At 40.6% G+C, this 47394-nt stretch carries 52 protein-coding genes (1 of these 52 running past the window's edge); 34 read left to right on the top strand and 18 right to left on the bottom strand.

Features of this window, described 5'->3' with window-relative positions; all coding sequences use genetic code 11:
- On the top strand, positions 1 to 368 hold a 368-nt coding region (locus N523_RS0108905), incomplete at its 5' end, for a hypothetical protein (protein ID WP_028835957.1).
- A 258-nt stretch (positions 369 to 626) separates the two neighbouring features.
- Here the strand turns inward: N523_RS0108905 and N523_RS0108900 are convergent.
- Together N523_RS0108900 and N523_RS0108895 are read right to left on the bottom strand one after the other, a co-directional pair.
- The gene (locus N523_RS0108900; RefSeq protein ID WP_028834811.1) at positions 627 to 1538 is read right to left on the bottom strand and encodes a hypothetical protein; all 912 of its coding nucleotides are present in this window, start codon (positions 1536 to 1538) and stop codon (positions 627 to 629) included.
- Between the two features lie 173 nt (positions 1539 to 1711).
- Positions 1712 to 2899, bottom strand: a complete 1188-nt coding sequence (locus tag N523_RS0108895) for a dipeptidase (protein WP_028834812.1) — start codon at positions 2897 to 2899, stop codon at positions 1712 to 1714.
- 193 nt (positions 2900 to 3092) lie between these two features.
- On the opposite strand from N523_RS0108895, the gene N523_RS0108890 reads away from it, so the two are divergent.
- The 3 genes from N523_RS0108890 (at position 3093) to N523_RS0108880 (ending at position 5573) form a co-directional block, all read left to right on the top strand.
- Entirely contained in the window at positions 3093 to 3737 is a 645-nt protein-coding gene (locus tag N523_RS0108890; RefSeq protein ID WP_028834813.1) for a hypothetical protein, read from the top strand.
- Positions 3738 to 3838: 101 nt separating this feature from the next.
- The gene (locus N523_RS0108885; RefSeq protein ID WP_197019870.1) at positions 3839 to 4852 is read left to right on the top strand and encodes a sensor histidine kinase; all 1014 of its coding nucleotides are present in this window, start codon (positions 3839 to 3841) and stop codon (positions 4850 to 4852) included.
- The gene (locus tag N523_RS0108880; RefSeq protein ID WP_028834815.1) at positions 4842 to 5573 is read left to right on the top strand and encodes a LytR/AlgR family response regulator transcription factor; all 732 of its coding nucleotides are present in this window, start codon (positions 4842 to 4844) and stop codon (positions 5571 to 5573) included. Before N523_RS0108885 ends, N523_RS0108880 begins: the two co-directional genes overlap by 11 nt.
- Here the strand turns inward: N523_RS0108880 and N523_RS0108875 are convergent, their stop codons facing one another.
- Together N523_RS0108875 and N523_RS0108870 are read right to left on the bottom strand one after the other, a co-directional pair.
- Positions 5574 to 5822, bottom strand: a complete 249-nt coding sequence (locus tag N523_RS0108875; RefSeq protein WP_028834816.1) for a YheU family protein — start codon at positions 5820 to 5822, stop codon at positions 5574 to 5576.
- Positions 5819 to 6811 (bottom strand): hydrolase, encoded by a 993-nt coding sequence (locus N523_RS0108870; RefSeq protein WP_028834817.1) that lies wholly within the window; start codon positions 6809 to 6811, stop codon positions 5819 to 5821. The genes N523_RS0108875 and N523_RS0108870 overlap by 4 nt, the downstream gene beginning before the upstream one ends.
- Positions 6812 to 7399: 588 nt before the next feature.
- Here N523_RS0108870 and N523_RS0108860 point away from each other — a divergent pair.
- Both N523_RS0108860 and N523_RS0108855 read left to right on the top strand, forming a co-directional pair.
- Positions 7400 to 7900, top strand: a complete 501-nt coding sequence (locus tag N523_RS0108860) for a hypothetical protein (protein WP_016900071.1) — start codon at positions 7400 to 7402, stop codon at positions 7898 to 7900.
- A complete protein-coding gene (locus N523_RS0108855; RefSeq protein WP_028834818.1) occupies positions 7893 to 8126 on the top strand; it encodes a helix-turn-helix transcriptional regulator in 234 nt (77 codons plus the stop codon). The genes N523_RS0108860 and N523_RS0108855 overlap by 8 nt, the downstream gene beginning before the upstream one ends.
- Before the next feature lie 77 nt (positions 8127 to 8203).
- Here N523_RS0108855 and N523_RS0108850 read toward each other — a convergent pair whose 3' ends face one another.
- Both N523_RS0108850 and N523_RS0108845 read right to left on the bottom strand, forming a co-directional pair.
- Positions 8204 to 8620: a TIGR02444 family protein gene (locus tag N523_RS0108850; RefSeq protein ID WP_028834819.1), complete on the bottom strand. Its 417-nt coding sequence runs from the start codon at positions 8618 to 8620 to the stop codon at positions 8204 to 8206.
- Positions 8607 to 10526, bottom strand: coding sequence for an ATP-binding cassette domain-containing protein (locus N523_RS0108845; protein WP_028834820.1), 1920 nt, complete (start codon positions 10524 to 10526; stop codon positions 8607 to 8609). Before N523_RS0108845 ends, N523_RS0108850 begins: the two co-directional genes overlap by 14 nt.
- 132 nt (positions 10527 to 10658) lie before the next feature.
- On the opposite strand from N523_RS0108845, the gene N523_RS0108840 reads away from it, so the two are divergent.
- Positions 10659 to 10862 carry a YheV family putative zinc ribbon protein gene (locus N523_RS0108840; RefSeq protein ID WP_008114218.1) on the top strand — a complete coding sequence of 68 codons (204 nt, stop codon included), beginning with the start codon at positions 10659 to 10661 and terminating at the stop codon, positions 10860 to 10862.
- A gap of 11 nt (positions 10863 to 10873) precedes the next feature.
- Here N523_RS0108840 and N523_RS0108835 read toward each other — a convergent pair whose 3' ends face one another.
- Together N523_RS0108835 and N523_RS0108830 are read right to left on the bottom strand one after the other, a co-directional pair.
- A complete protein-coding gene (locus tag N523_RS0108835; RefSeq protein ID WP_013466167.1) occupies positions 10874 to 11089 on the bottom strand; it encodes a SlyX family protein in 216 nt (71 codons plus the stop codon).
- On the bottom strand, positions 11076 to 12074 hold the full coding sequence (locus N523_RS0108830) for a WD40 repeat domain-containing protein (protein WP_013466166.1): 999 nt from the start codon (positions 12072 to 12074) through the stop codon (positions 11076 to 11078). The genes N523_RS0108835 and N523_RS0108830 overlap by 14 nt, the downstream gene beginning before the upstream one ends.
- Before the next feature lie 195 nt (positions 12075 to 12269).
- On the opposite strand from N523_RS0108830, the gene fkpA reads away from it, so the two are divergent.
- The gene (gene fkpA / locus N523_RS0108825) at positions 12270 to 13022 is read left to right on the top strand and encodes an FKBP-type peptidyl-prolyl cis-trans isomerase (protein WP_028834821.1); all 753 of its coding nucleotides are present in this window, start codon (positions 12270 to 12272) and stop codon (positions 13020 to 13022) included.
- 59 nt (positions 13023 to 13081) lie between these two features.
- Here the strand turns inward: fkpA and N523_RS0108820 are convergent, their stop codons facing one another.
- The gene (locus tag N523_RS0108820; RefSeq protein WP_013466164.1) at positions 13082 to 13552 is read right to left on the bottom strand and encodes an Rsd/AlgQ family anti-sigma factor; all 471 of its coding nucleotides are present in this window, start codon (positions 13550 to 13552) and stop codon (positions 13082 to 13084) included.
- A gap of 507 nt (positions 13553 to 14059) precedes the next feature.
- Here N523_RS0108820 and hemE point away from each other — a divergent pair.
- Positions 14060 to 15124 carry a uroporphyrinogen decarboxylase gene (gene hemE / locus N523_RS0108815; protein WP_013466162.1) on the top strand — a complete coding sequence of 355 codons (1065 nt, stop codon included), beginning with the start codon at positions 14060 to 14062 and terminating at the stop codon, positions 15122 to 15124.
- A 73-nt stretch (positions 15125 to 15197) separates the two neighbouring features.
- Here the strand turns inward: hemE and sthA are convergent, their stop codons facing one another.
- Positions 15198 to 16628, bottom strand: a complete 1431-nt coding sequence (sthA, locus tag N523_RS0108810; protein WP_016900074.1) for a Si-specific NAD(P)(+) transhydrogenase — start codon at positions 16626 to 16628, stop codon at positions 15198 to 15200.
- A 13-nt stretch (positions 16629 to 16641) separates the two neighbouring features.
- The gene (locus N523_RS0108805; RefSeq protein WP_013466160.1) at positions 16642 to 17775 is read right to left on the bottom strand and encodes an acyl-CoA desaturase; all 1134 of its coding nucleotides are present in this window, start codon (positions 17773 to 17775) and stop codon (positions 16642 to 16644) included.
- Between the two features lie 130 nt (positions 17776 to 17905).
- On the opposite strand from N523_RS0108805, the gene fabR reads away from it, so the two are divergent.
- The 5 genes from fabR to leuD all read left to right on the top strand — a co-directional run bounded on the left by fabR (position 17906) and on the right by leuD (position 23601).
- Positions 17906 to 18523 (top strand): HTH-type transcriptional repressor FabR, encoded by a 618-nt coding sequence (gene fabR / locus N523_RS0108800; RefSeq protein WP_013466159.1) that lies wholly within the window; start codon positions 17906 to 17908, stop codon positions 18521 to 18523.
- A gap of 395 nt (positions 18524 to 18918) precedes the next feature.
- Positions 18919 to 20472, top strand: a complete 1554-nt coding sequence (gene leuA / locus N523_RS0108795; protein WP_013466157.1) for a 2-isopropylmalate synthase — start codon at positions 18919 to 18921, stop codon at positions 20470 to 20472.
- Positions 20469 to 21545: a 3-isopropylmalate dehydrogenase gene (leuB, locus tag N523_RS0108790; RefSeq protein WP_013466156.1), complete on the top strand. Its 1077-nt coding sequence runs from the start codon at positions 20469 to 20471 to the stop codon at positions 21543 to 21545. The genes leuA and leuB overlap by 4 nt, the downstream gene beginning before the upstream one ends.
- A gap of 56 nt (positions 21546 to 21601) precedes the next feature.
- A complete protein-coding gene (gene leuC / locus N523_RS0108785; protein WP_008465616.1) occupies positions 21602 to 23002 on the top strand; it encodes a 3-isopropylmalate dehydratase large subunit in 1401 nt (466 codons plus the stop codon).
- Positions 23002 to 23601, top strand: coding sequence for a 3-isopropylmalate dehydratase small subunit (leuD, locus tag N523_RS0108780; protein ID WP_028834822.1), 600 nt, complete (start codon positions 23002 to 23004; stop codon positions 23599 to 23601). The genes leuC and leuD overlap by 1 nt, the downstream gene beginning before the upstream one ends.
- Before the next feature lie 51 nt (positions 23602 to 23652).
- On the opposite strand, the gene N523_RS0108775 is transcribed toward leuD, so the two are convergent.
- Positions 23653 to 23946 (bottom strand): hypothetical protein, encoded by a 294-nt coding sequence (locus N523_RS0108775; RefSeq protein WP_013466154.1) that lies wholly within the window; start codon positions 23944 to 23946, stop codon positions 23653 to 23655.
- Between the two features lie 385 nt (positions 23947 to 24331).
- Here N523_RS0108775 and N523_RS0108770 point away from each other — a divergent pair, with 385 nt between their 5' ends.
- Complete coding sequence (locus tag N523_RS0108770; protein ID WP_028834823.1) at positions 24332 to 24928, top strand: hypothetical protein; 597 nt, start codon at positions 24332 to 24334, stop codon at positions 24926 to 24928.
- Between the two features lie 74 nt (positions 24929 to 25002).
- Here the strand turns inward: N523_RS0108770 and N523_RS0108765 are convergent, their stop codons facing one another.
- Positions 25003 to 25383: a hypothetical protein gene (locus N523_RS0108765; protein ID WP_013466152.1), complete on the bottom strand. Its 381-nt coding sequence runs from the start codon at positions 25381 to 25383 to the stop codon at positions 25003 to 25005.
- A gap of 95 nt (positions 25384 to 25478) precedes the next feature.
- Here N523_RS0108765 and N523_RS0108760 point away from each other — a divergent pair, with 95 nt between their 5' ends.
- Positions 25479 to 25922 (top strand): tellurite resistance TerB family protein, encoded by a 444-nt coding sequence (locus N523_RS0108760; protein ID WP_013466151.1) that lies wholly within the window; start codon positions 25479 to 25481, stop codon positions 25920 to 25922.
- Positions 25923 to 25929: 7 nt separating this feature from the next.
- Here N523_RS0108760 and N523_RS0108755 read toward each other — a convergent pair whose 3' ends face one another.
- Positions 25930 to 26496, bottom strand: coding sequence for an NADPH-dependent FMN reductase (locus tag N523_RS0108755; protein ID WP_013466150.1), 567 nt, complete (start codon positions 26494 to 26496; stop codon positions 25930 to 25932).
- Between the two features lie 116 nt (positions 26497 to 26612).
- Between N523_RS0108755 and N523_RS0108750 the strand changes: the two genes are divergently transcribed.
- Positions 26613 to 27509 carry a LysR family transcriptional regulator gene (locus tag N523_RS0108750; RefSeq protein ID WP_028834824.1) on the top strand — a complete coding sequence of 299 codons (897 nt, stop codon included), beginning with the start codon at positions 26613 to 26615 and terminating at the stop codon, positions 27507 to 27509.
- Between the two features lie 5 nt (positions 27510 to 27514).
- Here the strand turns inward: N523_RS0108750 and norR are convergent, their stop codons facing one another.
- Entirely contained in the window at positions 27515 to 29080 is a 1566-nt protein-coding gene (gene norR / locus N523_RS0108745) for a nitric oxide reductase transcriptional regulator NorR (RefSeq protein ID WP_028834825.1), read from the bottom strand.
- A 165-nt stretch (positions 29081 to 29245) separates the two neighbouring features.
- Between norR and hmpA the strand changes: the two genes are divergently transcribed.
- The gene (gene hmpA / locus N523_RS0108740) at positions 29246 to 30427 is read left to right on the top strand and encodes an NO-inducible flavohemoprotein (RefSeq protein ID WP_028834826.1); all 1182 of its coding nucleotides are present in this window, start codon (positions 29246 to 29248) and stop codon (positions 30425 to 30427) included.
- A gap of 39 nt (positions 30428 to 30466) precedes the next feature.
- Here the strand turns inward: hmpA and N523_RS0108735 are convergent, their stop codons facing one another.
- On the bottom strand, positions 30467 to 31120 hold the full coding sequence (locus tag N523_RS0108735) for an endonuclease (RefSeq protein ID WP_028834827.1): 654 nt from the start codon (positions 31118 to 31120) through the stop codon (positions 30467 to 30469).
- Positions 31121 to 31372: 252 nt separating this feature from the next.
- Between N523_RS0108735 and N523_RS0108730 the strand changes: the two genes are divergently transcribed.
- The gene (locus N523_RS0108730; RefSeq protein WP_013466145.1) at positions 31373 to 31753 is read left to right on the top strand and encodes a hypothetical protein; all 381 of its coding nucleotides are present in this window, start codon (positions 31373 to 31375) and stop codon (positions 31751 to 31753) included.
- Positions 31754 to 31782: 29 nt separating this feature from the next.
- Here N523_RS0108730 and N523_RS0108725 read toward each other — a convergent pair whose 3' ends face one another.
- Positions 31783 to 32226, bottom strand: coding sequence for a PaaI family thioesterase (locus tag N523_RS0108725; protein WP_013466144.1), 444 nt, complete (start codon positions 32224 to 32226; stop codon positions 31783 to 31785).
- A gap of 198 nt (positions 32227 to 32424) precedes the next feature.
- Here N523_RS0108725 and lexA point away from each other — a divergent pair, with 198 nt between their 5' ends.
- The 5 genes from lexA (at position 32425) to N523_RS0108700 (ending at position 37711) form a co-directional block, all read left to right on the top strand.
- Entirely contained in the window at positions 32425 to 33042 is a 618-nt protein-coding gene (gene lexA / locus N523_RS0108720; protein WP_008114166.1) for a transcriptional repressor LexA, read from the top strand.
- Between the two features lie 493 nt (positions 33043 to 33535).
- Positions 33536 to 34678, top strand: coding sequence for a cytochrome c oxidase subunit II (gene coxB / locus N523_RS0108715; protein ID WP_013466140.1), 1143 nt, complete (start codon positions 33536 to 33538; stop codon positions 34676 to 34678).
- Positions 34678 to 36270, top strand: a complete 1593-nt coding sequence (gene ctaD / locus N523_RS0108710) for a cytochrome c oxidase subunit I (RefSeq protein WP_028834828.1) — start codon at positions 34678 to 34680, stop codon at positions 36268 to 36270. Before coxB ends, ctaD begins: the two co-directional genes overlap by 1 nt.
- Positions 36270 to 36800, top strand: coding sequence for a cytochrome c oxidase assembly protein (locus N523_RS0108705; RefSeq protein ID WP_013466139.1), 531 nt, complete (start codon positions 36270 to 36272; stop codon positions 36798 to 36800). Before ctaD ends, N523_RS0108705 begins: the two co-directional genes overlap by 1 nt.
- A 35-nt stretch (positions 36801 to 36835) precedes the next feature.
- Entirely contained in the window at positions 36836 to 37711 is an 876-nt protein-coding gene (locus tag N523_RS0108700; RefSeq protein WP_028834829.1) for a cytochrome c oxidase subunit 3, read from the top strand.
- Here N523_RS0108700 and N523_RS19710 read toward each other — a convergent pair.
- Positions 37614 to 37922, bottom strand: a complete 309-nt coding sequence (locus tag N523_RS19710; protein WP_081745118.1) for a DUF2909 family protein — start codon at positions 37920 to 37922, stop codon at positions 37614 to 37616. The two genes, N523_RS0108700 and N523_RS19710, sit on opposite strands and share 98 nt — an antisense overlap.
- 14 nt (positions 37923 to 37936) lie before the next feature.
- Here N523_RS19710 and N523_RS0108695 point away from each other — a divergent pair, with 14 nt between their 5' ends.
- The 10 genes from N523_RS0108695 to N523_RS0108650 form a co-directional block, all read left to right on the top strand.
- The gene (locus N523_RS0108695; protein ID WP_013466137.1) at positions 37937 to 38677 is read left to right on the top strand and encodes an SURF1 family protein; all 741 of its coding nucleotides are present in this window, start codon (positions 37937 to 37939) and stop codon (positions 38675 to 38677) included.
- Positions 38667 to 39161 (top strand): hypothetical protein, encoded by a 495-nt coding sequence (locus tag N523_RS0108690; RefSeq protein ID WP_013466136.1) that lies wholly within the window; start codon positions 38667 to 38669, stop codon positions 39159 to 39161. The genes N523_RS0108695 and N523_RS0108690 overlap by 11 nt, the downstream gene beginning before the upstream one ends.
- Before the next feature lie 12 nt (positions 39162 to 39173).
- Entirely contained in the window at positions 39174 to 40163 is a 990-nt protein-coding gene (locus N523_RS0108685) for a COX15/CtaA family protein (RefSeq protein ID WP_024602181.1), read from the top strand.
- A gap of 12 nt (positions 40164 to 40175) precedes the next feature.
- Positions 40176 to 41105, top strand: a complete 930-nt coding sequence (gene cyoE, locus N523_RS0108680; RefSeq protein WP_013466134.1) for a heme o synthase — start codon at positions 40176 to 40178, stop codon at positions 41103 to 41105.
- Complete coding sequence (locus N523_RS0108675; protein ID WP_028834830.1) at positions 41102 to 41719, top strand: SCO family protein; 618 nt, start codon at positions 41102 to 41104, stop codon at positions 41717 to 41719. The genes cyoE and N523_RS0108675 overlap by 4 nt, the downstream gene beginning before the upstream one ends.
- 163 nt (positions 41720 to 41882) lie before the next feature.
- Positions 41883 to 42155 carry an STAS domain-containing protein gene (locus tag N523_RS0108670; protein ID WP_024602184.1) on the top strand — a complete coding sequence of 91 codons (273 nt, stop codon included), beginning with the start codon at positions 41883 to 41885 and terminating at the stop codon, positions 42153 to 42155.
- 8 nt (positions 42156 to 42163) lie between these two features.
- Positions 42164 to 42526 (top strand): response regulator, encoded by a 363-nt coding sequence (locus N523_RS0108665; RefSeq protein ID WP_013466131.1) that lies wholly within the window; start codon positions 42164 to 42166, stop codon positions 42524 to 42526.
- 14 nt (positions 42527 to 42540) lie between these two features.
- Complete coding sequence (locus N523_RS0108660) at positions 42541 to 44616, top strand: chemotaxis protein CheA (RefSeq protein ID WP_013466130.1); 2076 nt, start codon at positions 42541 to 42543, stop codon at positions 44614 to 44616.
- Positions 44598 to 45083 carry a chemotaxis protein CheW gene (locus tag N523_RS0108655; protein WP_013466129.1) on the top strand — a complete coding sequence of 162 codons (486 nt, stop codon included), beginning with the start codon at positions 44598 to 44600 and terminating at the stop codon, positions 45081 to 45083. Before N523_RS0108660 ends, N523_RS0108655 begins: the two co-directional genes overlap by 19 nt.
- A gap of 48 nt (positions 45084 to 45131) precedes the next feature.
- Positions 45132 to 47394, top strand: the 5' portion of a protein-coding gene (locus tag N523_RS0108650; RefSeq protein WP_028834831.1) for a methyl-accepting chemotaxis protein. It continues 437 nt past the right edge of the window; 2263 of the gene's 2700 nt are visible here — the first part of the coding sequence; it begins with the start codon at positions 45132 to 45134; its stop codon lies off the right edge, out of view.

Here is a 47394-nt window from a genome sequence, read left to right as displayed (position 1 = left end):
AGAACATTGGTGCACTTTTACGTGGTACTAAGCGTGAAGACGTTGAACGTGGTCAAGTACTAGCTAAGCCTGGTTCAATCAAGCCACACACTACATTCACTTCAGAAGTATACGTACTTTCGAAAGATGAAGGTGGTCGTCATACTCCATTCTTCAAAGGTTACCGTCCACAGTTCTACTTCCGTACAACTGACGTAACAGGTGACGTACAGTTACCAGAAGGCGTAGAAATGGTAATGCCTGGTGATAACGTTAAGATGACAGTAACGCTAATCGCGCCAATCGCGATGGACGAAGGTCTTCGTTTCGCTATCCGTGAAGGTGGCCGTACTGTAGGTGCTGGTGTTGTAGCAACTATCGTAGAGTAATAGTTAGCCTAGCTAATTAATACTAAAAAACCCGAGCTTAGCCTCGGGTTTTTTAATGTCTGCAATTTACTTCATGTGAAGGTGACGCTCTTACCTTAGGGGTAGGTGCTTTGTAGCAACTATCGTAGAGTAATAATTAGTTGTAATGCATTAAGCATTAATAAAACCCGGGCTCAGTCTCGGTTTTTTTTATTTCTGAGGTAAAGTGTAATTATTAATGTTATCGCTGTAACAAAGTAGGGGTATGGACTTAATTAGTTAGTAACCAGCATTCTTACGTAATTCATCAAGCATATCTTGGTTACCCATCATTTCGTCAAGCGTTGCCCTGACTGCATTGTCAGAGCTGTTGTCATAAACTGAAAGTAGATGTTGCGCCATTTGCTTCGTATAACCACCTTGTTTATTTTGAGCTTGGTAGTATTGCGCCATCAACCCTTGTGCAGCTAAGCGACGGATATAATCATTCGAGTCTTGCTCTAACAAGTTTGTAAACTGCTCTGCAAGGCGGTAATCAAGTACCGGTGTTTGAGTTGATAACTCAACAGCTTGAATTTTAAATTTTTCGTCACTACTGTTGTTCGCTAAATTTAAAATGTTACCCACTACTTCATAGTCATACTCAGGCATAGTAGATTTATTTAGAATATACATATTCATTTGCAGTTGGCTCAGTGCAGCTAACCTATTTAAATCAGAGATGCTTGGATCTAAAGTTTGCTCTCTTAATTGAGAATTTATTTGTTTTGCATAATCAGGTTCTGATTTGATCCTTAAATCATAGTCTTCTGGTAAATCTGCATAAAAGCTATAAAGAGGGTTTTGCTCACGTCGTTTTTCATCTTCTTGCTGCTGTTTTTCCTCTAGTACGTCAAGAACAAGTTCCTTAAATTCGTCGGTATCTTGTTCTTGATAAGAGTCATTAGCGTGCAGTTTTAAGTTTGCTATTTTGCGTTGTAGCGAACTTACTTTCTTGCTTAGTTCGTCAATTAGGGCTTCATTTGATTGCTGGTATTCTGCAGGAGTACTAATAGAAACTGTGGAGCTTAGCTGTTGCTGGTTGGGTTTATTAAGCGAACTGGCCTGATCTTTAAAAAATGTTCCGTAGCATGAAATTACCAAGGCAAGTGTTGCTATAGCAATCGCAATAGTTCCTTTGTTTATAGTCATAAAATAATCAGCCTCTAAAATGGGTAATTTATCTGTTTTCGAAATATAAGTCTGTTAAAAGTGTGTTAAATGAGGGTTAAATATACAGGTTAATTAAGAATGCGGGGCGTGAGTGGCGAAATACGGTGTTTAAAGTGGCTATAAGCGCTAGACCTAAGCCTAGCGCGTAAAGCTTAATGAGATTTTGCGTATTGCTCAGCTTGCTTCCACACTCTTAGCGTATTGCCGCTTAAAATCTTTTTAATATCGCTATCGCTGTAGCCTCTATCCATTAAGCCTTGTACAAGGTTTGGGTAGCTAGACACATCTTTTAAGCCGATAGGCAGCGAGTCACCTACACCGTCGTAATCAGAGCCAATACCAACATGATCGATACCAATTAGCTTCACAACGTGATCAATATGATCAAGTACTTGCTCTAAGCTTGCAAATGGGTAGGGGTTTTTAGCGCGGTACATCGCATCAAAATCTTTACTTAACTTAGTACCATCTTTTTTTACCGCTTCTTTTTTACTCTTTAACTGTTTGCCCCACGTACCTGCTTTAGCAGTAACAAAGCTTGAACCAAAGTTAATTTGAATCACACCACCGTTCTTTTTAAGAGCTAATAACATGTCGTCATTCATATTACGCTCAAAACCTGGTGTGTATTTACGTAGTGATGAGTGTGATGCAATCACAGGGGTGTTAGACAGTTCCATCACTTGATAAAACGCATCGTCCGAGATATGAGACACATCAATCAGCATGCCGATATTATTCATCTCTTTTACTAGCTCTTTACCAAATGGGCTTAGGCCTTTCCACTTGCGACGAATATCGTATGATGAGTCAGAAATATGGTTGCTTTGCGAGTGAGCAAGGGTGATATAGCGCACACCACGGTCAAAAAAATGCTGTAGGTTGTTTAAATCGCCTTCAATGGGTGAGCCGTTTTCCATGCCCATAGCAATCGACATTTTACCTTGCTTAAATTGTGCTTCGATATCGCTTGTTGAGCTGGCAATGGCAAACTTGTCAGGTGCACGTTGTGCAATTGCTTCCATACCATCAATCAATTGATTCGCTAATTGAAAGCTTTTGCCTTTGCCTTCAAACTCTAAATGAGCAGGAATATAAATCGACATAAATGGGGCGTTTAAACCACCTTCAACCGCGCGTGGGTAGTCAAAGTCACCGCCCTCAGTGGCTTTAGTAACATCTGCCCATTTATCATGAATACGGTAAGGTACATCAATGTGGGTGTCGATTAAAATGGTATCGTGAGCAAGCTTGATTGCTTTATCCGAAGGGGTAACTTGCGTAGCGTGTGCCCCTGCAACGGTGAGTGCGATGGCGCTAAGTGCTAGACGTAATTTCATGTTCTTACCTGTTTTATTATAATAATGCTAATGATTGTAACAACAATCGATTCGTCCTGCCTACTATCCGTTTATCCTCTTTTTTAGCCATTAATCACTTATTACCCTTAGGTATCAAGTGTAATCGTTATAGTCCTAGTCAACAAAGACTCAGTATGCATCTAAGGCGTACTGCAATTTAAGGGGTATCACTATGCAATTTACTATCAACAATAAGCAGTGCAAACTATCTTTAAAACCAACCTTAGCAGTATTATTACTGGGATTGTCATCAATTAGTTACGCCAATGAAACAGATGATAAAACCGATTTAGTGCTTAAATTCCATGAGGGTTTCTCTGTTGACTTTCAAACAGCCAAAATAAAAGACGTGTTTGATGGTAACGGTGTTGGTATTAATTACCAAGCTTCATTGAGCGAGCTTTCAGAAGACCAGCTTAATGGTAAGGTTGATCTTTATGGGCGTTTGCAGCACCAAATAAATGAAGAGGGCAGTAAATCTAATTTAACTCAAACCGAAATCACCTTAGGGGTTAATTGGGCATATTCAAATAAGACACATTTTTATATCGAAAGTGCATTAATGAAGCAGCAACTTGAAGTTAATAATCGCGTTGGTTCTCAAACATTTAATATTACTCGTCTCGGTGGCAAATATAATTTTTATAAGGATTTTGTGGTGAATGCGGCTCTAGAGCATCGCGATGCGTTAAAAAACGAGACTGGGTATAAGTTGGCACTTGAGACAACCAAGGCAAAATATGCTTTATTTAGCGCGGGTTACCTAAGTGTAGGTAATAATCAATCAATGTTTTTTACTTTAATATCAAAGTTTTGAGTAGCAAACTAACATAGCTTGGGTACAATACTGTGTATTATCAAAGGAGTGTGCCCATGCGAACTTATTGGCTTTGTCAGTTTTTAGTTTTTATTAGTATTGTGCTTATAAACTATGGTTTAGGAGTTGCGTTATTAAATACGTCAATTGAGCACCATGCTAATTTGCTTTTAAGGACTATCTCGCATGCATCCGTATTTGTTTTATTGACACATTTTATCCTTTACACCCTAGGTAACAGGCTATGTGGTAAGTTAAAAATAGCACGACTCAATATTTTTTTGTTAAGTGCATTGTCTATTTTGTTAGCGCTAATGCAGACGCTGAATGTGATTTATTTTACGCCTTTCATTTTACCTGAGAGCGCGTCGAGTATGAGCATACAAATGTATGGAGAAACAACCGTAGATTTGAATGAGAAACAGTTTACCGGAAGAATCTCAAGCTTTTTAAATGCATTAGTAATGAGTTTAATATGGAGTAGTTGTTACTTAGCTGTTGTATCGCGAAGAGAGAAAAAACTTATTATGAGCCAGCTGAAAGAGCAGCAACTTGAAAGCCTTAAAAACCAAATAAAACCTCACTTTTTATTCAATACTTTAAATACAATTCGCGGCATGATTTACCAAGATCAAGATAAAGCTGCTGATATTGTTACTCAGCTTTCGGAGTTATTTAGATATAACCTCAGCACAGACTTAGAAACCCACGCCAACTTTGATCAAGAGTGGAAGGTATGTGAACATTATTTAGCGATTGAAAAAGTAAGGTTTGGTAAACGGCTTTTAGTAACAATGCAGTGTGATGATTCGTTAAAAAAAGTTGTGTTACCGAGTATGGCTTTATTAACTTTAATTGAAAACGCCACAAAGCATGGCATTGCTCATTTAGAAGAGGGTGGAGAAATAAAAGTAAATGTAGTCAGAACAGGGGAAACTGTCACGATTACAGTGAGTAACCCTTTTGATGAAACGAAACTTAAGTCCGGCACCAAATTAGGATTACAGAATATTCAATCAAGACTTGAACTAATGTTTGCGCAACGAGGTAAATTGTTTATTGAAAAACAGAGCTGTCAGTTTAATGCAACTTTGGAGGTGCCCTATGCTGCATAATAAGCCAACCATAACAGCATTAATTGTTGATGATGAGCTCCTTGCTCGAAATGAGTTAGCTCGGTTATTAAAGCCTTATAAGCACATAGATATAATTGATGAGGCTGAAAATATTAGCCATGCCAATGAATTAATAAAAAAGCATAAGCCTGATGTTGTTTTTCTTGATATTGAAATGCCGGGCGGCACAGGTATTGAGCTTGCAGAGCAGCTTGCAGGTGAGACACCTATTATATTTTGCACAGCCTACAACGAGTTTGCTGTAGATGCCTTTAGTCTTAATGCCGTTGACTATTTACTAAAGCCCATTGTAAAAGAGCGTTTAGAAGGTACCTTAGAAAAGCTGGAAGGGCAACTGACACAGCGCCCTGTTAGTTACTTAGATGATAACTTTAAATTGATGGTTAAATTTTCTGAGAACATGAAAATTATCAAATTGGCAGACATTTTAAGGTTTGAAAGTATTGGTAATCATGCGGCGATCTATACTGCATTCGGGAAGGCCTATATTCATAGCTCTTTAACTAAAATTGAAGCTCGCTTAAATCCAGATTACTTTTTACGAGCAAGCCGCAGTGACATAATACGACTAGACGCGATAATAGAACTCGAAGAAACTATTAACTATGGGCTATTAGCAAAGCTCAGTAATGGTGCGCAAGTTGAAATATCTCGTCGTCAAGCAAGTAAATTAAAGCAACAATTAAGCTTTAATTTATAGTTATTGCTGCTGATGTTGCTCTTCACTTTGCAGTGCTTTGAATTCACTTTTAGAAATTATGGTGACCGACTCATGTAGCTCAGAGAAAAACACCATAGCTTCGCCGCTTTTTAATTGCTGATTTACTTGCGCTACTTTACTTTCAATACTGAACTCTTGTTCGCCATAGTCAGTGCCTTCGCGCAAAACGTAGCTTTCAATTAGGTTGTACAGTGTGTCTTTATCAAGTTGTTCAAAAGGAATAATCATAGCCACTCTTTATCGGTGTTATTAAATACACATTGCTTAAAATAATCAGGCACCACTTGCTCTAACCAAAACACGGGTTTAAATGGGTTGTTACCGCTAATAAAACCTACGTGGCCGCCCTTCTCTGAGATACGCAGCGTAACATGCTCACTTACATCCTGACTACTTGGAACTGCTTTAATCGACAGCATAGGGTCGTCTTTGGCATGAATAATTAGTGTGGGTGTCGCAATATCTTTTAAATACGGCATGGCACTGGCTTTTTTGTAGTAGTCGTGCGCATTTTCAAAGCCATGTAGCGGTGCTGTAAGCTGGTTATCGAACTCTAATAAATCGTCAATTTCCATTAACTGATCGGTGGTGATCGGTATTTGCTGTTTAATTTGTGGTAGTTTGCGTTGCATCGACTTTTTCATCCGATCGAGCAAATATTTTTGGTAAATTTTACCTAAGCTTTTACGAATAACATCACTAGATGATGACAAATCATAGGGCGCAGATATCACGGCGGCTGCACTAAGCGGGCAGTGAATGTGTTCTTCCCCTAAGTATTTAGCCAGCACATTACCACCCAATGAAAAGCCAACCGCCAAAATCGGGCGCTTTGGAAATTGCTGTTTTAAATGGTTTATAAAAAAAGCTAAATCGGCAGTGTCGCCACTATGGTAGGCTCTTGGCAGGCGATTGACTTCGGTTGAGCAGTTTCTAAAGTGCATTAGCACCACTGCAAACCCTTGCTTTTTTAATGCTTTCATCATGCCTTTGGCATAAAAACTATTTATGTTGCCTTCAAGTCCATGAAGTACCACTGCGAGCGGCGCCGTTTCGTTATGCGGGAGTGACCAAGCAAGCTCAATAAAGTCACCATCGGGTGTATCAAGTTGCGCAAGTTCGTAGCGAGTATGGTGGAAAGGGCGAAAAAAACGCGGCATTATGGTTTGAACGTGTCGGTTGGTCATCCACCATGCGGGTTTGAACTTAGGGATCATGTCTGTACTACGCACTTTGCAATAAACGAAGCGCTAGTGTAGCAAATTTTTTATATTTAAAAATAAAAAGCGCCTAATCAGTAAACTAATAAGGCGCTTTGTGCGTCGTGCTTAATGCTGTTCTTTAATATCTGCATCGTGTACTTTTTTCATGAAAAAATACACAAAGAAGAGGCATAAACTAATAACGACGCCTAAAAATCCAAATGATAAAAATAGTACTGGGTCGCTAAAAAAATCTCTAAAGAATACGTCCATAATGGCCTCCTGATGTCTATGGGTTAATCATAGGCTGGCTTGGCAGGGCTTGATATGATCCAGATCAAGCTATTTAACAGATTATAAAATGGGCAATGCAGATGTTGATTTTGATCAATAAAGTTAAGTCGATTTTGCACTTTTTAGTAAATTATCTGCGATTTTTTAATCACTTTTATAATAAAGATGGTCAGCAAAGTTCAGCTTTGAATAACCGTTGCTTTGTTTTAGGTTAAATAAAATAAACCTAGTGTTAAATATATTTGACATGGCTAAAGAGTGAACTTATAGTTTTAAAGTCAAAAATATTTTACTTGGAGTTAGCTTTATATGACTCGTTCAGAGCACTTTAAAGAACTTTTACAAAGCATAAGTTTTAGAGAACTGACGCTGAGTATCGATTTACTAGTAAGCGTGTATATATCTTACTTTTATGTAAACAGCCTAATGAATGCGAGTACGCAGCAGCTTAGTTCTGTTTCTTGGTTATCTGGTTTATTGCTACAGGTGTTAATTTATTCTGTGATACTTATAGTATTGAGCTATTTATTACTTTCATTTATCAGTGATAATGAATTAAATCAGCCACCTGATGTGAGAGAAAAGCAAATAAATTTAGTGGGTTATAAATACAAGGCCATAATATTACAGACGGGAATTTGTGTTGCTATTGTTCAATATCAAATTGAAGCTAATAACTGGGGCCCAGCTATCGAATATAATATTCCATACTTACCAATGCACGTCATGGTAGGTGCTTTTTTGATTGCCGAAATAGTCAACTATATAGCGCAGCTTTATAAAGGTAGAACGGGTAATATTTATGAATGAGTATGTAATAACTAACTCTATTCGAACATTACGCTTTTTACGCGATGAAATGACGCAAAAGCAATTAGCAGATGCTATTGGTGTAACTCGGCAAACGGTAATGGCAATTGAGGCAAATAAATATTCACCCTCTCTAGAAGTGGCTTTTAAAATTTCTATAGTTTTTAACTTGCCATTAGAAGAGGTGTTTCAATACAAAGCCAAAGATATGCAGCTTGGTTTATAAAACAAACTAAAGTAACCACGTATATAACGAGCTAATATTCATAATATAAGCGATCTGATGAAAATAATGGTGAAAAATTATGCCAAATATTTATCGCTGTTATTGGGCGTTGAACAGGCTGTTAAATCCATACTATTAACTACATCAATCAATATTATTTGTTGCTGCTTTTCTAACTTCAACTCGGCGCCGAGAAGTGCTTTTCGAATTGCGGCGTAATCGGTAATCTCGGTTTGATTTGTTTTTAAATAGGCGCGGGTAGTACGTAGAGGCTTTAATACTTGCTGCTCAAATTCACTAATAGATTGTTCAAGCTTGCTCAGCTGTGTTTGGTTAATAGCTAGATTGAGAGAATCTAAGTAATACAGCAACAAGCATAGGTTGACGTTTTTACCTTGCAGGTTTTGGTAATCTAACAGGCGCGCTTGCATGCCATCTTCGTTATAAAGCTGACATGCAAACTGCCAAAAATCGTTGCTGTTAAGCAAGTTCATCGGCGAATGCCTGTTCTTTTTGTTCCATCTCTTCAAGGGCCATTAATAACTCTTCTTCAACATTATTAAGCTTAGGCGTAAGTGTGGCTTGCTTGGTAATTAGCTCTTTGAGCTTAGCTTTATTTTCATCGTTATAAAGTGTGTTATCGCCGAGCGCCTCTTCAACGTCAGCTAATTCTGCAGAAAATTTATCCAATTGTTTTTCAAGCTTTTCAATTTGCTTTTTAAGCGGTTGAATCGCTTTTCTAAACTCGGCCTCTAAGCGCTTTTGCTCTTTTCGGTTTACTTGTGAGTGGGCTTTTGGCTCGTCATCGGTGTCGCTTTTAGCGGCTTCTTTATTAGCATTAAGCAGCCACTGATAATACGCGTCTAGGTCGTAACCAAACTGAGTAACTTCGCCGTTATCAACTAAGTAAAATTCATCAGCGGTGTTTTTAAGCATGTGGCGATCATGCGATACCGTGACCATGGCACCTTCAAAGCCTTGTAATGCCATAACCAATGCGTGGCGCATTTCTAAATCAAGGTGGTTAGTTGGCTCATCGAGTAGTAATAAATTTGGTTTTTGATAAACCAACATAGCCAGCACTAAACGGGCTTTTTCGCCGCCTGAAAAGGGGGCAACTGGGTCGAGTGCTTTATCGCCTACAAAGGCAAAGCCGCCTAAAAAGTCACGCAGTGATTGTTCGCTGGCTTTAGGGTTTAAACGTTGCAGATGAGTGACGGCACTGGCTTTTAAATCAAGTGATTCCAATTGATGCTGCGCAAAGTAGCCAATGTTTAACCCCTGATGCTGAAACACTTCACCTGCTTGAGGTTGTAAGTCACCAGAGAGCAGCTTAATAAGTGTTGATTTACCTGCGCCATTTCTACCAAGCAGCGCGATACGGCTACCTGGCACTAAGTTCAGCTTAATACTGTTTAAAATGGTCACATCACCATAACCGGCTTTAGCTTTGTCGAGTGTCATTAGCGGGTTAGGCAGAGCGGTTGGCTCGGCAAATTCAAAATCAAATGGCGAGTCAGCATGTGCAGGGGCAAGTTTTTCCATGCGTTCTAGCGCTTTAACGCGGCTTTGTGCCTGTTTGGCTTTACTGGCTTTAGCTTTAAAACGAGTAATAAATTGCTCTAAGTGGGCAATTTGATCTTGTTGTTTTTCAAACATGGCTTGCTGCTGTAATAAACGCTCAGCTTTTTGGCGTTCAAACTGCGAGTAATTGCCTTTATATACATTGATAAGTTGTTTATCTATATGCCAAATTTGATCAACCACCGCATCTAAAAACTCTCGGTCATGAGATATCAGTACCAATGTACCAGTGTAGGCACGTAAAAAACGCTCAAGCCAATACACAGCATCTAAATCAAGATGGTTTGTAGGCTCATCCAGTAACAGCAAGTCGGCATCGCGAATAAGCGCTTGGGCTAAGTTTAAACGCATACGCCAACCACCCGAAAATGCACTTACTGGGTTTTCTATTTGGTTATTAGCAAACCCTAAGCCATGTAATAGCTCTCCTGCCTTGACTTCTATGCTATAGCCTTTAATATTTTCAAGCTGAATATGCACTTTAGCTTGAGTGTCGCCATCATTGGTTTGCTCAGCTTCACGCAAAGCAATTCGTAGCGCATAATATTCAGGGTGGCCTTGCAGTACGTAATCTATAGCGCTTATTTCAAGGGCGGGGGTTTCTTGTTTTACTGAGGCCAGTGACCAATCTTTAGGAATACTGCAATTACCGCCATCCAACGAAAGCTCAGACTTTAATAAACTAAATAGCGTTGACTTACCACAGCCATTAGCACCAACAAGGCCTACTTTGTGCTCTGGAAATAATGTAGCCGATGCATTTTTTAATAAAGCTTTGCCACCGCGAAGCAGTTCTATTTCTGAGATTTGGATCATAAATACGTTACTTTACTGTGCCTTGATTGAATTGCGGCCATTATAACACGGATCTTATTAGCTATATCAATCGTATCAAGTAGGCAAATATTGCGATAAAATAACGTCAGTCAAAATGGTAGGAAAAACGAAGTGAAACATAAAAAACGATTTATTGCTGGAGCAACGTGTCCTGAGTGTAAAACCATGGATATGTTAATGCTCTACAAAGAGCATGACGTAGAAAAAGTTGAATGTATGCAGTGTGGTCATAAAATGGCTCAACCAGAGCAGGCTGTGCAGGCATCAACACGCCAATTTGAACAGATCATTGGCGTGTTTAATCCAGGCGACTAAACCTAAACAGTTTAGTAATGCGGTGGCGGAGGCTCCGGCATATTCGACATCATAGGTTGCGATGCTTGTGACTCTTTAAGTTTTTCAGCCAGCAATTCGGTTTGGCGCTTTATTTTTGCCAACTGTTGCTGGTGAACTTTTATTTCATCATTCAAAATTTCAATTGTTTCGTCTTGAAAAGCCACTTTAGCCTCAAGTTCCATTAGCCGATGTTCAATTGTGTTCATTTGGTTCTCGTATAATAAAGCGCTCAGCGATTCCGCTCGAGCTTTCAGTTAACAATGATTTACCGTTATCTGTAAATGCCACATCAAGTACCACTGCCGATTTGGGCTTACTGCCTTCTCGCGGAGTGACTTGCCATGTTTGAATTTTTTCACCGCTGGTTAGCTGCCATAAATCAACCCGTTTATTGGGTGAACCGGTTGCTAATAAAGTGCCTTGATCGTTAAAGCGCACTGCGGTAAAAATTTTCTGACGCGCAATATACTTTAGTTTACTAACAAGGTCACCTGTAGTCAGCTTCCATACATTTGCTTGTGCCATACTGTCGGCGGTAAAAGCATAGCGCCCTTGAGGATCTAAAGCGACCTGCGTTACTCGGGTTGGGTGATTAAAGCGATGAACTACTTGCCCACTTTGAGTATCCCATAAGTAGGCAACATAATCGTTAGAGCCGCTTAGTGCATAGCGCCCGTTGGGTGATAGGTCAACGGTATTTACTTTTTCTTGATGGCCTAAAAATTCAATGCGCCTACCTGTGTTAAGGTTTATAAATACCACAACGCCATCGCTGCGCCCGTAAACAACACTTTGGCCTTGGTTGCTAATGGCAATATCGCGAATGCTGGCTTTTTGTATTTTATAAAAGCCTTTATTTTTGCCGGTGGCAATATCCCAGACCGCAAAGGTGGTTTTTTCGGCGGTAACAGCCACGCTATTATCAAAAGCAATGGCTACGGCATAAACTAAGCTATCTTCAGCCTGCTGTTGAAACCATTGGTATTTAAGCGCTTGCTGTTGATTATCCCAAAGGGCGACCCCATGATGGATAGAAGACACTAAGCTGTATTGACCATCGTGCGATAACGCAGATGAAAAGGCGCCCTGTGCAGTGTGCTCAAAACTGGCCACTGCTTGTTGTTTTTCATCACTACATGCAATTGTTAATAAACAGCAAGTGGCGACTAAAAAAGTACGAAATAACGACATATTACAGGTATTTCCTCTTAACTCTTAGTGACTGAGAGGTTAGACTAGGTCTCGTTAAACGCCTAGGTTGTTTGTCTAATCACTGGATATGTTTTTAGTTTAGCTATTAAACAAGCAGCCTACCATGTAGGCCGTTAATCTTTAACTAGTAATATTACAATAAATGGCAACTGCAAAGTGTGTCGGAGATTTAAAATGAGAAAGACGATTAAATTGTCATTGATTGCAGCGTCAGTTTTAGCGCTTACAGCTTGTAATCAAGAAGCAAAAAAAGAGCAAGCAGACGTTAAGCTAGATACTGTAGCACAGCAACAAGCGTACGGTATTGGTGCATCTGTGGGTAACTTTTTAAATAAAGACCTAGCGGATAAAAAAGAAATTGGTATTGAATTAGACCAAGCTTTATTAATGCGAGGCTTTGAAGATGCACTTGCGGGTAATGCAAAAATTGACGAAGAGAAAATTCGTGAAGTACTAACAGCATTAGACGAATCAGTGCGTACTAAACAAGAAGAAAAAGCAAAAGTAGAGTCTGAAAAAAGCAAAGCTGAAGGTGAAAAATACCTAGCTGATAACGCTAAAAAAGAAGGCGTGATGGTTACTGAGTCTGGTTTACAGTACGAAGTAATGAGCGAAGGCGAAGGCGCAAAACCAGTAGCAACTGATGTGGTTAAAGTACATTATAAAGGCACATTGTTAGACGGTACTGAGTTCGATAGCTCTTACTCACGTAACGAGCCGACAACGTTCCCACTAAACCGTGTAATTCCTGGTTGGACTGAAGGTTTACAACTTATGCCTGTAGGGTCTAAGTACAAATTTACTATTCCTTCAGACCTTGCTTACGGCGATCGTGACTTAGGTAAAATTCCTGCTAATTCAACACTTATTTTTGAAGTTGAATTATTAGAAATTCAAAATGATGCAGAAGCTGCCGCTGCAGAATAAGCGTTATAGATAATAAAAAAGGGACCTTAGGTCCCTTTTTTATTACGTTGAATAACTAATTAGTCAGTGTGATTAGAAAATAAGTTATCAATCAGCTCATCTTCAAGTGCAAAGCGCGCTTCGAGTGCTTCACCCATTACTGAAAGATCATTATCAAAGCCTTCTAGTAAATCTTCAGCGTCTACCTCAGCGTACTTATCGTTGAAATCCAGAGCGATGTCAGTGGTATCTGAAATACGTGGGTATATCGTATTAGCGAGTTGCTGGCTTTCTAGGCCTTTCTTTTCGCAGGCTTTAGCAATATCGTCGTACACTTCAAAGTGGCCGGCCGATAAATAATCCATTAAAATTTGGCAAAATGCCTGAATTTGTGATGGTTCAGGCAAAGACTGATCTTTTTTCTCATAAGGTGAAAAGCCTGCAATTTTACAGTAAAGCACAATCAGCTCTTGGCGTTCGTTTAACCAATTATCGATGACCGTATGGCTACCCCCCCACTTTTGTTGAGCTTTTTCTACACGCTTCAGCATAATTCTTCTCCTAAGCTGGGTTGGATTTTTTAAATTAAAAATAAAACTTATGTTATCCAAGATATATTTAATTGGCGTGTATATCAACAAGTAAAATAGATGTAATACCAGAGGGAATTTTGTTTAAGGGTATAAGTTGTAAGTAATTTATTCCAGGCAAGAAAAAACCACCTATTACGGTGGTTTAATTTCTTTATTAGACTTGTTTAAACAAGCATTCTTATTTTTATTAGAGATTTTTATTATTTTTATATTAACAATTTTTGTTATTGTTTTGTTAACGCGGGAGATACAATATCAAGCTTTTTTAGATGTTGCAAATAGTTTAATGAAAAGTTTTTATTATTAACGTTTGTTTGGTTGTTTTATGTACAAAGTAACATGAAAATTAAAAATTACTTGATCTAGCGCTACTCTGTAGCGATTTAATCGCTTAGCGATAGAGGGGGCGTGAATATGGTGGTACAATCTTGCACAATTTCTAAAAGCCCTAGGACTCTATACGCTATGAGCGAATTAAAAAACGACCGTTATTTACGTGCCCTTGCCAAGCAACCTGTTGATGTCACGCCGGTATGGATGATGCGTCAAGCAGGACGTTATTTACCTGAATACCGTGCTACACGTGCACAAGCGGGCGATTTTATGAGCCTGTGTAGAAATGCTGAGTTAGCCTGTGAAGTAACATTACAGCCTTTGCGCCGTTACCCATTAGATGCAGCTATTTTGTTTAGTGATATTTTAACTATTCCCGATGCAATGGGATTAGGCTTGTACTTCGAAACAGGCGAAGGCCCTAAGTTTGAACGCCCAATTTCGTCACTAGCTGATGTTAAAAAAATTCCTAAACTTGATCCTACCGATGAGCTTGGCTATGTAATGAACGCAGTGAGCACTATTCGTCGTGAACTTAAAGGCGAAGTGCCATTAATTGGTTTTTCTGGTTCGCCTTGGACACTTGCAACTTACATGGTTGAAGGTGGTAGCAGTAAAGTATTTGGTAAAATCAAAAAAATGGCGTTTGCTGAGCCGCAAACACTGCATTTATTACTCGATAAACTAGCTGATTCGGTGATAGATTACTTAAACGCGCAAGTTAAAGCGGGTGCGCAATCGCTAATGGTATTTGACTCATGGGGCGGTGTACTAAGCCCGCGTGATTACAATGAGTTTTCATTGCAATACATGCATAAAATTGTTGATGGCTTAATTCGTGAATACGATGGCCGTAAAGTACCGGTTACTTTATTTACCAAAAATGGTGGTCAGTGGATTGAAGCGATTGCCGCAACGGGCTGTGACGCAGTAGGTTTAGATTGGACTATTAACATTGGTGATGCTAAACGTCGTGTTGGCGATAAAGTTGCACTGCAAGGTAATATGGACCCATCAATGCTTCATGGTACGCCTGATCGTATTCGCCAAGAGGTTGGTACTATTTTAGAAGACTTTGGTACTGGCAATGGCCATGTATTTAATTTAGGCCACGGTATTACACCAGATGTTGACCCAGAAAATGCCGGTGTATTCATTAACGCCGTGCATGAATTAAGTGCGCAATATCATAAATAGTTTCTAAATAACGATGAGTTATTAAAAAAGCCCGCTTGATTCAAGCGGGCTTTTTGTTACCTAGTGCTTAATATTACTTAAACAAGCGATTTAAACCATTTAACGCCGCAACTCGGTAGGCTTCTGCCATCGTTGGGTAGTTAAACGTGGTATTTACAAAGTAGTCGATGGTGTTGCCACCATTTTTTTGTTCCATAATAGCTTGGCCAATATGCACAATTTCAGAGGCACGCTCACCAAAGCAGTGCACGCCGAGTACTTCTTTGGTTTCTGTATGAAATAATATTTTTAAACTGCCCACATCGGTGCCTGCAATTTGCGCGCGGGCTAAATGTTTAAATTGCGCACGTCCCACTTCATACGGTACTTTTGCAGCAGTTAATTGCTGCTCTGTTTTACCGACAGAACTCATTTCAGGAATAGTATAAATACCGGCTGGAATATCAATAATCAGCTTTTCATCACAATTACCACACGCGATGGCATCTGCGGCAATTCGACCTTGATCAAAGGCAGCACTCGCAAGGCTTGGATAGCCAATAACATCACCTACCGCGTATACATTGTCTACTTCTGTTTGGTAGGTTTCGTTTACTTTTATCTGTCCGCGGCTATCTGCTTTTAAGCCAATGGCTTCTAAATTAAGGGTATCAGTGTTACCTGTTCGGCCATTGGCAAATAAAATACAGTCAGCTTTAACACGTTTGCCCGATTTTAAATGCATAACAACGCAGTCATCACGGGTTTCAATGCGATCAAACTCTTCGTTATGACGAATTACAATACCGCTATTCCAAAAGTGATAGCTTAATGCATCAGATATTTCAGCATCCATGAACGCCAATAAGCGATCGCGAGTATTCACTAAGTCGACTTTGGCACCTAGCCCTTTAAAGATAGACGCATATTCACAACCAATTACACCCGCGCCGTATATAAGTACGCGATGCGGGTCGTGTTCAAGGCCTAAAATAGTGTCACTTTCGTAAATTCGTGAGTGGGTGAAATCCACCCCTGGTGGGCGATAAGGTCGTGAGCCGGTAGCAATAACAATCGTTTGTGCAGTAAGGCGCTCAGTAGAACCGTCATTACGTCTAATTTCAATAGTGTGCTTATCAACAAAGCTAGCGTCGCCTTGAAACATATGAATGCGGTTACGATCGTAAAAACTGCTGCGTAAGTTTGACTGCTTTGAAATTACCGAACTGGCATGGCGTAAAATATCAGGAAAGGTAAGTCTTACCGGACGCTCGCCTACGTTAAATAAAGGATTTGCTTTGTATTCAATGTAGCGACTAACAGAATGACGAAGTGCCTTTGAAGGAATGGTACCCCAATGTACACAGCCACCACCCACGGCTGTTTGGCGTTCAATAACCGCTACTTTTTTGTTACTTTTAGAGAGGTTCATAGCGGTCCCTTCACCGCCAGGACCCGTGCCAATAATGATTGCATCATATTGGTATGTCACGGGTACTTTTTTCTTTTCTGGTTGTTTGGCCACAGCCACTCCTATTTTAACTAAAAGAGGCTTTTAATAACCTCGCATTAAGTGCTAGCCATGCCTGTTTTTGTGTTTCCCAGGCGGCCTCAAGCTCGTGATATTGTGCCATTAATGCCGACTTTTCACACTGCTTTGCCATATTATTTTTTTTAGCTTCCAACACTTGTTTTTGTAATGAGCAATAATTTTGCAGTTTTTTAAGCAACAAATCGTACTCTTGTTGTAATAATGTAAGCTTATCTTGCGCTAAAGGCAATTTTGCGAGGCGACCTTGTGTTTTGCTCATCAAGGTTTCTGCTTTAGCTTTTTCTATGCGCTCAACCGGTGTGCGCTTTAATTTACTCGCTAAACCAAGTGCAGCTAACGAGCGGATCATCCATTTAGTTGGGTCGTAATGAAACCACTTAATGCCGTTGCGGTAATCGCTAGCAAAAATATGATGAAAGTTATGATAACCCTCGCCATAAGTAAATAAGGCTAAAAAGCCGTTATCGCGTGCGGTATTTTTTTCTGTGTAAGGGCGAGAACCCCAAATGTGCGCAACAGAGTTAATAAAAAAGGTAAAATGCTGGCTCAGTACTAAACGAAGTAGTCCCGTTAGTAATAACATGCCCCACACATCACCTAACATTAAACCTAATACCAGTGGTAAACCAACATTCATGGCAACTACCAGCTTTAAGTAATGTTTATGTTGCCACATCACTATTTTATTGCGTTGTAGGTCGCGGCAATTGCTGTAATCACCGTAGCTATCGCCTTGGTAGTCGCGCAGCATCCAGCCTATGTGACTATACCAAAAGCCGTTGGTAGCGGCATAAGGGTCTTTTACAGGGTCATCAACTTGACCGTGGTGAATACGATGATCGCTGCTCCAATGCAGCGCACTGTTTTGCAAAGCAAACGCGCCGCCTAAGGCAAAAATAAATTCAACGACCGGGTGTGCGTTGTAGGTTTTGTGCGCCCATAAACGATGGTAACCCGCAGTGATCGATAATCCCGCGAAAAACATGCAAGCTACAAAAGCAGCCCATTGTGTGCCTGTAAAGCCATAGTTAAACCCATACCAAGGTACAAGTGTAACAGCAGCCAAAAACGTCAGGCTAAAGAAAAGGACGTTGGTCCATATAAGTGGTGGTTTTTTCATCTTTCTCATTTCTCAGCGTACAACTGTACGCTAAAATAATATTTCAATCTGCTGCCGTCAAGTATTAGACTGTACTATTAGCTATTTTTTTAATTAAAAATTTATTACAAATTCATTCAGGGAGCTGTTGATGTCGGGCGTTAGAGCACAACAGAAACAAAAAACACGACAAGCATTAATTGAAGCTGCTTTTAATCAGCTTAGTGCTGATCATAGCTTTTCAAATTTGAGCTTGCGTGAAGTAGCGCGCGAAGCCGGTATTGCGCCCACCTCTTTTTACCGTCACTTTAAAGATATGAACGAGCTAGGTTTAACCATGGTTGATGAAGCGGGTTTAACGCTGCGTCAGCTGATGCGTCAAGCTCGTAGGCGAATAGCCAGTGGCGGCAGTGTAATAAATACGTCTGTGGTTACTTTTATGGAGTTTATTGATAACTCTAGTAATCAATTTAGATTATTGCTGCGTGAACGCTCAGGTACCTCAAAAGCATTTAGAGCGGCAGTAGCACGTGAAGTGAAACACTTTATTTTAGAGCTTGCTCATTATTTAGAAAGTGAAACGCCCTGTGATGCGATTCATGCGTATATTCAGGCAGAGGCTATGGTTACGTTGGTATTTAATGCTGGCGCCGAAGCGCTAGATATTGAAGGTCAGCAACGCGATGAATTAATTGAGCGAGTTATTTGGCAGTTACGCTATATTACTCGTGGTGCGTCAAATTACGTACGCGCAGAAAAGAAAGAGTAAATATTAAAAAAAGTTAAAATAAGCACTGTACTTTACGGTGCTTGTTAATTTAAACGCCACGCCCTCCAAGGTTGAATTCTTTATCTCTTTTTTATCTATTTATTGAATTTAAAATCCCTTAAAAGTCTTGTGTAATTATTTTTATGGCATTTTTATGCTTGCACCTACTGCGCTGCAATGATAAAAATAAGCCTCATTGGACACACACACAAGAAAACAAATGCAAACTAATCGTTTAATTACACTAAAACTAAACCTCTTACTGCTGTGGCAAGTGAGCGGGGATTAGTGTGTTTGCATTGAGCTAAACAACAAAACCCCGCAATTGCGGGGTTTTTTTTATCTCGCTGCAGGGATAAATCGAAATTTGGGTAACACAGGAATGAGAGGCAGTTATGCAAGAGCAAGATAAAGTATGGATTTTTGATACCACCTTACGTGATGGCGAACAGGCACTTAAAGCAAGCCTGACTGAAGATGATAAAATTCAACTAGCGCATACCATTAGCCGCTTAAATGTGGATGTCATGGAAGTGGGCTTTCCGGTTTCGAGCCCCGCTGACTTTCGCTCAGTGCAGCGAATTGCCACTGAAGTAAAAGGCCCTATTATTTGTGGCTTAGCACGCTCGGTTGCCAAAGATATTGAAGCCTGTGGCGAGGCGCTTCGCAGTGCACAGCAAAGCCGTATTCATACTTTTATTGCAACCAGCCCTTTACACCTTGAGCATAAACTACGTATGAGCTTAGATGATGCAACCGCGATGGCGGTTAAATCAATCAAGCTTGCCCGTAATTACACTGATGATGTGGAATTTTCATGTGAAGACGCAGGACGTACACCACATTGGGATTTATGCAAAATAGTTGAGCAAGCTATTAATGCCGGTGCATCCACGATTAACTTGCCAGATACCGTCGGTTTTGTAACGCCAGATGAATACGCAGCAATGATCCGTCATTTAATGAACAACGTGCCAAATATTGATAAAGCCCGTTTAAGTGTGCATTGCCATAACGACTTAGGCTTAGCCGTTGCTAACTCTGTTGCTGCCGTTCAAGCCGGTGCGCGCCAAATCGAATGCACCATTAATGGTATAGGGGAGCGCGCGGGTAATTGTTCACTTGAAGAAGTGGCGATGATCATGAAAATGCGCAAAGACCATTTAAACGTATATACCGATATAAAAAGCGAAGAAATTTACCGCGCCTCTCGCCAAGTAGCCAAAATTTGTAATATGCCGGTACAGCCAAATAAAGCGATTGTTGGCGAAAATGCGTTTGCCCACAGTTCAGGTATTCACCAAGATGGTGTATTAAAAGCGCAAAATACCTATGAAATTATGTCACCTGAAAGTGTGGGTGTGCCAAGTAATCAATTAAATATGACCTCGCGTTCAGGGCGTCATGTTATAGAGCATCGCTTAGAAGAGTTAGGTTATCAAAAATCTGATTACGACATGGATAGCTTATACCAAAGTTTCGTTGCGTTAGCTGACCAAAAAGGCACAGTATATGACTACGACCTAGAAGCAATGATTTACTTTAATCAAATCAGTGACAAAGATGAAAAATATCAATTAGAGTTTGTTCACTCTACGTCGAACTCTCAATCGGTAGCCAGCTCAACGATAGGTTTGTTGATTGATGGCGAAGCAAAACAAGAAGCGGCCACAGGTAACGGCCCGGTAGAAGCCTCATTTGCAGCCATTGAGCGCTTAACTGGTATGAGCGTTGAAATGATTGAATACAATTTAGAGGCCACCGGCCAAGGTGCAAGCTCATTAGGACAAGTGAATATTATTGCTAAATATGATGGCCGTCCTTATCACGGTGCCGGTATTGCGGCCGATGTGGTCGAAGCCTCAGTACGCGCTATGGTTCGGGTTTATAACTTAATTTATCGAGCACAAAAAGTGTCTGATTTAAAACAACAAAGGAAAGCAGGATGAGTAAAACACATTACAGCGTTGCCGTATTAGCGGGCGACGGTATTGGCCCAGAAGTTATGGCAGCTGCAGAGCAAGTGCTTGATGCAGTAAGTGATAAGTTTGGCTTTACTCTGAACCGTGAACACCATGCTATTGGTGGCGCTGCCATTGATGAATTTGGCAAAGCACTTCCTGATACGACCTTAAAAGCGTGTGAAAACGCCGATGCTATTTTATTTGGCTCCGTGGGTGGCCCTAAGTGGGAACATTTACCACCGAATGACCAACCGGAGCGCGCGTCATTGTTACCACTGCGCAAGCACTTTGGTTTGTTTTGTAACTTACGCCCTGCTCAGTTGTTACCCGCATTAAGCGCTGCATCACCACTACGTGCTGATATTAGCGAAAAAGGGTTTGATATTTTATGTGTGCGCGAGCTAACGGGTGGTATTTATTTTGGTGAGAAAGGCCGCAGTGGCGAAGGGGCAGAAGAAACTGCATTTGATACGCAAACTTATTCACGTAAAGAGATAGAGCGCATTGCACGTTTTGCTTTTGAGGCCGCTAAGTTGCGCAGCAATCATGTGACCTCGGTTGATAAAGCCAATGTTTTAGCATCAAGCGTTTTATGGCGCGAAGTGGTAACCGAAGTGAGTAAAGACTTTCCAGAAGTGAGCTTAGATTACATTTATGTAGATAACGCAGCGATGCAACTGGTTAAGCAACCTAGCCAGTTTGATGTATTACTTTGCGATAATTTATTTGGTGATATTTTATCGGACGAGTGCGCCATGATCACCGGTTCGATGGGGTTATTACCGTCGGCAAGTTTGAATCAATCAGGCTTTGGCTTGTATGAACCCGCGGGTGGTTCAGCGCCTGATATCGCCGGGAAAGGGGTGGCAAACCCAATCGCACAAATTTTAAGTGCCGCATTAATGCTACGTTACTCATTAGGCCAAGACGAAGCGGCTCGTACGATTGAAAAAGCAGTCGCAGAGGCGGTTGAAGCCGGTGTGGGAACGCCAGATATTTATCCGCAGGGCGGCTATACCACCACCGATGTAGCAGCGGCCATCGTTTCACGCATTTAATTATTAAAGCCACAGCACCGTCAGGCTGTGGCTCAATCAGATCAGGGAGTTAGCAAGTGGCCCAAACCTTATACAATAAAATTTGGCAAGCACATACCGTTGCCAGTATTAATGAGCAAACCGATTTACTTTATATTGACCGTCATTTAGTACACGAAGTGACGTCACCACAAGCATTTGCAGGCTTACGTGAAAAAAATCGTAAAGTGCGTTGTCCAGAAAAAACCATTGCCACCATGGATCATAATGTTTCAACTAAAAGTCGTTCACTGGATGCAGCCAGCGAAGTCTCTAAAAATCAATTAATGGCACTGGATGCAAACTGTAAAGAATTTGGCATTTTGCTGTACGACTTAAATTCAGTAAACCAAGGCATAGTGCATGTTATTGGCCCTGAGCAGGGGATTACTTTACCAGGTACCACTATAGTCTGCGGCGATAGTCATACTTCAACGCATGGTGCGTTTGGTGCCTTGGCACATGGTATTGGTACCTCAGAGGTTGAGCATGTATTAGCTACGCAAACGCTACAGCAAAAAAAGGCGAAGTCGTTAAAAATTCAAATTAACGGTGTATTACGCCCTACAGTAACAGCTAAAGATTTAATTATGGCGGTTATTGGTAAGCTAGGCACTGCTGGTGGCACTGGCTATGTGGCGGAATTTTGTGGTGAAGGCATAGAAGCTCTATCAATGGAAGCCCGTATGACATTGTGTAACATGAGCATTGAAATGGGTGCCAAGGCAGGTTTAATTGCCCCAGATAAAATCACTTACGAGTACTTAAAAGGGCGCCCGTTTGCACCTAAAGGTGCTGATTTTGATGCCGCTGTTGCCTACTGGGAAACTTTAAAAACGGATGATGGTGCTCATTTTGATTTAGAAGTAGAGTTAGATGCAGGCAGTATTCAACCGCAAGTTACTTGGGGGACTAATCCAGAGCAAGTGATTGGCGTTGATGAATGTATTCCAGATCCAGATAAAGAAACCGATTTAATTAAAGCCGATGCAATTCGCAGTGCGCTTAAATACATGGGCTTAAAAGCGGGCGATAAACTATCAAGCGCCAAAGTAGACACGGTATTTATTGGCTCATGCACCAACAGCCGCATTGAAGATTTACGCGCTGCAGCAAAAATTGTTGAAGGTAAACAGGTTTTAGCTGGTATTGAAGCGCTGATTGTTCCAGGCTCAGGCTTAGTTAAGCAGCAAGCTGAAGATGAAGGCTTAGCCGATATTTTTAAAGCTGCAGGGTTTGAGTGGCGCGAGCCGGGTTGTTCGATGTGTTTAGCTATGAACGATGACCGTTTAGGAGCTGGTAAACGCTGTGCTTCCACCTCGAATCGTAATTTTGAAGGTCGCCAAGGGCGCGGCGGGCGTACACACTTAGTGAGCCCTGCAATGGCGGCAGCAGCTGCAATACATGGTCACTTTGTTGATATTAGAGGAGAAGCTTAATGAGCATCTATTTTAGCGGCTTAATGGCCCCACTTGATAAAAACAACGTCGATACCGACCAAATTATTCCTAAGCAGTTTTTAACTTCAACCAGCCGTGATGGTTTTGATGCAGCACTGTTTTACGATTGGCGTTATTTAGATAATGGCGAGCCAAACCCTGAATTTATTTTAAATCGTCCTTGTTACCAAGGTGCGCAAATATTATTAACCCGCGATAATTTTGGCTGTGGCTCATCACGCGAGCACGCACCATGGGCATTAAAGCAATATGGGTTTGAAGTGATTTTAGCTGAAAGCTTTGCTGATATTTTCTTTAATAACTGTGGTAACAATCAAATGCTTGCTATTACATTGCCAGCGCAAACGCTGGAAGAGTTATTTGTGTTAAGTGAGCAGCACGACGATATTCACATTGATGTGGATCTTGAAAACCAGTTACTTACCAGCAATAAGTTTGCGCCAATTCGCTTTGATATTCGCAAAGACGTGAAAGAGCGTTTATTAAGTGGCTTAGACTTTATTGGTGTAACCGAAACCCTCAATCCGCAAATTGATGCGTTTGAAAAGCAGTTAGCCGCAGAGAGACCGTGGCAGTAACCTTTTACATATGAAACTGGAGCGCAACTTAGGTTGCGCTTTTTTAATCGCTTATATTAAAAAACCACGCAATAAGCTTGCTAATGTAATCATTGCCATTAGTAATAAATTGAGAGTTTTAAATTTCTGGTAGCGGACTACCTTTGGGTCGTTGATAGTCGAAAAAAAACCATCTTTAAATGACTCAGCAAGATTGGCATAGGGTGTCCCATCTAATGAATTTTGTGATAATTTTTTCCATTGTTCTGGGTGCTGCTCAGCAAGGTGTTGATATATGTGCAGAGTGTAGCGATTTTGAATAATTAATAGTAATACGATGATTATTAAGCCGATATATTTTTCCATTTAAATATGTGCTCCGCGCTAAAACTGGCTTTACGTTTATACCAATCCGCAATAATACTCAATCATTTTGCGGGGCTAAACGTGTCGCTATCTGTGTTAAAAAATTCTAATTTCGAACAACTAAATAGCGAATTTTTTGCCTAGCTATCACCCCGTTTTTCCTGCCTCAAAATAGACCGCTTAATTAAGCGAATTGGTATTAGTTATTTCCCCTTTATCAAACAACAATATTTAATTTCTTATCTTCTTTCAAGCGATATTTTTTTACTAATTAATTAAAGTAAAACCCTATTGTTCTGTTAATTTTTATTGCTGTTCATCGTGATTATTTTCTTTGTGTTTGCTTAAACGCTAAGCTGATTTTTTACATGTTTAGGGACACATTATGAAATTATTAACAGCTGCAGCGTTTATGCTGGCATCCACTGCTGCATTAGCACGTCCAGCGCCTTTGGTATCAATTCCAAGTCATGATAGCTTTTTCAATAGTATTGCTGCTCACTGCGGTAAAGCTTTCGAGGGTAAAGTAACGGTTGATAATGCAACAGGGCCGAGTTCATTTGCCGATAAAAAGTTAATTATGCATGTGCGTAAGTGTAATGACCGTGAGTTACAGGTGCCGTTTCATGTCGGTGATGATGCTTCACGTACGTGGATCATTACTAAAACAGGTAGTGGTTTGAGCCTAAAGCACGATCATCGCCATAAAGATGGCAGCGATGATGTGTCTACTATGTATGGCGGTCATACTGTGGATGCGGGTTTTGCTAATATGCAGTCATTCCCTGCAGATCAGTATTCAAAAGAGTTATTTGTTAGCCAAGGCATACCGCAATCGGTAGGCAATACATGGCAAATGTATATTTACCCTGAACAGTTCACTTATCGACTTATTCGCCAAGGTCGCGAATTCCGTGTTGATTTTGATTTAACTAAACCTATCACACCACCGGCTGCGCCGTGGGGATATGGCGTTAACTAACTTAGTTCAGGTTAACTACAGTAAAACCACAGGCTATTTTAATACTCAGTGGTTTTACTGAAAATAACGAGGTGTTATTTTTTTGAGGTTTTTTCTGCAGGCATTTCACACTGCACAAATACACTGAGCGGTGGCTGATAAGCACGCGGTTTAGTTGGAAAGCGTTGGTACTCCTGCACGCCCTCAGTCACTTTTAACATAAAAGGATTATCGTGACATAAACGATTTGCGTGGCGCAACAAAAACACACTTTGGTTTCTAAAATGTGGGTAGTCGTCAGACTGTATTTCTAGGTGGTAATTGTTAGTGTCTATTTGAGTTTGCTTATAATGCACCTTTTCATCAAAATCATAAAGTCGCTGCATTTCACTTTGCTCTGCCGACACACTCAAACACCCCGTTAATAAACACCAGCTAATAATTCCATGTATGTAATGATTGGCTTTTATACTCATAAACCTTTAACTCCATCTTGATTTTGGGTAGTGTGATCAGCATATCTATTAAACCCGTTATGATATAAGTCTAACACCCAAAAAGGGGAAATGTGATGTTCAAGCAAATTAAACAGCTTTTTTCGAGTATTGATCAGCAAGATTATGATATTGAACAACATGATTTAAAAACAGCGGTTGCCGCATTATTAATTGAGGTAATGCGAGCGGATAACGATTTACAGGCTGATGAGCAACATACGCTAAGTCTAACATTAAAAAAATATTTTGATTTAACGGATGAAGCAGTAGATGAGTTAACCGAGCAAGCAAGTGCAAGCTTAGATGACGCCATTGATTATTTTCAATTTTCTAAGCAAATTAACAATCAATGTAGTGCACAGCAACGCATTGATATAGTTGAATTACTTTGGCGTTTAGCGTACTCCGATGGAGAACTTGATCCACAAGAAGAATACGTTATTCGTCGTGTTGCTAATTTATTGTATGTTACCCATGAAGACTTTATTGCTGCAAAGCTTGCAGCAACAAAGTTATAGTGGCTGCTTATTTAAGCTTACTTGCTACGCTAACTAACTGCTGTGCAAGACCAGCCACTTTTTCAGCGGTAGCGGGGTCGCTAATTCGACCGTTGTCATCTAATAAAGTATGAATAGCCGGTACTGCCAGTTGGTTCGCTAATACTAAGCTGCCAATGCCTGATAATATATCACGCACATGATTTAAGCCCCGTAAACCGCCCAACCCACCTGGTGAGGCTGCATATAACGCGGTTACTTTATTTGCAAATGCAGGCTCTGCGCCTTGTTCGGTGCGCGATGCCCAATCAATAGCATTTTTTAACACGGCGGTAATAGAGCCATTATATTCTGGGCTGGCCAGCAAAATGCCATCGGCTGCGCGAAGTTTGTCTTTAAGTTGTTGTACACCGGCTGGTGTGCCTTGTGCCTCGAGATCTTCATCAAACATAGGAATGGCTAAGTCTGCGAGTTTAATCACTTCTACTTCAGCGCCACTTTCTAAAGCAAAGCGTGCCGCTTCGTTAATGAGTTTTTGATGAAAGCTATCTTTACGTAAGCTACCTGCTAGGGCAATAATTTTTGGTGTTGTCATGAGCTGCTCCTGATAATGAGTTTGTATAATGTGACTTTAACAAATAATCACTTGCAGAAAAGCCAAATAAACGCAAAACTTGTGTGCGTATATGCACAGATTAAAGAGTAGTTATCATGGCAATTCAATTTAATGATTGGCAAGACCTGAAGGTTGCTTACGAGGTAGCGCGCTTAGGTACTTTAACTGCCGCGGCCGAAGTGTTAGATGTTCACCATAGTACGGTGCTCAGGCGAATAAATAACTTAGAAAAAAGCTTAAATGCGCGACTATTTCATCGCCATGCTCGCGGCTACAAAGTCACAGAAATTGGCGCTAAGTTATTTACCACAGCACAAGCGATTAATGGTGAACTAGAGCGCCTACATAATGACATTATTGCTGCAGATAGCACCTTGCAAGGTAGCTTGTTACTCACCACAGTTAGTGGCTTTATTGATGTATTAAGTGAGGTGTGTGAGCAGTTTCAAACCTTGCATCCGCAAGTGCAATTACAAGTGATTATGGATCAAAAACGCTTACGTTTAGATCATGGCCAAGCACATATCGCAGTAAGAGCTGGACCCAGACCGGATGAGGGTGATTATATTGCTCAGCATTTAGCGGCGCTCTCGTCAGGATTTTATGCATCAAAGCATTACATTAGCCGTTATGGGTTGCCACAAACATTAGCGCAACTATCGCTGCATAGCTTTGTGTCAGGTGTAGCAGGGTATAATGCCAAAGTGCCTTACTTTGCATGGGTTGATGAAAATATTCCCCCGTCGCAAGTTAAGCTAAGAGTGTCAGAAACCTCAGAAGCGACCCGCGCCATCGTTAAAGGACTCGGTATTGGCGGATTACAGCATGATGTTGCAGCGCAATACTCTGATTTAGTCCCTGTACTGCCTAATGAACTGAGTTGGCCAACCGATTTGTGGCTGGTTACGCATCATTTAGTGCATCGAACGGCAAAAGTTCAAGCGTTTAGTCAGCTATTAAAAAATTATTTTAAGCAGCGAAAGTTAAGTTAAAAAGGCTACAACGATTTTTTTATTGAAACACCTAAGCGCTTGGCTAGCCGCGTTAAGTTAGCGCGGTCGACCTGTAAACTACGCGCTGTGCTTGCCCAGTTATAATTATGTTGTTTAAGTTGCTGTATTATAAGTTGCTGAGTATAGGTATCTGTGGCTTGCTTTAACGAAATGTTGTTTGCTAAAGGTGGGATTACAAGCTGGTTTGAGTGTTCAAGAGCTAAGGTGTTAACATCGCTTAAATTTAGCTCACAATGCGCAGGTTCAATAGTAATAATTGGTTGCTGCCACTGATGTTGTTTAGCCTTTAATGCAGCCCGATTAATCACATGCTCAAGCTCCCTCACATTGCCTGGCCAGTCATATTTTTTAAGCAGCAGTTGCGTTTCAATACTGAGTTTTAGCTGTTTAATAGCGAGCTTGCGGGCTGTTTTTTCTGCAAAATAACCGGCTAATAAAATAACATCTTCATCACGGGCTTTCAATGGAGCGACTGTGAGTGGATAAACACTTAATCGATGGTACAAATCGGCGCGAAACCGTCCTTGTGTTACTTCGTGTTTTAGGTCGCGATTGGTTGCTGCAATCACTCTAACATCGACATATTTAAGTTCATCTTCGCCAACGGTTTGTACTTCGCCACTTTGCAGTACGCGTAATAATTTACTTTGCATAGCCAGAGGCAGCTCGCCGATTTCATCTAAAAATAAGGTGCCGCCATCGGCTAACTGAAATTTACCTTGGCGGGCATTTTGGGCGCCGGTAAAAGCGCCTTTTGCATGGCCAAAAAATTCACTTTCTGCGAGGTTTTCAGGCAGTGATGCACAATTTAAATGAATTAATGGCTGATCTTTACGTGCGGAGTGTAAGTGAATATTACGTGCCACCAACTCTTTGCCGACCCCAGTATCACCTAAAATAAGGACACTAAAGTTTGATGCCGCAACCAGTTTTATCTCATTTTTAAGCGTTTGTATTGCTGAGCTTTGGCCAATAATTTCACCACCATCACGTTTGAGCGCCTCACGGTTTAACGCTTGTACTAATTCACTAGAGTGCTGCGCATGTTGTTTGTAATGGGCAAGCTCTAGGGCTGTTTTAAAGTGCGCACTGCACAAGGTTTGTAAGGTGTTGAGTGTATCAGTGGTAATACCGTCAAACGCATTGGCGTTAAGGCTATCAAAGGTCAGAATGCCAAGTAGTGCGTTTTTATCATAAAGGGGTAACCCTAAGCAGGCATGCACTGGAATATCACCGGTTTTAGCCAGTAGTAGCCCGTCGTATGGATCAGGTAGTGGACAGTCATGTGCAAATTGCAGAGCCAAACGACTACTGCAGATGGCTTTAAGGCGAGGATGCTCCGCAATATCAAAACGTCGTCCTAGGCTATCGGGCATAAGCCCTTTAATGGCTAAGGGTTTTAATTGCTCACCTTGGCGAATTAATAATGCACTGGCATCGCTGGGAATAACACGTTCAACCGTGGCTAAAAGTTGCTCAAAACTGTGAGCATGTAACGTACTTTGCGCAAGTTCTAATGCAACTTGCGTCAGGTTGAATTGTTGGTTCATGTCAAAATGACCTTTTAGTGTATTTTTACAGGTTTTATAGTAGGTCATAAAGACCCATCTTGTAAAGCGAGTTAATTTAACCTTTTGAATATTATAGGTTTAATTGGTTGGCACACTCTGTGTAATGCTAAATGCAAGCAGTTAGTTATTACATAGGAAATAAACATGTTATCCGATAAAACCATACAAATAGTTAAAAGCACGGTGCCATTGCTTGCAGAGGCAGGTACGGTCGTAACCGATCATTTTTACAAGCGCATGTTTAGTCATAATCCCGAGCTTAAACATATTTTTAATATGACTAATCAAGAAACGGGTCGTCAGCAATTTGCATTATTTAATGCGTTGGCTGCGTACGCGCAAAATATTGATAATTTAGCCGTGTTAAAAGAGGCGCTAGCGCGAATTAATCATAAGCATACCAGCTTAAATATTTTACCTGAGCATTATCCTATTGTGGGCGCACATTTAATCGGTACGTTAAAAGAGCTTATTCCTGAGCAGTTTACTGCCGATGTTGAATATGCGTGGCGCGAAGCCTACGGTGTACTTGCTGATATTTGTATTACCGAAGAAGCGGCATTGTATGCGCACAGTAAAAACAACCATGGTGGCTGGGCAGGCACGCGCCAGTTTGAAATTACTGATAAACATATTGAATCTGAATTCGTAACTAGTTTTACGCTGACACCTGTGGATGGTAAAGCAGTTATTACCTACAAGCCAGGACAGTACATTGGCATTAAAGTTAAGCCTGAGGGCGCAGAATATGAAGAGATCCGCCAGTATTCTATTTCGCAAAAGAGCAATGCTAAAAACTATCGTATTAGCGTTAAAAAAGAGTGCCAACCAAAGCCTGGCGTGGTGTCTAATTATTTACACTCACTAGAGCAAGGCGCACGAGTAGAGTTATACCCGCCAGCGGGAGATTTCATTTTAAAAAATGAGGCAACTCCAGTGGTACTTATTTCAGCAGGCGTTGGCCAAACCCCGATGATGGCGATGCTGCAAACGCTACTTAGTGGTGATAAAAATCAAGCGATTAGTTATTTGCACGCGTGTGAAAACAGCCGCGAATTTTCATTTAAAGGGTATTTAGCGCAGCAAACGGCAATGCATCCACAGCTAAAAACATTTACTTGGTTTAATCAAGGTGGCGAGGAGTGTGATTTCACTGGGCTAATGGATTTATCGGTGCTTGAGGCATCATTACCTATTAGCGAAGGGGCATTTTATTTGTGTGGACCAGCATCATTTATGGCTTACGTAAAAGGCCAGCTACTTGATTTAGGTGTGCAAAGCTCAAACATTCACTACGAAATATTTGGACCACACCAAGCGTTATAGGTTAATTAAAAGCGTGTGTTACACGCTTTTAATTTAAACTTACAGCTTTTTACTATTTGTGTTAGCAGCATAAGCTTGTTGTTGCCAAGCATTAAATAGCTTTTGTTGTTTAGCTGAAATTTTTAAACCATACGTTTTTTGCATGTAAGCGTACGCATCGGCAATGCGTTTACGTGCATGAACAGGCGGTTCAACAACACGTTGTTTAAAATTAACTTTAACCTCACAGCGACCATATTGCGTCGCGTTTTGGGCTAACATGCCAAAGCGGTAGTTTGAGCGATCGGCGTTAATTTCACCAATTGCAGGGGCTAAATTGTTTATATCGGCTTCCATCAAGCGAAACTTAGCGCTAACTTTGCGGCAGTTTTTACGCCCACCATCTTGCCAACATTGTAACTGGTGACCAAATTCCCATGCAGGGACAATATGTTCCCATTCAATTCGCAGGGCACGTTGATTTACTTTGCCTGAGCGGGTTAGTGTGTTGCGAGGCACGTAGCCACAATGGGTAGGGTCGGGTACCAACTTTTTGCCTTGTTTTTTTATATCGCAACCACAATAAATACTTTTAGCGTTTTCGGGAAGGGTATTAATTAAGTGCTTTTTGGCACTCGAAAACCGCGTAAATTGTTCGCCCATTGCTGAAAAACAAGCACAGCAAGCCAACAAAGCTAAAATAAACCGAATCATATCCATCACATACGTGAACTACAGGAGCGGCTAGTTTAAGGCCTAGAATAAAAAAGTAAACTGCCGCCGGCATGCTTTAATTTTAATTTGCGTATTTTGTGTAGGGCGTTTTTTAGGAGTAAATAGTGGGCAATATTCAGAGGCTAACGCTAAAAACGCGTTAATGCAGTGATTCCTGCGTTGTTGATTTGGTATAACGGTAAAACTGCGTTAAAGTTTGCAATGAGATTAATAGAGGGTAAAAACGAGATAATGTCGGAAATTCAATTTTTAAATGTAGATCTAGAGCTTGAGTCAAAGCAAGATATTAGCGTATTAGTTGCTGATTTAAAAAAGGTCGCAACTATTTTACATTATGATAAAGACGAATACCGTCAACTTGCTCGCATTGAGGTTGCAGGTGAAATAACCACGCCAGATAAAGCGATTAATCACTTGTGTGAGTTAATCGAGTCGTGTTCACGCAATGCATTAAAGCAATGGTTGAGTTGTTCACGCAGAACTTTCGATATTGGGTTTGAGTCTGGCACTTCGCCAAAATGCTTTAACCAAGCCTTACATGCAGATACCTTGTTACGTATATCTGCAATTGGTGCAGGCGTAGAAATTACTATTTACCCTTTCGAAAAGTAATTTAATTTCAACCTTGGTTAATTGACTTACTAGCCTTTTCGCTCTACTACGGCTGCGGTCATACGTGATACGCAGCAAAGCTCATTGCGGCTATTGGTTATTTTAATATCCCAAACCGAGCTGCGCTTGCCGATATGATAAGCTCTCGCTGTGGCCGTTAATGTGCCATTGCGTGATGCCTTTAAATGACTTGCACTGATCTCTTGGCCAACACAATAAAACCGATTGAAATCAACCACAAAGTTAGCGGCATAACTTGCTACTGTTTCAGCAAGCACCACATTTGCACCACCATGAACGATACCCATAGGGTTATGATGCTCTGGAATTGCCGGCATAGTTGCCACTAAGTAGTCATCACCAATTTCACTGATTTCTATTCCCATGGTTTTCATGAGTGTCCCTTGGCCTGTAATACCTTGATCTAATTGCTTACAAAACTCTAATGTAATCGGTTGATGCCAAATACTCATGCTAGCTCCTTGGATAAGTAATTGAGAATTAAAATTTATTAATATGATAATGCGTTGCTAATAATTACATTTATCACCCTGCTTTTAAAGTAGGTTATTGTTTGATGATAACGGCATATAAGGCATTAATTTATATTTGCGATTTTTAAATAACTGTATATACTCACAGTTAATTGTACTGTATGGAAAACCAGTTGTATGCGACCATTAACGAAACGCCAAGCGCAAATACTCGAACTCATTAAAGTGTTTATTAAAGACACTGGTATGCCTCCTACACGTGCCGAAATTGCACAAACACTGGGTTTTAAAAGTGCGAATGCTGCAGAAGAACACTTAAAAGCACTGGCCAAAAAAGGTGTGATTAAAATGAAGCCAGGCGCGAGTCGGGGCATTCAGCTTGTTGAAGAAGAGGAGCCAGAGCAGTTAGGCTTACCTTTAATTGGCAGGGTGGCTGCCGGTGAGCCTATATTGGCGCAACAGCATGTAGAAAGCCACTGTAAAATTGACCCTTTAATGTTTAAACCTGCGGCCGATTTTTTATTGCGTGTTAACGGTATGAGTATGAAAGACATTGGTATTATGGATGGTGATTTACTTGCTGTGCATAAAACCCAAGTTGCCGAAAATGGACAAGTTATTGTTGCCCGTGTTGACGACGATGTAACCGTGAAGCGTTTAGAAAAAGCGGGCAGAAAAGTACTCTTACATGCTGAAAATGATGAGTTTTCAGCTATTGAGGTCGATTTAGAAAATGAGTCGTTCAATATTGAAGGCTTAGCGGTAGGTGTTATTCGTAACGCTGACTGGATGTAGTATTAAAGCATAATTTAGCGCTTAATAGTGATTAGGCGCTGGGTTTGTTAGCAGCACAATGTCTAACTTATCAAATGTATGACTATATGTTGTCAAGTGCTTCTCCTATCATAAATAAAATCACTAAATACTTTATAAATAAACAAATTTACTCTGCTTTTTTAAGTTAACAATTTTTTATATTTCTATCCTGTAATTTCAATACACCCCTTACTAAACCTGACTCTTAGATTAATTGCCTGACTAGTTGCTATTTTTTTAGCTGCGCATTTTAAAAAATACACCTTGTTTATTTTTCATACTCACCTTGCTTATTGTTTATTTTTTAACTAGTTATTAAAGAGCTGGAATAAAAATAACTCACAGCTTAGTCGTTTTGAGAACACACATTTACTAAATCCAGCACCCTTATAAAAAATAAAAATAACGAATAGGCGTTTAAGCCGTATGCCTCTTCGCTTTGCGTCAGCAATAGCATCAAAGGAGCCGTCACATGGGTAAGCTGAGTTCTTCCTTGTGGCTTATATTGTTTGTTTTTTCGCAGAATGTGCTTGCTAATAGCCAATATAATATGCGTAAAGGCGTAACCGATATAAGTAATAATGTATACCAACTGCACATGACTATTTTTTTAATATGTTGTGTGATTGGGGTGATCGTGTTTGCCATTATGTTTTGGGCACTCATTCATCATCGCAAATCTAAAGGGGCTGTCCCTGCCCAATTCCATGAAAGCACCAAAGTAGAAATACTGTGGACTGCGATCCCTTTTGTCATATTAATTGTTATGGCCATTCCTGCGACTAAAACCTTAATTGCCATGGAGGATGCCAGCAAAGCTGATCTCACCATTAAAATTACAGGCTCACAGTGGAAGTGGCATTACGAGTATATGGGGGAGGACGTTGAGTTTTATTCCATGCTAGCTACACCTCAAAATGAAATAACCAACCTTGCTGATAAAAACCCGAATTATTTACTCGAGGTCGATAAACCGCTGGTACTACCAATTAATCAAAAAGTACGTTTTTTAATGACTTCAGATGATGTTATTCACTCATGGTGGGTGCCTGACTTTGCCGTTAAAAAAGATGCAAACCCTGGGTTTATTAATGAAACATGGACCAATATTAATGAGGTTGGTACTTACCGTGGGCAGTGTGCAGAGCTTTGCGGTAAAGATCATGGTTTTATGCCTGTTGTGGTAGAAGCTAAAACAGAAGAAGACTTCAAAACGTGGTTAGCAGAGGCTAAACAAGCCAAGCAAAAAGCAGCTGCAGCAGACGCTGCGTTATTAGACCAAGTTGTACCAAAAGAAGAGCTGATGGCGCTTGGTGAGCAGGTTTATATGGCGAGCTGCGCGGCGTGCCATCAGCCAACAGGATTAGGCTTGCCGGGTGTTTTTCCGGCTCTTAAAGGCAGCCCAATAGTCATAGGTGATATCAAAGGGCATATAGATATTTTGCTCCACGGTAAACCAGGTACGGCTATGCAGTCTTTCGCAAAGCAATTATCAATCAAGCAAATAGCAGCTGTTATTACCTATAAACGCAACGCGTGGGGTAATGACACTGGTGATGTAATTCAACCGAGCGAGATACAAGCGGCACTGGATGCTGATGGGGAGGCTAAATAATGAGTAGCATTGCAGAACAACCTAATACCAATGAGGCTCATCATGCCCATCAACCTGCCACAGGCTTTAAGCGCTGGTTATTTACAACCAACCATAAAGATATAGGTAGCTTATATTTAATTTTTTCACTCACCATGTTTTTAATTGGTGGGGCAATGGCGATGGTTATTCGAGCTGAGTTATTTCAGCCGGGCCTACAACTGGTTGATCCTCACTTTTTTAATCAAATGACCACAGTGCATGGTTTAATAATGGTGTTTGGTGCGGTTATGCCAGCCTTTACCGGCTTGGCAAACTGGATGATCCCGCTAATGATTGGTGCGCCAGATATGGCCTTACCGAGAATGAATAACTGGAGCTTTTGGATTTTACCGTTTGCGTTTTTAATCCTATTAGCTTCATTATTTATGCCTGGTGGTGGCCCTGCATTTGGTTGGACCTTTTACGCGCCGCTTTCCACCACTTATAGTAACGACAACACAGCAATGTTTGTATTTGCTGTGCATATTATGGGTATTAGTTCGATTATGGGGGCCATTAATGTGGTGGTCACCATAGTAAATATGCGTGCTCCGGGTATGACGTGGATGAAGCTGCCGTTATTTGTGTGGACATGGTTGATCACGGCGTTTTTACTTATTGCAGTTATGCCGGTACTTGCTGGTGCAGTTACTATGGTGCTCACCGATAAATACTTCGCGACCAGTTTCTTTGATGCCGCTGGTGGTGGCGATCCGGTGATGTTCCAACATATTTTTTGGTTTTTTGGTCACCCTGAAGTTTATATTATGATTTTGCCTGCCTTTGGCATTATTTCTACGATTGTTCCCACCTTTTCACGTAAAAAACTATTTGGTTATGCCTCTATGGTGTATGCCACCTCCTCCATTGCCTTGTTGAGCTTTATTGTGTGGGCGCATCATATGTTTACCACTGGTATGCCCGTGGCGGGTGAGTTGTTTTTTATGTACGCGACTATGCTGATATCGGTACCTACCGGCGTAAAAGTATTTAACTGGGTAGCGACTATGTGGCGCGGGTCTATTAGCTTTGAAGTGCCAATGCTGTTTAGTATCGCATTTATTGTGTTGTTTACTTTAGGTGGTTTTTCGGGGTTGATGCTAGCGATTACACCTGCCGATTTCCAATATCATGATACCTATTTTGTGGTTGCACACTTTCATTATGTACTCGTAACGGGCGCGGTGTTTTCTATTATGGCGGGGGCTTATTATTGGCTGCCAAAATGGACCGGAAACATGTTCAATATTACCTTAGCAAAATGGCATTTTTGGTTGTCGTTAATAAGTGTAAATGTGCTGTTTTTCCCAATGCATTTTGTGGGGTTAGCCGGTATGCCACGCCGTATTCCAGATTATGCGCTACAGTTTGCTGATTTTAACGCCATTATTAGTATAGGTGGGTTTGCCTTTGGTTTATCGCAATTATTATTTGTGGTGGTTGTGTATAAATGTGCAAAAGGGGGCGACAAAGTGCCTGCAAAAGTTTGGGATGGAGCTGAGGGGCTTGAATGGGAAGTTGATTCACCTGCGCCTTATCATACGTTCTCAACGCCGCCGGACATTAAATAATGACTCACTTGCCGTTATTAAAAAAGCTGGTGGTGATTTGCATTGCAATGTTTGCATTTGCATTTGCCATGGTCCCTTTGTATGACGTGTTTTGCGATATAACGGGGCTTAATGGTAAGCCCTCGTTAGAGCAGGCACAGCAAAGTACCTTGGTCACTGAAAATAGAGAAGTCAGCGTTAGTTTCACTACGCATGCGCAAAGTGGTGCGCCTTTTGAAGTTAAATCTAAAGAGTACAGTGTAGATGTAAAGCCTGGGGCTATGCGTGAAGTTAAGTTTAGCGCTAAAAATAACAGTAATGAAGATAAAGTAATGCAGGCTATACCGTCGGTAGCACCAGGAAAAGCGGCCAAGTATTTACACAAAATAGCGTGTTTTTGCTTTGATCAGCAACCGTTAAAGGCAGGTGAAGAGCTGGAGTTTACATTATTGTTTTATGTAGATACTGAATTACCCAGTGATGTAGAAGAGTTAACCCTGTCTTATACCGTATTTGATATTAGCGAGCGGCTAGTAGCCAGTAATAACTAGCTTATAAAACTAGTGAAAAACTAGGAGCAAATAAAATGAATCAAAAATATGAACATTATTATGTACCAGAGCAAAGTCCATGGCCAATAGTTGGGGCAGTTGCGTTATTTTTTATTGCGGTAGGCGCAGCCTTAACCGTAATGGATATGGGCAAAGAGGGTGGTAATGGCGTTTACTTGTTATACGTAGGTATAGCTGTACTCCTTTACATGCTGTTTAGCTGGTTTAAAAATGTCATACACGAGTCTGATCAAGGGCTTTATTCTGCACAAATGGACCGTTCTTTTAGGCAAGGTATGAGCTGGTTTATTTTTTCAGAAGTGATGTTCTTCATGGCATTTTTTGGGGCGCTTTTTTATGCTCGCATGTTTTCTGTGCCTTGGCTTGGAGGTGCGGATAACAACGCCATGACAAATGAAGTATTGTGGCCGACGTTTGAAGCCATGTGGCCATTGCTAAATACCCCAGGAGGCACTTCGACCCAAGCGATGGGCTGGCAAGGGTTGCCGCTTATCAACACCCTTATTTTGCTGGCCTCGTCGGTAACTTTACATTTTGCCCATGTGGCGATGGAAAATAATAAACGTACCCCACTCAAAGTATGCTTGGGAGCGACCATTTTACTCGGAGTGTGCTTTTTAGGGCTGCAGGTAGAAGAGTATATATATGCTTATAACGATCTTAACTTAACCCTTGATGCGGGCATTTATGGCAATACCTTCTTTTTGTTAACCGGCTTTCACGGCATGCACGTCACCTTAGGAACAATTATTTTATTGGTGGTGTTTTTACGCATTATGAAAGGACATTTCACTAAAGATAAGCACTTTGCCTTTCAAGCTGCAGCTTGGTACTGGCATTTTGTTGATGTTGTTTGGCTGTGTTTGTTTGTATTTGTGTATGTGCTTTAGTGATTAAGGGAGACTGATTTGCCTTAATAAAACCAAGTTTTAGTGCGGCAATCACCATCACTAATACCACAACAGAAAATAACACCCGACGCCCTAAAAAGTGAGACATAGGGCGTCCATTGGTTTTCCCTGACACCATAATTAATAAAGCACGAAATAAATTAAATAATATAAATAATAACAGTAGAACAATAATAATTTTAATAATCACTGGATTATACCCTTATGCAGTTAGTTGTATTTAACAAACAAAAGCTTAGCTCAATAATAACAATTTGCTTGGTTGTTATTGTGGTATTGGTTTGTGTGCGACTAGGGTTTTGGCAATTACAGCGAGCAGAACAAAAGCAACAGCAGCTTAGTGCCATTGAAAATATACAACAACATGGCGTAATGAGCTGGGCAGAGTTACAACAGCTGCCAAAAGAGTGGAACAAAACCGGTGTATTGGTTTCGTTAAATGGTTATTTTGACACTAATAATTATTGGTTGCTTGATAATCAAATCTATAATGGTCAGGTTGGTTACGACTTACTGGCATTATTAAAACTGTCTGATGAATCACGCTTTTTGTTAGTGAACTTAGGCTGGGTAAAAGCAGAACGTTCAAGAGAAATCCTACCAAACGTAACAATACCTAGTGGTAAATTTACGTTAACGGCACAAATTAAAGAAGATAATTTAAGTGGCTTTACCTTAGCCAATAACAATACTCAGTCGGATTTAGCCAAACGAATTCAAATCATTGATTTACAAGCATTGAGTAGCCAATCTAATCGCCCTTTAGTGAATTTTATGGCTTACCGCCAAGGTCAAGCTGATGAAATTGCTGCCCCTCATTATGAAGCCGTTGTTATGAGTCCAGAAAAACATTATGCCTACTCAGTACAGTGGTTTTTAATTGCGGTTGCCTGTGTGGTGGTCGCTATTTTTGCAAGCAGGAAGAGGATAGATAATGAAAAATAAACCCCTGTTACTCTTTGCTGTGTGCTGCGCTATTCCCTTAGTGCTGGCTTACAGCGCGTTAAAACTTGATTGGCTACCTACAGCAATTACTAACCATGGTGAATTTTTAGAGCGTGAAATTAAGCTAGACAATTGGGCGCAGCATAACCCTAAGCAATGGACCATCGCTTTAAATTATTCAGCACAATGCAAAGCGTCTTGCACAGAGCAATTAGCCGCTTTAGACAATTTATATGTTGCCCTTGGCAAAAACCAACACAAAGTTGATATGGCTATTATGGGACAGCCTGAGCTAGTTACAACGCGTTGGCATGTTATTGATGAGCAACAGCAGTTAAAACCTGCCAGTTTGTATTTAATCGATCATATGGGGCTAATTGTACTGGAGTATCCATTTAGTTCTCAACCACAAGAAAACCGTTTGATCCAAAAAGGGTTATTAAAAGATCTAAAAAAATTACTCAATTACTCTCGTTCGAGCTAAGTAGAGGATGCTATGTATAAAAACTATAAAAATTTGGTATTAGCAACGAGTTTATTCGCATTAATTGTGGTGGCTCTGGGCGCATACACGCGTTTAAGTGACGCAGGGCTTGGTTGTCCCGATTGGCCTGGTTGTTATGGCTTTTTAACCGTGCCTAAACACGAAGCAGAGATTGCACAAGCGATTCAAAGTTATCCCGATATGATATTTGAAAAAGCAAAAGCATGGAAAGAAATGATCCATCGCTACTTTGCAGGCACGCTTGGGGTATTAATTTTAGTGTTGTTTATTTTAGCTTTTCTAAAGCGTCAGTACCCAACCACGCCTGTAAGGTTGCCTATGATATTGCTGCTGCTTGTTATTTTTCAGGCCGCATTAGGTATGTGGACGGTTACTATGAACCTACAGCCGCTTATAGTTATGGGGCATTTGCTCGGAGGATTTAGTATTTTAGCGTTATTAACGCTATTGTATTTGCGTCTGACCAGCCAACCTATTACGGGTGGTGATGCGGGCGCAAAACCTCACTTTAAATTAAGCCTCGTGGCATTAACGGTACTGATTTTACAAATCGCCCTTGGTGGTTGGTTAGCGGCTAATTATGCGGCTCCACATTGTAATGGCTTACCGCTGTGTAGTTACGCTCAGCCTTTTTCATTCAGTAGTGTCTTTCAGCTCCCCCTTGAGCACAGTAATTATGAATTTGGTGTGTTGTCGCAACAGGCGCGTATGTCTATTCATTTACTGCATCGAATATGGGCCTTAGTTACTTGCATTGTTTTAGCCTTGGTGATGTGGCGTATATACAGTCATGCCTATTCGCAAAAAATTAAAAGCTGTACGGTGAGTGTGTTAGTGGCGTTATTCTGCCAGATAGCTTTAGGGTTAGCCGTGGTGCATTTTCATTTTCCGTTAGGCGTGGCACTGGCGCATAACTTAATGGCTGCCATACTGTTATTAACTATGGTTAGGTTATGTTATTACCTAAAAGTACGTACTTAGAGGGGAATGATTATGGCACTTACAATTAATAAAAAAGCAATGCAGCCCGTTTACAGCGCATCGTTATTGACTAAAAGTTACCACTTAATCCAAGATTATTTGGCAATAAGTAAATTTAAAGTAGTGGCTATGCTAGTGTTAACAGCATGGGTTGGCTTAGCGCTAGCCCCTGATGTTGGCAGAGGTGTTGGGGTTCAGTTCATCAGTTTATTAGGGATTGGATTACTCTCTGCGGCCGCCGCAGTCATCAATCATGTGGTTGATAGCGAAATTGATAGCAAAATGGCACGCACCCGCCATCGCCCTGTTGCTAAAGGGCGTTTAAGTAAATTACATGCACTGAGCTTTGCTGCTGTGATTGGCGTTGCGGGCTTTATTATGCTGATGTTGTGGGCAAATACGCTCACAGCCATACTGACCTTATTTGCACTTGTTGGTTATGCGTTTATTTATACGTCATTTTTAAAACGTGCCACACCACAAAATATAGTTATAGGGGGATTAGCCGGTGCAATGCCTCCATTACTCGGTTGGGTGTCTGAAACAAATCAAATGGCGGCAGCCCCTTGGTTGCTGGTGATGATTATATTTACCTGGACCCCACCTCATTTTTGGGCGCTCGCCATCGCGCGTAAAAGTGATTATGAGCGGGCTAAAATCCCCATGTTACCGGTCACCCATGGTATCGATTTTTGTAAAACATGCGTGCTTGCATATTCGGTATTACTCGCCATTGTATGTGTGTTTCCTTATTTGATTGGCATGTCAGGGCTTATTTATCTAAGCGGGGCATGTCTTCTCAATATTGTATTTATATACAAAGCAATTAACTTAAAGTTTGCCGCCAAAGAAGACACTGCGATGGATTTATTTCGTTTTTCGATTATTCATTTGATGATACTATTTATCATCTTATTTATAGATAAATGGCTAGTTATATGAAGCAGTTATGGTGTGGTTTAGTTGTTTTTTCAGTACTCTTTTTATCGGCCTGTAGTGATAAAAAAAATTTACAAGATCTTGATGCGTTAGTTTATGAAACCGCAAAACCGTTATCTGACTTTTCGTTGAGTGATCAACAAGGGAAGTTAGTAACCAAACAGCAGTTTTTAGGCCAGTGGAATTTAGTGTTTTTAGGTTACACAAGTTGCCCTGATATTTGCCCGATGACGCTAGCTAAGCTCAACAATGCCTATAAAAATTTGCAGGCTGAGTATCCACTACAAGTATGGTTTATATCTGTTGATCCTAAACGTGATATTGCTCAAAAACGTAAAGAGTACATAGATTACTTTAATCCAGATTTTTTAGCTGTATCAGGTGAACATAAAGACTTATTTCCATTTGTCCGCGAGCTTGGATTAATTTACGCAATTAGTGATAGTAATGAATCCGACTATGCGGTGGATCATAGTGCATCTGTTGCCCTTGTTGATGGCAGTGGCGCACTAAGAGCTATTTTTAAGCCTGAATTTAAACAAGGAGATGTGCCTTTGGTTAATACTACAAAATTAACCGCAGAATTTATTAAAATAGCCGAATACTACAAAAACTAGCTTTTAAAGGTTTTACGATTTTAAAGGGGCTTTATGCCCCTTTTCGCGTTTTTTATTAACGGTTTTTAATTAATTAGTTATTTTTTAGTCGTTTTTATGGCGTTTTCATTATCTCGGTCTAAGCTTTTGTTATGGATTGAGTTGATAAGGAAAAGCTTAAAAAATGCTTAAACTACCAAACGAACTTTCAATTGTTCATGTTGAAGTTTTACATCAAGATTTATTAAGCGAACTTAATAATAGCCGAGATATTTGCTTAGATATTAGCGATGTAATGTCTGCTGATACGGCCTCGGTTCAACTTTTATGTGCCCTACAAAAACATCTCCTTACTATTAATCAAAAAATTGCCTGGGTTGGCAGTAGTGATGCATTAACCAATGCCATTGATCAACTCGGTTTAAGTGAATACCTAGCACCAGAAAGTACTAATTAGAGGTCTATATGAAAAGAATATTAGCTGTAGATGATTCTGCATCAATGCGTCAAATGGTGAGTTTTACGTTAAAAACAGCAGGGTTTGATGTTACCGAAGCCAAAGACGGTAGTGAGGCATTAGCGATTGCCAAGCAGCAAGGTTTTGATGCAGTTATTTCTGATGTAAATATGCCTGTTATGGATGGGATCACGCTTATTAGAGAGTTAAGAGGGCTTCCGAATTACAAGTTTACACCGCTACTTATGTTAACCACAGAATCGGGTATGGATAAAAAGGTAGAAGGGAAAGCTGCTGGGGCAACAGGGTGGATTGTAAAGCCCTTCAATCCAGATCAACTATTAGCCGTGCTAAAAAAAGTAATCCGCTAACCTAGGAGTGCACTGTGAGTATTGATTTAAGCCAGTTTTTTGAAGTGTTCTTTGAAGAGAGTTTTGAAGGCCTCGATGTTATGGAGACTGAATTACTCAACTTAGTGCCGGGCGAAGAAGACTTAGAAACCATTAATACTATTTTTAGGGCTGCCCATTCTATTAAAGGAGGCAGTGCTACCTTTGGGTTTAATTCAATCGCAAACTTCACTCATGTTCTAGAAACATTACTGGATCAAATACGTGAAGGTCAGCGAAATATAAGCAGTGAACATATTAACTTATTACTTAAATCAGTAGATTGTTTAAGAGCCTTGTTGCATTCGCTTAAAGTACAGGAAGAGCCTGATTTAAGCCAAGCTGACTCATTACGAGAGCAGTTTGAAAGATTACTTGGCATGCCTGAAAGTGAAGCCGTAGTGGCAGAAGCCAGTGTTGAACAGGTCATTATTAATACTTATCAAATTGATTTTAAACCGCATTTTCATTTGTTTAAAACGGGTAACGAACCGCTGTTTATGATCAGTGAATTAGCTGAACTTGGTGAATTGGAAGTACAAGCGTTTACAGATGTCATACCTGATATTAAAGATTTAACGACCGATGAATGCTTTTTATATTGGCGATTTTTCTTAAACACTGACCGTGACGATCAAGCAATTAGAGAAATTTTTGAGTGGGTTGAGGACGATGCCGATATTAAAATTGAGCTTTGCGGTGGCTTATTTAATGATGGTAAAGCAGCAGAAGCTGCAGTGGTCAACGAACCTGTTATTGAAACACCAAAAACGGTTGTTGAACCCAAAACCAATAAACCAAAAGCACCAACCAGTGCAAAAGCAGCGCCTGAGTCAACTTCCATTCGTGTTGGCATTGATAAGGTCGACTCACTGATTAATATGGTTGGAGAGTTGGTCATTACCCAAGCGATGCTAAATCAGCTTAGCGAACAAGAAATGACGCCTACCACGGTGACCTCGCTTCAAGAGGGGCTTGCGCAATTAGCGCATAACACCCGCGACTTACAAGAAAACGTGATGCGTATTCGCATGTTGCCAATTAACTTTGTGTTCAGTCGTTTTCCACGTTTAGTACGTGATATTGCCCAAAAGCTTAATAAAGAGGTGGAGTTAAAGCTGATAGGAGAACAAACAGAATTAGATAAAACCGTTATGGAAAAAATATCCGATCCTATGGTGCATTTGGTAAGAAACTCATTGGATCATGGTATTGAAACGGTAGAAAAACGTATTGCAGCAGGAAAAGATCCTGTGGGTAAGGTTACATTAAATGCCTTTCATCAGGGCGGCAATATCGTCATTGAAATTATGGATGATGGCCAAGGTCTTAACACTCAAAAGATCAAAGAAAAAGCGATTACCAATGAAGTGATCGCCGCTGACAGTGAGCTAACAGATGATGAAATTAACGAACTCATTTTTATGCCAGGATTTTCTACCGCTGATGAGGTAAGTGACTTATCTGGCCGTGGGGTGGGTATGGATGTGGTTAAGCGTAATATTCAATCATTAAATGGCTCGGTAGAAGTGACATCTGCTGCTGGAATTGGTTCTACTTTTACTATTCGGCTACCGCTCACTTTAGCTATTTTAGATGGGCAATTAGTCAAAGTAGCCAAGCATACTTACATTATTCCACTGATCTCGATTGTAGAATCGTTGCAAATTGATATTGCAAAAGTAAGCCGTGTTGGTAAAGACCTAGATGTACTCAGATTACGTGATGAATACATTCCTATTTTACGTTTATACGACATTTTTAATCACCAAAATGCCATTGAATCGTTAGATAAAACCTTACTAGTTGTCGTGGAAAACGATAATCAAAAAGTAGGGTTACTTGTCGACGATTTACTTTCACAACAGCAGGTGGTTATAAAAAGCTTAGAGGCTAATTACCACAAAGTGGATGGTGTGTCGGGGGCAACGATTTTAGGTGATGGGCGTGTTTCGTTAATTTTAGATATTAGCGGCTTGATAAAGCTTTCAGGGTTAAAAAAGCCAGGTAGCCAAGCATTGAGTATTGAGCCATCGACCATCTTGGAGGATTCATGTTCTCTGAATCAATAGCATTAAATAGCAATATTGAACTACAGCGCAAAGAGGGCATTAAGCAGTTTCTCACCTTTATTATGGCTGAAGAAGAGTACGGAGTAGATATATTAACGGTGCAAGAAATTCGTAGCTGGGAAGATATAACCGCACTGCCAAATGCCCCTGAGTACGTAAAAGGCGTGATTAATTTACGCGGCACCATTGTGCCAATTATTGATTTACGATTGCGCTTTGGTTTACCCACCATTGAGTATGGACCGTTAACGGTAGTCATTATTGTAAAAGTTGAGTTTGAGCAAGAAAGTAAAGTGATGGGGATCACGGTAGACGCCGTAGCGGATGTATACAGTATTGCTGAGCAAGACGCTAAAGCAGTGCCGAGTTTAACCCAAACAAATGAAAGTGAATATGTCGCAGGGCTAGTGAATGTGGGCGATAAAATGGTCGCGCTAATTAACTTGCAGGCAACCATGAATATTTAGCGGTAATAGTAACTAAATAAAGCAAATAACTTAAAGGTGGTGATAAGCATGGGATGGTTTAGTAATTCAAAACAGTCTAAATCAAGCAATGATTTGATCATAAATGCATTGCATAAATCATTAGCAATAATTGAATTTGAGCCTAATGGAAGAATCATTACTGCCAATGTTAATTTTCTTCGTGTAATGGGCTACTCACTCGCTGAGATTCAAGGCCAGCACCATTCTTTATTTGTAAGCCCTAGCGAAACGCAAAGTGATGAATATCGTCAATTTTGGCAGCGACTGAGCGCGGGTGAGTTTATTTCAGATGAATTTAAGCGGTTTGGCAAAAATGCTAAAGAAGTGTGGATACAAGCCACCTATAACCCTGTTTTAGATTCACAGGGTCAAGTGATTAAAGTGATTAAATTTGCCACTGAGATCACATTGCAAAAATTAAAGGCGGCAGAAGCTGCTGGACAAGTTGCGGCAATAAATAAATCGCAAGCGGTAATCGAGTTTGACTTAGATGGCACAGTGCTAAATGCCAACGATAACTTTTTAGCCACATTTGGCTACCACCTTAATGAAATACAAGGTAAACATCATCGTTTATTTGTTGCATCTGAATATGCAAATAGTGCAGATTATCAAGCTTTTTGGGCCAAACTGGGACGGGGTGAATACGACCGAGGTGAGTACTTGCGCTTTGATAAACAAGGCCGTGAAATTTGGATTAATGCTTCTTATAACCCCATTTATGATATGGACGGAAGATTAATAAAAATCATTAAATATGCAACTGATATTAGCGAACAAAAAGAACTTGAAAGAGCCTCTAAAAAAACAGCTGACTTAGCCAGCGCCTTAAAAGTATGCCAAGCAAATGTGATGATGGCTGATAATGACTTAAACATCATCTTTGCCAATGACCGTGTTAAGCAAATGCTAAAAGCACGGGAAAGGGATTTGCAATCGGTACTACCCAACTTTGCTGTAAGTGACTTAATTGGCACATGTGTTGATGATTTTCATCAACACCCTGCGCATCAGCGCGAGCTGTTAAAAAAATTAGATGCGCCCCATAAAGCGACACTCAAATTAGCTGGTCTTATTTTTAATTTAATTGCTTCGCCATGGTTTAACGAAGAAGGAAAGCGTTTAGGAACGATTGTTGAGTGGCAAGATATTACTGATGAAGTATTTAAGGCCGATGCAGAGCGTGCCAGAGCAGAAGAAAACCTACGTGTTCGTCGCGCGTTAGACACTGTAGCAACAAACACTATGATTGCAGATGCCTCGAATGTGATTGTGTACATGAATGACGCGGTGAAAAATATGATGAGTATTGCACAAAATGATATACGCATTGATTTACCTAACTTTGACAGCAAAAATTTGATTAATCAAAATATTGATATTTTTCATAAAAATCCAGCCCATCAGCAAAATATGTTGGCTAAGTTAACGGATACTTACAGTACAGAAATTAAAGTGGGCGGCAGAACCTTTGGTTTAGTGGCAAACCCTATAATCACGCCAAACGATGAGCGTATTGGGACGGTAGTTGAGTGGGAAGACAGAACCGCAGAAGTTGCTATTGAAAAAGAGATTGCTCAGTTGGTCAGCGCCGCAAGTAAAGGGGAATTAAATAGCCGAGTGGTTGAGCAAGGAAAAGATGGCTTCTTCCTGCGTTTAGCTCAGGGTCTTAATAGTTTAGTTAAAGTGGTTGATGACGCCGTAGCAGATACTGGAACTATGCTTGATGCAATGGCCAATGGGGATTTATCAAAACGGATTGAAAAACAGTATTACGGCTCGTTTGATAAACTTAAAAAAGATGCAAATGCGACGGCAGACAAGCTAACCGAGGTCATTAACCGCATTAATACATCGGCTACACTGGTGGCCAGTGGGGCTGAAGAAATTTCACAAGGCAATGCCGATTTAAGCCAGCGTACAGAAGAGCAGGCGTCATCATTAGAAGAAACAGCTTCTAGTATGGAAGAGATGACCAGTACGGTTCGTCAAAATGCTGATAATGCCAAGGTGGCTAATGACTTAGCTGAAGAAACCTGTGATAAGGCGATTCAGGGTGGAGAAGTGGTTAATAAAGCGGTAACCAGCATGTCTGCGATTAATGAATCGAGTAAGAAAATTGCCGACATCATTGGAGTGATAGACGAAATAGCATTCCAAACCAATTTGCTTGCACTTAATGCTGCCGTAGAGGCTGCTAGAGCCGGTGAGCAAGGCCGAGGTTTTGCGGTTGTTGCAGGTGAAGTACGTAACTTAGCGCAGCGCTCGGCAGGTGCAGCGAAAGAAATTA

The sequence above is a fragment of the Pseudoalteromonas sp. 23_GOM-1509m genome (assembly GCF_000518425.1).
Classification (GTDB): domain Bacteria; phylum Pseudomonadota; class Gammaproteobacteria; order Enterobacterales; family Alteromonadaceae; genus Pseudoalteromonas; species Pseudoalteromonas tetraodonis.
The sequence above is the reverse complement of the archived record's forward strand: the minus strand, read 5'-3'. Positions and strand labels throughout refer to the sequence as shown.

Coding starts and splice junctions, on each gene's coding strand:
- N523_RS0108730 (WP_013466145.1), top strand. CDS start 31,373: ATGTCGGAAATTCAATTTTTAAATGTAGATCTAGAGCTTGAGTCAAAG.
- N523_RS0108875 (WP_028834816.1), bottom strand. CDS start 5,822: ATGATTATTCCTTTTGAACAACTTGATAAAGACACACTGTACAACCTA.
- N523_RS0108880 (WP_028834815.1), top strand. CDS start 4,842: ATGCTGCATAATAAGCCAACCATAACAGCATTAATTGTTGATGATGAG.
- N523_RS0108705 (WP_013466139.1), top strand. CDS start 36,270: ATGACTCACTTGCCGTTATTAAAAAAGCTGGTGGTGATTTGCATTGCA.
- hmpA (WP_028834826.1), top strand. CDS start 29,246: ATGTTATCCGATAAAACCATACAAATAGTTAAAAGCACGGTGCCATTG.
- N523_RS0108895 (WP_028834812.1), bottom strand. CDS start 2,899: ATGAAATTACGTCTAGCACTTAGCGCCATCGCACTCACCGTTGCAGGG.
- N523_RS0108700 (WP_028834829.1), top strand. CDS start 36,836: ATGAATCAAAAATATGAACATTATTATGTACCAGAGCAAAGTCCATGG.
- N523_RS0108765 (WP_013466152.1), bottom strand. CDS start 25,383: ATGAGTATAAAAGCCAATCATTACATACATGGAATTATTAGCTGGTGT.
- N523_RS0108655 (WP_013466129.1), top strand. CDS start 44,598: ATGTTCTCTGAATCAATAGCATTAAATAGCAATATTGAACTACAGCGC.
- N523_RS0108690 (WP_013466136.1), top strand. CDS start 38,667: ATGAAAAATAAACCCCTGTTACTCTTTGCTGTGTGCTGCGCTATTCCC.
- N523_RS0108725 (WP_013466144.1), bottom strand. CDS start 32,226: ATGAGTATTTGGCATCAACCGATTACATTAGAGTTTTGTAAGCAATTA.
- leuA (WP_013466157.1), top strand. CDS start 18,919: ATGCAAGAGCAAGATAAAGTATGGATTTTTGATACCACCTTACGTGAT.
- N523_RS0108685 (WP_024602181.1), top strand. CDS start 39,174: ATGTATAAAAACTATAAAAATTTGGTATTAGCAACGAGTTTATTCGCA.
- N523_RS0108850 (WP_028834819.1), bottom strand. CDS start 8,620: ATGAACTTGCTTAACAGCAACGATTTTTGGCAGTTTGCATGTCAGCTT.
- coxB (WP_013466140.1), top strand. CDS start 33,536: ATGGGTAAGCTGAGTTCTTCCTTGTGGCTTATATTGTTTGTTTTTTCG.
- N523_RS0108835 (WP_013466167.1), bottom strand. CDS start 11,089: ATGAACACAATTGAACATCGGCTAATGGAACTTGAGGCTAAAGTGGCT.
- N523_RS0108870 (WP_028834817.1), bottom strand. CDS start 6,811: ATGATCCCTAAGTTCAAACCCGCATGGTGGATGACCAACCGACACGTT.
- lexA (WP_008114166.1), top strand. CDS start 32,425: ATGCGACCATTAACGAAACGCCAAGCGCAAATACTCGAACTCATTAAA.
- N523_RS0108855 (WP_028834818.1), top strand. CDS start 7,893: ATGAATGAGTATGTAATAACTAACTCTATTCGAACATTACGCTTTTTA.
- N523_RS0108820 (WP_013466164.1), bottom strand. CDS start 13,552: ATGCTGAAGCGTGTAGAAAAAGCTCAACAAAAGTGGGGGGGTAGCCAT.
- ctaD (WP_028834828.1), top strand. CDS start 34,678: ATGAGTAGCATTGCAGAACAACCTAATACCAATGAGGCTCATCATGCC.
- leuD (WP_028834822.1), top strand. CDS start 23,002: ATGAGCATCTATTTTAGCGGCTTAATGGCCCCACTTGATAAAAACAAC.
- N523_RS0108860 (WP_016900071.1), top strand. CDS start 7,400: ATGACTCGTTCAGAGCACTTTAAAGAACTTTTACAAAGCATAAGTTTT.
- N523_RS0108805 (WP_013466160.1), bottom strand. CDS start 17,775: ATGAAAAAACCACCACTTATATGGACCAACGTCCTTTTCTTTAGCCTG.
- N523_RS0108900 (WP_028834811.1), bottom strand. CDS start 1,538: ATGACTATAAACAAAGGAACTATTGCGATTGCTATAGCAACACTTGCC.
- N523_RS0108755 (WP_013466150.1), bottom strand. CDS start 26,496: ATGACAACACCAAAAATTATTGCCCTAGCAGGTAGCTTACGTAAAGAT.
- N523_RS0108760 (WP_013466151.1), top strand. CDS start 25,479: ATGTTCAAGCAAATTAAACAGCTTTTTTCGAGTATTGATCAGCAAGAT.
- fkpA (WP_028834821.1), top strand. CDS start 12,270: ATGAGAAAGACGATTAAATTGTCATTGATTGCAGCGTCAGTTTTAGCG.
- norR (WP_028834825.1), bottom strand. CDS start 29,080: ATGAACCAACAATTCAACCTGACGCAAGTTGCATTAGAACTTGCGCAA.
- N523_RS0108750 (WP_028834824.1), top strand. CDS start 26,613: ATGGCAATTCAATTTAATGATTGGCAAGACCTGAAGGTTGCTTACGAG.
- N523_RS0108670 (WP_024602184.1), top strand. CDS start 41,883: ATGCTTAAACTACCAAACGAACTTTCAATTGTTCATGTTGAAGTTTTA.
- N523_RS0108770 (WP_028834823.1), top strand. CDS start 24,332: ATGAAATTATTAACAGCTGCAGCGTTTATGCTGGCATCCACTGCTGCA.
- cyoE (WP_013466134.1), top strand. CDS start 40,176: ATGGCACTTACAATTAATAAAAAAGCAATGCAGCCCGTTTACAGCGCA.
- N523_RS0108890 (WP_028834813.1), top strand. CDS start 3,093: ATGCAATTTACTATCAACAATAAGCAGTGCAAACTATCTTTAAAACCA.
- fabR (WP_013466159.1), top strand. CDS start 17,906: ATGTCGGGCGTTAGAGCACAACAGAAACAAAAAACACGACAAGCATTA.
- N523_RS0108830 (WP_013466166.1), bottom strand. CDS start 12,074: ATGTCGTTATTTCGTACTTTTTTAGTCGCCACTTGCTGTTTATTAACA.
- leuB (WP_013466156.1), top strand. CDS start 20,469: ATGAGTAAAACACATTACAGCGTTGCCGTATTAGCGGGCGACGGTATT.
- N523_RS0108775 (WP_013466154.1), bottom strand. CDS start 23,946: ATGGAAAAATATATCGGCTTAATAATCATCGTATTACTATTAATTATT.
- N523_RS0108675 (WP_028834830.1), top strand. CDS start 41,102: ATGAAGCAGTTATGGTGTGGTTTAGTTGTTTTTTCAGTACTCTTTTTA.
- N523_RS0108695 (WP_013466137.1), top strand. CDS start 37,937: ATGCAGTTAGTTGTATTTAACAAACAAAAGCTTAGCTCAATAATAACA.
- N523_RS0108735 (WP_028834827.1), bottom strand. CDS start 31,120: ATGATTCGGTTTATTTTAGCTTTGTTGGCTTGCTGTGCTTGTTTTTCA.
- hemE (WP_013466162.1), top strand. CDS start 14,060: ATGAGCGAATTAAAAAACGACCGTTATTTACGTGCCCTTGCCAAGCAA.
- N523_RS0108665 (WP_013466131.1), top strand. CDS start 42,164: ATGAAAAGAATATTAGCTGTAGATGATTCTGCATCAATGCGTCAAATG.
- N523_RS0108845 (WP_028834820.1), bottom strand. CDS start 10,526: ATGATCCAAATCTCAGAAATAGAACTGCTTCGCGGTGGCAAAGCTTTA.